Genomic DNA, 48349 nt, shown 5'->3' on the forward strand with positions numbered 1-48349 from the left:
TCGGCACACAAATCTTTGGCGTCGTCGGATCGTCGGAATTTCCGATGATCTGGGCGTTCTCGCATTCGCTGGGATTGCAGTTGCTGATGGTCATCTTGGTGCCGGGCCTGCTGGCGCTGGTCTTCGGTTGGCTGGCGTTCCGCAGCCGTGTCACGGGCGTCTACCTGTCGATCCTGACCCAGGCGATGACCCTCGCCTTGGCGCTGTATCTTTTCCAAAATGACAGTGGGTTGCGCGGCAATAACGGTCTGTCGGGCCTGCAAAACATCCCCGGTCTCGACCACCTCGGACAAGCCACCATCTCGATGTGGTTTTTCTGGGCCTCCGCCATCGCCCTGGGCGCGGGCTATGTCCTGTTCGCTTGGGTCACGTCCGGTAAGATGGGCAGCGTGATCCGAGGCATCCGCGATGACGAAAGCCGTGTCAGGTTCCTTGGCTACCACGTTGAAAGCTATAAACTTTTCGTCTTCACCCTAACGGCCGTGGTCGCGGGCATCGCAGGCGCACTTTACTACCCGCAAGCAGGCATCATTAACCCTGCCGAAATCGCTCCCATTGCCTCCATTTACCTCGCCGTCTGGGTCGCCATCGGCGGGCGCGGGAGGCTTTACGGCGCTGTGATCGGCGCGGCGTTCGTGTCGCTTTTGTCCAGCTGGTTCACCGGAGGCGGCGCACCCTCGATCCCGCTGGGGTTCTACACGATCCAGTGGACCGATTGGTGGCTGGTGCTGCTGGGCGTCTCGTTCGTGGCCGTCACGCTCTTCTTCCCGAAAGGCATCGGCGGGCTCTTTGATTATCTGGTGAGGAAAGACCCATGAGCACGCTTCTTGAGGTCTCGGGCGTCACCGTCAGCTTCGACGGCTTCCGCGCGATCAACAACCTGTCCTTCCAGATTGGAGAGCCGGAGCTGCGCGCTGTCATTGGCCCCAATGGGGCGGGTAAAACGACCTTCATGGACATCATCACTGGCAAGACGAAGCCCGATGAGGGCCGCGTCATCTGGGGCGAAAAATCGGTGTCGCTGCTGGACATGTCCGAAAGCGCGATTGCGCGGGCGGGGGTCGGGCGCAAGTTTCAGAAACCTACCGTGTTCGAGGATCAGACCGTGCGCGAAAATCTTGCCATGGCGCTGAAAAACCCGCGTGGGCCGTTTGATGTGCTTTGGTATAAGAAGACTGCGCAAGGCGCTGAGAAAATTGAGGAAATCGCGGAAGAAATTGGCCTGACGGATGAGTTGAAACGGCGCGCTGGCGATCTGAGCCATGGTCAGAAGCAGTGGCTGGAGATCGGGATGTTGCTGGCCCAAGACCCGCGTTTGCTGCTGATTGACGAGCCTGCGGCAGGCATGACTCCCGCCGAACGCGAGCACACGACTGACCTTATCAAGCGGGCCGCTGAAACCTGCGCGGTCGTCGTGATCGAGCATGATATGGAGTTCGTCCGCCGCCTTGGGTGCAAGGTAACGGTGCTGCACGAGGGTGCGGTTTTGGCCGAAGGCAGTCTGGATCATGTCACGCAAAACCAAGACGTCATTGACGTCTATCTGGGGCGCTAAATCATGCTGAATGTCGAGAATCTGACCCTGCATTATGGCCAAAGCCAGATCCTGTATGATGTGAACCTAAGCGCCGAAGCGGGGCAGGTGACAGCCGTGATGGGCACCAATGGCGTGGGTAAAACAAGCTTGTTGAAAGCGATCTCCGGGCGGCATCCTTATAGTGGCGGAACGATCACCGTTGGGGATGCGGCGCTGAACCACCCCTCCGCGTTCGAGGCCGCGCGCGCGGGCATTGCCTACGTGCCGCAGGGGCGCGAGGTGTTTCCGTTGATGACCGTGCAGGAAAACCTGCAATCGGGGTTCGCGTGCCTGCCGAAAGACGCACACACCATCCCCGACAAGATTTTCGACCTGTTTCCCGTGCTTTCTGAGATGAAAGATCGCCGGGGCGGTGACCTGTCGGGCGGTCAGCAACAGCAGCTTGCGATTGCGCGCGCGCTGATTACGCGTCCGCGCGTGTTGCTGCTGGACGAGCCGACCGAGGGCATTCAGCCCAACATCATCCAGCAGATCGGGCGCGTTATTGCGCAGCTTCGAAACGAGGGAGAGATGGCGATTGTGCTGGTCGAGCAGTTCTTCGATTTTGCCTATGACCTGGCTGATGAGTTCGTGGCGCTCAACCGCGGTAAGGTCGTTTTAAGCGACCCGAAAGCCAAGGTCACGCGCGAGGCGTTGATGGAGCGTGTGTCTATCTGATCCTTGAATAACGCTCAGACTGACGCTATATACCGTCTATCAAAGCGTAAGGATATAAGTCATGAGCCTTGTCGACTTTTCCGAAGATGGGCAATTTGCACCCAAGAAAATCGCTGCAGAACTGCGGACGACAAGCGAGGAGGTTGCGCGTAGCGTCGGCCTTGGCAAGGACGCGGTGCAGCGGCGGGATCGCGTTGGATCGGACCGCACACAGCGGCGCTTGCGCGAAATGGTTGAGATCATCAACAAGGTTGAACCGCGGTTTGGCTCTTATCTTATGGCCTATGCGTGGTATCGGTCGGAGCCGCTGAGCGGCTTTTCCGGGCGTACGGCGATGCAGCTGGTGCGCGACGGGCAGGCGGGCGATGTGCTGGAGTATATCGACGCTGTAGACGCGGGCGTTTTTGCGTAAGCCTTGCGATATCAAGGCCTTCTTTACCGTGCATTGAACCCCATTTGGGCGCGCGATCCGCTATCAGGGGAAGGCGCGCGACGCTTTGGCGGTCGCTTCAACAAGAAGGGGCGCGCGGCGCTTTATACTGCGCTCAGCCCTGAGACCGCGATCAAGGAAGCCAATCAGGTGGGGCATCTGCAGCCTACGACGCTGGTCAGCTATCACGCGGATATTGCGCTCGTGTTTGATGGGAGCGATGGCGATTTACTTGAGGCCCATGGTCAGACATTCAACAGCCTTGCTGCCAATGACTGGCGTGATCGGATGGTCGCAGGTGTCGCCCCGACACAGGCCTTTGCCGAGGCGCTGATCGCCGAGGGATATCAAGGGCTTTTGATCCAAAGCTATGCTAGAGGCGCGACAGCCAAAGACTGCAATCTGGTGTTGTGGGATTGGGCGAAAGGGCTGAGCTTGATCGACGACGAAAAGCGGCTTGGCTAGCGCGCTTTCACATCACGGTAGAAAACGGATCAGAACCCAACCGGCCAAGCCGATATGCACGAGCGTGATGACAACAGACGCGCCATGCAGCGCCTTGAAACGGCCTTTGTTGCCGCTGTCGGTGGCGGCATTGATGGCTGGCATGAGCCATTGACGCGTTGGCACCGTGGTTAGCGCGATCAGGCCGAGGGTTGCGGCGGAAAACGCATCATTCGAGAAGCTGAGAAGGGCTGCCAAGGACGCGGTGGCGATCACGAAAAGATAGAACCACGGGAAAGCTTTGCGGATCGTGGCGCCTGCTGTTTCGGCTGGTAGGGCGGTGAATAAAAACGCCGCAAATCCAAAGGAATACAGCACCATTCCCCCGAAGAGGAAAGCGGTCACTAGCAAGGCGGCGGCGGTCAGCATCGGCGGCTCCTGAGGTCTCTGAGATTTGGTATCTGGAGCGGAGCGGGCAAAAGGAAAGCCCGCTGGCGCCGCCTGCGGCGTTGTGGCAAGAGAGCGATTAATGGCCGTGAAACTCACCTCTTTGAACGATCTGAAGACGCTCGCTTTCGATGATATCATCGACGTGCGCGCGCCTTCGGAATTTGCCGAGGATCATGTGCCGGGGGCAATTAACCTACCCGTTCTGAGCGATGCAGAGCGCGCCGAGGTTGGCACGATTTACGTGCAGCAAGACAGCTTTCTGGCGCGCAAGATCGGGGCGGCGATGGTGTCGCGGAATGCGGCGGCGCATCTGGAAGGGTCGCTGGCAGATCGTGACGGGCGCTGGCGGCCGCTGGTGTATTGCTGGCGGGGCGGGCAACGCTCGGGGTCTTTTGCCTCGATCCTGAGCCAGATTGGCTGGCGGGTCGAGCTGATTGACGGGGGCTATAAGAGCTATCGCAGGCTGGTGGTCGCCGCGCTGTACGATGCGCCGATTTCGTTGAACATCACGCTCTTGGATGGTGGCACGGGCACCGCGAAAACCGCGCTTCTTCAAGAGCTTGCGGCGCAAGGTGCGCAGGTTCTTGATCTGGAAGGTCTGGCCGAGCATCGTGGCTCTGTGTTGGGTGGGTTTGCATCCGGGCAACCCTCTCAGAAGATGTTCGAGAGCCGTTTGGCCGGTTTTATTGCGAGGCTTGATCCGGAGCGCCCGACTTATGTCGAGGCCGAAAGCACGAAGATCGGTAACCTGTTGATCCCACCGAGCCTGTGGGCTGCGATGATAGAGGCGCCTGTGCTGCGGCTCAGCGCGCCTTTGCGGGAACGTGCGGCGTTTACGATGCGCAGTTACCCGGATTTGACCGCTGACCCAGACGAATTGCGGGCGCGCTTGCAGCCCTTGCGGGCGTTTCATGGTGCGGCGCGGCTGGAGGCGTGGGAGCGGTTGATTGCGGAAGGGCGGTTCGAAGACCTCGCCGCGTCGCTGATCGAGACGCATTACGACCCGCGCTACACCAAATCGGCGCAACGTCGGGCGCGGTCGGTGACGCAGATGGATGTTGCGCGGTTGGATCAGGGCAGTCTGGCCGAAACGGCGGCGAGGATTATCGCGATGGACGGCAAATGATCTTTCCTGAGTCCGGGGTCACTTGGCCAATCTGGACTGCTTGAAAGCCCGCCTTTTCAATATCTTCCAGGGCAATCCTCACGTCATCTTCGGGAAGTGCTGCGAGGAATCCACCTGCGGTTTGCGGATCAAAAAGCAGCTCACCCCGCGCACCTTCAGCGCCTTGCACATCCGCCAAGGTGCGGTTTGAGGGCATCAGAGAGGCATGTAGCCCGGCCTCAATCAGCTCTAACGCGCCGTCATAAACGGGCAGTGCATCAAGCCAGAGCTCGGCTCCGGTGCCGGACGCCGCGCAAATCTCGGCCAGATGCCCGGCAAGGCCAAAACCGGTCACATCGGTCATTGCGTGGGCCTTTGCCAAGGCGGCTGCCACTCGCGCCGGGTTGCGCCGCATCTGCGTGTAGAGCGCGGCAATATGTCGGCCGTTTGCCTTCATCTGCATCTCGCCCGCCAGCAATACGCCCGAACCCAACGGGCGGGTCAGGATCAAGGCATCGCCGGGTTTTGCGCCTGCTTTGGTGATCGGCGCGCCGTCGCATAGCCCTGTGGCTGTGAAACCGATACTCATCTCGGCGCCCATGGTCGAATGGCCGCCGACAAGGGCTGCGCCGACCTCGCGTGCGATCTGGTCTGCGCTGCGTAAGATCAACTCCATTGTGCGGCGTTGCAAGGCGTCTGACATACGCGGCATGGTGACGTTCATCAAAAGCGCTTGGGGCTGAGCGCCCATGGCCCAGATATCGCCCAACGCATGCAGCGCGGCGACTTCGGTCAGAAGTGCCGGGTCTTCGGTAAAGGCGCGCAGATGGTCGGTGGAGATGACCTGTTTTGCTCCACCAATTTCAAGCACGGCGGCGTCGTCGCCTGCGCCGAGCGTGACGTCCTGGCGTGCAGTGGCAGGCAAGGCGCGGAGCGTGTCTTGCAGCACACCGCCCGCCACTTTTGCACCACATCCACCGCAAAGAGGCGCAGTGTTCACGATGGGGGCGACGCCCTCGGCTGCGCGGCTAAGATCGGGCGTCTCCATGGCGGGGAATTCGATGAATTTGTCCATAAAAGCGCGGTCGATGCGGTCCTTCCAGTGCCACAGAAGCGGGCTTGAGAAGGACAACCCGCCGCGTTCGGCAATCGCGGCTTTGCCACCCAAAGAGATCAGCTTGAGATAGCGCGATTGCGGCTTGAAAACCCGCGTAGGCTTGCCCGCCAGAACCGCGCGGAAATTGTCGTGTAGCACAGGGGCCGCTCGCACGGCGAAGACACCCGCCTTGCTGCGCGGGCTTGCTGTCATGTGGGCGCAATCACCGACCGCGAACAGATCATCATGGCTGCTAACGCGCAGGTCAGCGCCGACATTGATAAAGCCGTCCGTCAGGGGCAGGGGAAGCTCGTGCACCCAAGTATGGGGGAACGCGCCCGCCGCACCGACGGTCAACGTGGCGGGTACGGTTTCGCCGTTTTGCAGGCGGATATGATCGGCGCAAATTTCCTCTGCGCGGGTGTTCAGATGAACGATGATCCCGGCGTCTTTCAAAGCGCGGTTAAGGCGGTCGCGCGTTTTGTCGCTGATGCCGCTCAGGGCGGGCCCGGCCTCAATGATGGCGATCTCGCAAGGCGCGCCGCGTTGGCGTACCGCATGGTGCATGGCAAGCGCCAACTCAACCCCCGCCACGCCACCGCCGATAGCGGCGATCTGGGCTTTGCCGCCGGGCAAAGCGCCAAGGTAATCGCGCCAGCAGGCAGCGAAGATATCCAGCGGTTTGGCTCCGACCGCATGTTCTGCGAAGCCCTTAATCGCGGGCATCTGCGCGGTGATGCCCACGTCGAACGAGGCCACGTCATAGGGGATCGGGTCCTGCCCCTCGACCCTTACCTGCTTGGCCTCAAGGTCCAGCCCGCAGGCCTTGCCCAGAACCAACCGCGCACCCGCATGACGGCCCAGTTTGACCAGATCAATCTCAAGCTCCTCGCGGGTATAATGACCGGCGACATGGCCCGGCAACATGCCTGTGTAAGGCGCTGTTGGGCCGGGATTTATCACCGTCACCCGCACGCCCGGCATCGGGTTCATACCCCATTTGCGCAGCACCAGCGCATGGGCATGACCGCCGCCGATCAGCACAAGGTCTTTGGTGAGAGGCAGGCTTTGCATCGTCGTCATCCGAGGGTTTTCAAACCCTTACAATGGCCTGTCCGCGCCGTCCAATGGGGTTTGCGTGAGCGCGCCGGACAGGGTGGGGGAGGACATGTCGCCGCTCCCCCATCATCCATTGTAGACGACGGTATACAATTGCGCTACTCCGCCCCCAACCACCGCAGCGATTCCGACGGAAAGGCCTTAGAAATGGCAGATATCATCTACACCAAAGTCGACGAAGCACCACAGCTGGCCTCCGCGTCACTGTTGCCGATCATTCAGAAATTTCTGTCCGAGGCGGGCCTGACGGTCGAGACACGTGACATCTCTCTGGCTGGGCGGATCATTGCGGCGTTTCCCGAAAGCCTGACCGATGCGCAGCGCCAATCGGACGCGCTGGCCGAGCTGGGCGAGCTGGTGAAAACGGCAGAGGCCAACGTCATCAAGCTGCCCAACATCTCGGCTTCGGTGCCGCAGCTTGTCGCCGCGATTGAAGAGCTTCAGGCCCAGGGCTACGCGTTGCCAGATTACCCCGAAGACCCGTCGACAGACGCCGAGAAAGACGCGCGCGCGCGCTATGACGGGATCAAAGGCTCGGCTGTGAACCCGGTGTTGCGCGAAGGTAATTCCGACCGCCGCGCGCCTGCTGCGGTCAAGGCGTTCGCGCAGGCCAATCCGCATCGGATGGGCAAATGGGTGTCGGATAGCAAGACCCGCGTGGCCACGATGGGGGCCAATGACTTCTTCTCAAACGAGAAATCAGTGACGCTGACGGCCGATACGACCCTGCGGATCGAGCATGAGGGCGCGGGCGGTGTGAAGGTCCTCAAGGACGGGCTTGCAATGCCGGCAGGCACGATTGTGGACAGCACGTTCATGTCCGTGGGCGCGCTGAAAGCGTTCTACGACAAGGTGATTGCCGAAGTGGCAGAGGAAGGCACGCTCTTCTCGCTACATATGAAAGCGACGATGATGAAGGTGTCCGACCCAATCATCTTTGGTCATTGTGTGCGCCAATATCTGGCCCCGGTTTTCGAGAAATACGGCGATGATTTTGCCGCCGCAGGAGTGGAGCCGAACGGTGGTCTGGGCACCATGCTCGACAAGATTTCCGAGATGCCCAACGGGGCAGAGATCAAAGCCGAGATTGACGCGGTTCTAGCGGATCGCCCGCCGCTCTACATGGTGAATTCCGACAAAGGCATCACCAACCTGCATGTGCCGTCCGATGTGATCATCGACGCCTCCATGCCTGCCGTGATCCGCGCAGGTGGCAAGGGTTGGGGCCCGGATGGCGAAGAAGGCGACACGACTTGTGTGATCCCCGACAGCAGCTATGCGGGCGTCTATGCCGAGACGATTGATTACTTCAAAGAGACGGGTGCGCTGGATCCTGCGACCTCTGGCACGGTGCAAAATGTCGGCCTGATGGCGCAGAAGGCGGAAGAATATGGCTCGCACCCGACCACGTTTGAGATGGCCGAGGCCGGGACCGTGCGTGTCATGGATGGCGACACGGTTCTGATGAGCCATGAGGTGAACGCGGGCGATATCTGGCGCATGGCGTCGGCCCGCAAGGCACCCATTGAGAACTGGATCGAGTTGGCGATTGAGCGTCAGGCAGCAGAGGACTGCCGCGCGATCTTCTGGCTGGATGCGGATCGCGCTCATGATGCTGAGCTGATCAAATACGTCACGCCTATGCTGGAGGCCAAGGGCGTTTCCGACAAGTTCGAGATTATGGCGCCGACCCCAGCGACACGCGCGTCATGCGAGACGATCCGTGAGGGCAAGACGATCATCGCGATCACCGGCAACGTGCTGCGCGACTATCTGACAGATCTGTTCCCGATCTTGGAGGTTGGCACTTCTGCCAAGATGCTTTCGGTCGTGAAACTGATGCAAGGCGGTGGTCTGTTTGAGACAGGTGCCGGTGGGTCCGCGCCCAAGCACGTTCAGCAGTTAATGGAAGAAAACCATCTGCGCTGGGATAGTCTGGGTGAGTTCTGCGCATTGGGGGAAAGCCTGCGCTTTGCGGGCTCCGAGAAAGCGCGCATTTTGGGCGATGCGGTGGATGCGGCGACTGAGAAGCTACTTTCGAACGGCAAATCACCGGGCCGCAAGGTTGGCCAGGACGACAACCGCGCCAGCCATTTTCATTTTGCGCTGTATTGGGCCGAAGCACTGGCCGCGCAAAGTGAGGATGCGGACCTTGCAGCAGCCTTCAAGCCGGTGGCTGAAGAGTTGGCCACTAACGCTGACACCATTTTGACCGAGCTGAAGGCCGGCGCTGGCAAGCCAGTTGCTCTGGGCGGCTACTACCACGGCGACGAGGCGAAAACTGCTGCTGTGATGCGCCCGTCATCGACACTGAACGCGATTATCGGTTAAGTAAACAAAGGCGCGCGGAGCAGTTTTGCTCCGCGCGCAGCTTTAAAATGCCTATTGGCCCTGGCGAAACTCAGTCCGCTTCAACCGCAGTCGCGGGCGCTTCTTCGACGGTTTCAAACACGTTGAGCCCGAAGATAAGCACCCCGAAGACCAACGCGACAGCGATCCCGATCAAAGCGGGCTTGTGGCGGCGGGACTGTTTTTCAACATTGGTGTCGGGTGCGGACATGAAACTCTCCTGATATTGCGTATTCGAGAGGAAAACTCCGGCAGACCGCAAAGAGTTCCATTCTGCTCAAGCATATTAATTAACATAACGTTGATTATCTTACATTCTGACGTCCATAAGACATGACCTCTTCGTGTCAGCCCTTAGTGCGCCAAATGCTTCAAGATATGATCTGCGGCCACCTGCGCCCCCAATGCACTGAAATGCGCATCCGGTGCATAAAGACTACGCGGCTGCGGATGCGCCTCAAACGCGGGTGTTAGGTCGATAAACGCGACGCCCAACTGCTTGGTCGCCTTTTCCACGTGACCCCTTAGATCGTCAAAAGCCGCCGCGTTGGGAAGTAGGCCGACAAACCGGTCGACCTGCGGGATATAGGCGACGTACAGCTCGCCTCCCCAGCCCTGCACAGCATCCCGCGCGATCTCAAGGGTTTGTGCATATTCAGGCCGCGGAGCCGAGGCTTTCGGATAATGCAGCCCCAGAACAAGCGCTGTCTGCTGCAGTGCAAGGAAGTTCCGCACCCAGGCGCGCCGTGCAAGAAATCCGTCCGCGGATTCAACGCTCGCCTCCCACCATCCGTCTATCACGTCTGCAGATCGGGCATGGCGCGTCATCACGTCCTCGGGTCGGCCAGCAGGCAAACTGGCCTCCATCGCTGAAGCCAGATACGGCGCAGTTGCCTGCAAATTCATGTTCTGCCAGTCGTTTCCTTCAAAGAACATCATGACCACTTGATCAGGCGTGAACTTCGGCCCCCAACGCCGCAGAATTGCGACCTCCATTTGTGGTCCTGCCCCGCGTGATCCGGTGTTCATGGTGCCGGGTCTGTCGGCCCTGATGCGGCTGACAACATCCTGCCCATCCGGCAAACAAATTCCTTCGGCAAAACTGTCACCGAGGATCATCAGATCAATTTCATCGTTATAAATCATGGGGGGATTTCGGAATCCGTATTGGTCCGCAACATAGCTCACCGGGGCACCATGCGCAGCGCAGAGCAACACGGTCGCGTTTGGGACGCCTTCCAGAATTGCGTTTTCTGACGTCTTAATTCCAAGCGCGTGATTTAACTGGTTCAGCGTATAGGCGGGCGGCATCGTTTGCCGGAAAGCTGCGTCCGGTGTCCCTTGCCCTGCAACGAAACCCGACAGCCCCGCAGCGCCTTGAAAGGAACGTTGGGTCAGCAGCAATTCGAACATGAAAAGCGCGATCATCAAGGAGAGCGCACAGATCCCCGTCATCAACGCCCCGTCGCGCTCAAGCCAAAACCCGGCTGCCAAAAGCGCCGCGGCAATGCCCAATGGTGCTAACACATAACGTACGATCCGGATCAGATCGGTTGCATAGGCGTCGCGGTGCAGCAGCGCATAGACAGCGATCGCCACAAAGTACAAAGCAACCAGAGCACACAGGATAAAACCAACCCGAGCGATCCTTTGACGAAACACGGGCTGTGTTCTCCGCTTGGGGCTCTGCAAGGCAAACATGGCTCAGTCCAGTTCGTATTTCTGGGTGTAGTCTTCCTTGAGCGATGGGTCCTGCGCGGGCTTGCGCAGGATCAGATTGCCGATCGCCAGAACATCAAGTTCGGTTCCCATGAAGCAGCGAAACGCATCCTCGGGTGAACCAACAATGGGTTCCCCGCGCACATTGAACGAGGTGTTGACCACAACGGGGCATCCGGTGCGTTTTTTGAATTCGGAAATCAGCCGGTGATAAAGCGGGTTCGTGTCCTGATGAACCGTTTGCACACGCGCCGAATAATCCACATGCGTGATGGCCGGTATTGATGAACGCGCGACGTTCAGCTTGTCGATCCCGAAAAGCGCCTGCTCGTCGTCGGTCATCTCGCGCCAGTGCCTTTTCCCGACATCGGCGACGATCAGCATATAGGGGCTGTCGCTTTCCAGATCGAACCAATCCGAGACGTCTTCGCGCAGAACGGACGGCGCGAAAGGGCGGAAGCTCTCGCGATACTTTACTTTCAGATTCAAGGTCTTCTGCATGGTTTCTGATCTTGGATCACCCAAGATCGACCGCCCTCCCAAAGCGCGCGGCCCGAACTCCATCCGTCCTTGGAACCAGCCGACGGCCAACCCGTCAGCCAAAGCGCTTGCAGCCTCGGTGATCATATCGTCCTGGGACATGCGTTCGTAAACCGCGCCAAGATCATCAAGCATCGCTGCAATCTCGTCCGTTTCGTGAAGGGGCCCCAAATACGATCCGTGCATCCGGTCACCGCCCTCCGGAGCGCGCGGTTGATCGAGTTCCTGGTGCCACGCCGCGTAAGCTGCCCCGACCGCCCCGCCCGCATCGCCCGCCGCTGGCTGAACCCAGATGTTTTGAAACGCGCCATCCCGCAGGATTTTTCCGTTGGCGACGCAATTCAAAGCGACACCGCCTGCCATGCACAGGTTTGGAATTTGGTATTCTTCGGCGGCCGCACGGCACAGGCGCAGCATCGCTTCCTCGGTCACCGCCTGAACCGAGGCGGCGACATCCATATGAAATTGCGTCAGCGGGTCTTTGTCCGGCTCGCGCAACGGCTCACCGAAGAGATCGGCAAACGCTCCATTTGTCATCGTCAGCCCGGTCGCGTAATCAAAATATCTTTGGTCGAGCCGGAATGATCCGTCAGATTTCAGATCGACCACCTTGTCGAGGATCAGGTCTTTGAATCGCGGCGTGCCGTAAGGTGCCAGCCCCATGACCTTGTATTCACCGGAGTTGACGCGAAAGCCCGTGTAATGCGTGAAGGCCGAATAGAGCAGCCCCAGCGAATGCGGGAAATGGATTTCTTTCTTGATCTCCAGCGACGCGCCGCACCCGATGCCCAGGGTTGTGGTTGCCCACTCCCCCACCCCGTCCACGGTCAGGACAACCGCTTCGTCACAGGGCGACGGATAGTAAGCACTGGCCGCGTGGCTGATGTGATGTTCTGAAAACAAAAGCCGGTCCTCGGCGAAGTCCGGATCAATCTCGCAGAGTTGCGTCTTCAGCAACCGCTTCAGAAAAAGCTTTTCCTTCAGCCAGATCGGCATTGCCACGCGGAACGACGCGAAGCCCTTGGGCGCGGTCGCCACATAGGTTTCCAGCAGCCGTTCGAACTTCAGGAACGGCTTGTCGTAGAACGCGACGTGATCAACATCGGCCAACGTGATCCCTTCGGCCTCCAGAACCGACCTGATCGCGCAGGCCGGAAAGCCCGCGTCATGCTTCTTGCGTGTGAACCGTTCCTCTTGCGCCGCCGCGACCAGAGCGCCGTCTTTCAACAGGGCGGCGGCACTGTCGTGGTAGAACGCCGACAGTCCCAGAATATAGGACATCGATCAGAACAACGGATACAGGAACGGCGCCACGGCTGACCCTTGGCTCAGGACAACCAGCCCACCGAAAACCACCAGAACGACAAAGATCGGCAGCAACCAGAATTTCTGACGGTCCCGAAAGAAGGACCATAGCTCAACAAAGAAGGACATAGAAACTCTCCGATAAATGGATTTAGTACTGCCGCTTCATGCTTTCTGGCGCGCGCTCGCGCGGTTTCCAGTAGCTTTGAAGCGCGGGATCAAATTCCCGGGACAGCGGGTCAAAACCTCGTAATTTCACAAATACTCCGGTGGGAACGAAGGCGATCACATAGACCAGGAACATCGTGACCGGCGACACGATCGCATAAAGGATCAGGCCGAACTTGAACCAAAGCCGATTGGCTTTGTGTAGCAAGCTTGGCTTGACGGCAGTTACCACGAAAAAGCCAGCCGCAATCGCAAGAGCGACCCAAGCAAAGGCGTTGCCCTTGATGAACAGGTACAGCGCCAAGAGGCTGAAAACTGCCCCGAAAACCTTCCCGAAACTCTGATCCGAGCCTAACGCCACTTCCGTGTTTGGCTGCTGGTCAAACATGTCGATGCACCCTTTTTTGGGTAAAAGGGCCGTTCGAAATCCACCGGCCCAGAAGAAAACAAAAGAAATAATAGCATCACGATACATCAGATCGCTGCGGAGTGGAGTAGCCCAAATACACTAGAGGCCTTGCATCAGAGTGACGCTAAGCCATTGAAATCATGGGGCGCGGCCAGGTTTTCATGGTGTTTCAAACATCCGTGATCTGGTGACTTGGCACCGAAGGTTGCGGACGCCTATTATGAAGTCATCGACTCAGTTGATTGAATTTTATGACAAAATCTAATTTTTCGGTCCTGATCTGCTCGGCAGGTCGCAGACACGCCCTATTGGAAAGCTTTCGCGCAGCACTCGCCACGCTGGAACTGCCCGGCCGCGTGATTGCATGTGATCTTGATCCGCATCACAGCGCCGCTTGCGCAAGCGCGGATGCCGCTTATCCGGTCCCTCGCGCAACTGAGCCCGGCTATGCCGACGCCATTCTGGAGATCGCGCAGAAAGAAAACGTGGCACTGGTGATCCCGACAATTGATCCCGAACTTCTACCCTTGGCAGAGGCGCGGGACCGCTTCGCAAATGCGGGTGTCCGTGTGCATGTCTCGGACCCGGACACCATTGCGATCGTACGCGACAAGGAGGAGACATCGCGCGTGTTGCAAGCGGCGGGTGTGCCTGTTCCTGCCACATTTGCCGAAGCGGAAATCCGGTCGAATGCTGAGGCGGTGCCTTGGCCGCTTTTTGCAAAACCATCCGGTGGAAGTGCCAGCCGTGGCCTTGCCGTGCTAAGCAGCCCCGGCGATGTTCCGGACAAATACCCCGAACCGATGATCTATCAAGAGCTTCTGACCGGCCCTGAATACACGATCAATATGTTCGTGGATCAGGATGGCGATCTGAAGACCGTGGTTCCGCATAGACGTCTTTCGGTCCGGGCCGGAGAGGTCGAGAAAGGCTGTACCGAGCGGCGCGCCGACCTCCACCAGATCGCCGAAAACATCGTGCGCGCCCTGCCCGGCCTGTGCGGGGTGGCCTGCTTTCAGGTCATTGACGATCCAAAGCTCGGCGTGCGCGCGTTCGAGATCAATGCGCGCTTCGGTGGCGGTTTCCCTCTTGCCGATTATGCCGGTGCGCATTTCGCACAATGGCTGTTGGAGGAGGTTTCAGACAAGCCCCGCACTGCGAGTAACGACTGGCGCGATGGCGCAGAAATGCTGCGTTATGATGCGGCCGTCTTTCGCGGTTAGGGCCGGTTCATGATTGTCTTCGACATGGACGACACGCTTTATCTTGAACGCGATTTCGCCTTCAGCGGATATGAGTTCTTGGAACAGTGGGTGGTGAATAAGACGGGGCAGTCCGGTTTTGGCGATGCGTGCAAGCAGCTGTTCTTGAAAGGCGAACGGCGGCAAGTCTTTGACCGTGCAAGTGAAATGCTTGGCATTGAAGCGACGCCCGATCTGATCACTCAGCTGGTTGAGCAGTATCGCACACATCCGCCCCAGATCACCCTCGCGCCGGACGCGGCGCGCTTTCTGGCCCGGGCGAAAGGTCCTTTCGGTCTGATCAGCGACGGCCCCGCCTACATGCAGCGCAACAAGTCACATGCCTTGGGCCTCGACACCATGATCACACATGTTTGCCTGACAGGAGATTGGCCCGACGGTCACGGCAAGCCCCATCCCCGCGCTTTTCAAGAAATGGAGGGCCATAGCCCTACCCCCGCACAGATGATCTATATTGCTGACAACCCGGCCAAGGATTTCCTCACCCCGAACGCACGCGGCTGGCATACGATCCAGATCACGCGGGAGGGTGGCGTGCATGATCCCAATCCGGAAACCTCCGCACATGCTGCACAAAGAATGATCGCATTCTTCGATGAGCTGGAGGATTGGCCCGTTTGAGATAGTCGTCACGACGCTTTGTCGGATCGCGTTTTTGAAGTAAGATCGAAGATATATTCCTGTCGGCTCTGACTGGCTGACGACACCAATTCGAGAAGCGCAGCCCTTATTTCATTGCGCGCAACCATTTTTCAGAGGCTGCACATGCAGCACAACCGGGGAAAGATTTATGTCCCGTCGCCTTCAGATCAGGCTCACATCATGAGCGATGAGCAGGCTAAATCAATGGGCGGCGCGCTCTTGGCCAGTTCTGTCTATCGGAGGCTTCTCAAGAACGCAGGCTGGCTCTTTTCGACACAAGTGATTGGCGGTCTGATCGGTATTCTGACGCTCACAATGATGGCGCGTGCCCTTGGTCCCGCCGGGCTGGGCGTTGTCGCGATTGTGCAGGCCTATGTTAAAATCGTGGACCGGCTGACTCGCCTTGAACCATGGCAAGCCGTCATCCGCCACGGCACAGTCGCGCTGGAAAACGGCAACCGCCAGAAATTCGCGCAGCTTATCCGTGCGTCCATCGCGATTGATCTTGTCGGCAGCCTTCTGGCTGGCACGGTCGCGCTGTTGCTCGCGTCACTTGCTGTTCAATGGCTGTCGCTGCCTCAGGATGGGCAGCGCTATCTGATACTTCTTTCGCTCGGCCTCTTTGTCAGCTTCAAGCCGACCGGCATTGCGATCCTGCGCATCTTCGACCGGTTCGATCTGCTGGCAAAGATTGATGTCGGCATCATCCTTTTGCGCTTCGCATTGACTGCCATCGCCTATTGGTTCGGCTTGGGTCTGTGGGCATTCATCGCCATCCTGCTGATAGAGGCCATCGCTAACGGGCTGATCGTGTTCCTGTTCAGTCTGCGCGAATTGCAGCGGCGTGAAATCCCTTCCCCCGCCCATGCCAGCCTGCGCGGCTTTCCGGCTGAAAATCCGGGCTTCTTCAAGCTGCTGTGGAACTCGAACATCAACGTCATCCTGCGCCAGTCGACCCAGCGGTTCGATGTCATTATCCTGTCGGCCTTCGTCGATACCGCCGCTGTCGGCGTCTATTTTCTGGCCCGCCGCCTTGCCGATGCGGCCTTGAAGCTGGCGCGCCCGATCAATCAGGTGCTCTATCCAGAGCTTGTGCGCACATGGACATCCGGCACCGCCGCCGCGTTCAGACGCCTTCTGGGCACGGTTACGGGCGTCCTTTTTGCGGTTGGTCTGGCGGTCTTCATTCCGGTTGCGTTGAATATGGGCGCGCTGCTGGCCATGTTCTTTGGCGCCGAGTTTGAAAGTGCGGCTCTGCTGGTCAACGTCCAGTTTTTCGCCGCTGTGATCTATCTGGGCAGCATCGTGATGAACCCCGCAATGCTGACCGTCGGGCGTGACGGGCAACTGGTGCGGATCACGTTGATTGGCACCATCGCGTTCTTCATCCTCGCCGTGCCGCTGATCCTTGCGTTTGGGCCGGTCGGACTGTCGCTGAATTTCCTGCTTTTCAATCTGTTCTGGCTGACCAGCTGTGTTCTGATCCTGAACAGGGTGACAACTATTCCGCCGCCTTGATCTTGGAATGCTTGAACTGCATCTCAGGCGGATCACTGTTCAGCTTTGCCTCGATAACCGGGCCGCCGATGTTTTTCGACTGCAGGAAGATCCGCCCAATATATTCGCCCATGATCCCCAGAAACATCGCGTTCAGGGTCATCGACAGCAAAAGCAGAATTGTCGTGGTCGCAAAACCGGCAGGCCAGTCGGCCCCGAAAACGACCTTGCCGATGATGTAGCCGATCATCAGCAAAAACGTCATGGTGCCGATGAAAAGGCTCAGCATCGAGGCCAGCCGCAGCGGTAGCAGCGAATGGTTGATCATCCCGTCAATCGCCAGCCCAAGCATCGCCTTGAACGGAAATTTCGAGGCCCCCGCCGTGCGGGCCTGACGATCATATTCGAATCCGATCTGCGAAAACCCCATGCCGCTGATCAAGCCGCGCACGTAGGGGGAGCGGTCATCAACCTCGCGCAACTGGTCCAGAATGCGCCGGTCTGTCAGACGGAATTCGCCTGCATTGCGGGGCAGATCGTCGGTGCTGATCGCGTCAATCAATGCATAAAACGCCCGTCGCGCCATCGCGACAATGGGACCATCCGGCAGGCTGCTCCGGATACCGTAAACCACATGATAACCCTGCCGCCACTTGTCCAGCATCTCGGGAATCAATTCGGGCGGATCCTGCATGTCGCAATCCAGCTGGATTGAACAGGCCCCGCGCGCCTCTGCATAGGCGGTCAGCACCGATTTCTGATAGCCCACATTGCGCGAGAACCGCAGCACACGCACGCGGTCGTCATAGGCGCAGATATCGCTGAGAATATCGAAGGTGCGGTCCGTGGAATGGTTGTCGGTAAAGATAATCTCCATTTCGTAATCGGGCAGATCGTCAAACACCGCTTTGACCCGCTCGTAAGCGGCACGCACGTTTTCTTCCTCGTTCAACGCAGGGATCAGGATTGAGACAGGCGTCATCATGGTGCGGCATCCTGCATCTGAAACACGGGCGCTCCCGTGGCGTTGGAATTTGATCGCATCCATTCGAGTGTCCTCCTCAGACCTTCGTCCAGAGGCACTTTGGCCTTCCAGTCAAGTGTTCGTGCCGCGCGGGCGACGTTGAGACGTAATTCACGGGGTCCGCCGTCAGGCTCGCCCAGTTTCAAAAGTGTGGGATCGGCATCGGTGAGCGCGATTATCATTTGTGCAACTTCGTGCACCGTTGGCGCGTGACCCGACCCGATATTCGTCACCGCTTCGGCGGCATCCGCCCGCTCGGCCAAAATCAAAAGGCTGCTGACAACGTCGTCTACAAAGATCAGATCGCGGCGATCGTCGGGCCGTTCCACGGTCAGCGCCTTGCCAGCCAGGCAGGCGTCCAAAAGCTGCGGGATCAGGAAATCTGCATTCTGGCGTGGCCCGTAGGTCAACGCCAGCCGCGCGGTACGCACCGGAAACCCAAGCTCGGGCTGCACCCGTTCAAGATACCGCGTTGCCGCCAGCATCGACGCGCCGTAAACGCCCACCGGACTTTCCGCTGCGCCTTCGCGGTATGGCAACGAGATATCGCCATATTCTGCGATCGTGCCGCAGCGCACCAACACAAGCGGGGGAACATCAAGACAGGCCGAGACCAGCGCTTGCACTGGCGCCAGATTATCGACCCGCGCCCGATCATGATCCCCTGCTGCCATCGGGTGCGGATAGCGGGTCGTCGCACCAAGATGAAAGATCATGTCCGCGCGTGCTTCTTTCAGGATTGCCAGAAGCGCATCATGATCCGTCAGATCGCACCGCTTCACGTGGATGCGATCCAACATATCCGCCAGGCGTGCGGTGCCAGATTGCGGCCGTAACAGTGCCGTCACCCGATCACCACGCTCCAGACAGGCGCGCACCAGATGCGACCCGATAAAGCCTGAAGCGCCGGTGATCAGGACGTTGGCCATCTCAGTCCGTTCCTGACCCGCCGACCACGGTCGGGTTTGGCAAGGGCACAATGAACCGCCCACCAGCGGCTTCGAAATCGGTGAGCTGTTCGCGAATCTCGTCAAAGAAATTCCACGCCAGGACCAGCAGATAGTCGGGTTTGCGTTCGGCAATTGCCTCGGGCGCCAGGATCGGAATTTTCGATCCGGGCGCAAAAAGCCCCTGCTTCAGCGGGTTGCGATCGGCCAGAAATTCCAGCGTATCGGGGCCGATCCCGAAGAAGTTCAACAGCGTGTTGCCCTTGGCTGGCGCGCCGTAACCGGCAATCGTCTTGCCTTCGGCTTTCAGCGAAGCCAGCAGATCAAGAAGCGCCGTTCGGTCGTCATTGACCCGCGTCGCAAACGCCTCGTAACTGGCGCGGTCCAGCATCCCGGCGGCGCGTTCTTCCTCGACCATCTGTGTCACGATCGGAGCAACCTGCGCTTTCGCGACCGCCTTGCGGAGAAATACCCGCATTGATCCGCCATGCACCGGCAGTTTTGTGACATCGACCACATCAAAGCCTGTCGTCTTACCCAGTTTGATGATCGACAGCAGGCTCAGCTCGGACATGTGCTCGTGGTAGATGTTATCGAACTCGTTGGTTTCAACGATCTCCTTGCCCCACGGCACTTCGATGACAAAGGTTCCGTCTTCGGCCAGCAGGATATCGACCGCCTCCATAAAGCCATGCAGATCACCGATATGGTTGAATGTGTTGGAGGTCGCGATCACCTGCGCGGGTCCGTGCTTGGCAACCACCTCGTGCGCGCTTTCGGGTGAGAGGTATGCCACATGAACTTCGACACCACGCTCTGCCGCGATCTTTGCAAGATTGGCGGCTGGATCAATGCCCAGCGTCTTGGCCCCTTGCGCGTTCGCAAAAGACAGCATCAAGCCGTCATTGCAGCCGATATCCATGATCAGGCCACCATCCGCGAGCTGCCCCAGCACTTTGGCAAAGTCTTCGAAATGCGCATGCATGGTTTGCGCGCTCGAAGGCACATAAAGGTAGTGCACAAAGAAATCCTGCGGGATTTGATCGGCGACCTGAATCAAACCGCAACTCAGACAAGCCTGACTGTTCAATGCAAAACTTGGCTGCGCCTCGTTCAATTCCTCAGGGCGCACAAACATGTTTGCCGGTGGGTGTTTGCCCATCGGTAGAAAGGTGATCAAGTCGCTTGATTTGCAACAGCGGCATTCCTCAAGCGTGTCTTTCACAACTAAGTGGTCCTTCATAACGAAATCCTTTTCAAAAAAAATGGACCGTTCCTTCCCAGTAATTGACGTTTTTCTTATGCCGCGTTGATCCCCTCGGTACGGCTCGCGGCAAATGTTTTGAATGTGTCATGCATGTAGGCGATATGCGCGTCCGTCAGGCCGTGGTGACAGGCCAGCAGAATGCCCCCGCGCATGACCTGATCCGAGTTCGGATATCCCTCGGGATCGGCGGTGTAATCGACCTTTTTCATCGCCGGTTGCCGCAGGATGTTGCCGGTGAAAACGGGCCGCGTCTGGATGTCGGCCTTCTCAAGGAAGATCTGCATCTCGCGCCGGGTGAAAGGCGCGCCTTCGCGCAATGTCAGCGGGAACGCCAACCAGCCCGTACGCGCACCGTCCAGATGCTTGGGAAGGATAAACCAGTCCGCATAGGCGCGGAAGAAATCCTCATGGGCCGCGAAATTGCGCTCCCGCTCGGCGATGTTGTTTTGCAACTTGCCCAATTGCACCAGACCGAAGGCCGCGCTGATCTCGGAAGGCTCAAGGTTGTAGCCTAAATCCTCGAACACAAATTTCGCATCATATTCAATGTCATCCAGCATGACATTAAAGCGGTTCTCAATCGTCTCGCTCTCGACAAAGAGCGAAGAACTGCGCCCCCAAGACCGTAAGAGCAGCGCCTTGCGACCCAGTTCGGGATCGTTCACGCAAAGCATCCCGCCATTGCCGGCCCCGTTGATCACATGGCTGCCGTAAAAGCTGGTCGTCGAGACGTCCGAATAAATGCCGGTGCTTTCCCCGTTGATGGTGGCCCCCAATGTGTCGGCGCTGTCCTCGATGACCCGCAGGCCGTGCTTGTCGGCCAGTTTGCGGATCGCAGCCCAATCAGGCAGACCGCCGATCAGCGACGGGATCATCATTGCGGATGTGTTCGGCGTGATCATCGCCTCGATCTTGTCCACGTCGATATTGTAGGTGCCGACGCCGCAATCCACGAAAGCGGGTTTCAGACCCTGCCGCACCAGAGGCGCTACGGTGGTGGCGAAGGTGAGCGCGGGCGTAATCACCTCACTGCCCTTTGGCAGGTCAAGGATTTCGACCGCGAGGTAATTGGCCGATGAGCCAGAGTTCACCATGATCCCATGGGTCTTTTCGAACAAGGCAGCAACCTGCGCCTGCATCCGGCGCACCCGATCGCCCATCTGGGTTGAGGTTTGAAGCACCTCGACCACGGCGTCGATTTCTTCCTGTCCGTGCACGGTCTGGCCATAATTTACACGCATCTATCCACTCCTTAATTCAAATTCGTCATCAAAGTTTTCGAGGCTTTCGGCACGTCCGGGACGTCGCTCGCGCGGCGCGGCGGTGTCACGTTCTGCGATGTCTCTGGCGACATCCGCGCGGTGTAGGCGTCGATCTGCGCCATGGTGAAATGAGCCATCTGATGGCCAACCTCATGGGCGCGATACCATTCGGCGGTCAGGTGTACGGCGTCGCTCAACCCAAGGCGCGGACGCCACCCCAACTGGGTTTGCGCCTTGGTGCTATCCAGCCTCAGCAACCCTGCTTCATGCAGGCCGTCTGGAGCGTCGCCATAGGTGATATCAAAGCTATGCCCCCAAGCCTTTTCAAAGGCTTGCGCCAGATCGCGCACGGGCACTGTCGCGGCAGCGTCCGGCCCAAAGTTCCAAGCGCCCTCATAGGCGTGGCCTTGCTCAAGCAGATGGGCGGCCAACGTCAGGTATCCGGCAAGCGGTTCAAGAACGTGCTGCCAAGGCCGCACGCTGAGCGGGTTGCGGATGCTCAAAGGTGCCGCACCGGTGGCGGCGCGAATGATGTCGGGGACAAGCCGTTCAGCCCCCCAATCACCCCCGCCGAACACGTTGCCCGCACGCACTGTGGCCAGGCATGGCCCGTCCGGGTCCTGAAAGAACGACCGGCGATAGGACTGCGCAAGGATTTCGGCGCAACCCTTCGAGGCGCTATAGGGATCGGCACCGCCCAAAGCGTCGTTCTCGCGGTAGCCCCATTCCCATTCGCGGTTATCATAGCATTTGTCGCTGGTGACCACGATGATGGCGCGCAGGTTCGGCATTGTCTTGGCCAGTTCCAGCACATGCGCGGTGCCCATGACATTGGTCGCAAAGGTCTCGACCGGTTCGGCATAAGACAGGCGCACCAGCGGTTGCGCGGCCATGTGGATCAGCACTTCGGCGTCTGCTCCCTCACCGGCCTCAAAGAGCGCCTTGGGATCGCGGATATCCGCGATCCGGCTGTCGATGCGTTCCCCAACGCCACAGCTGTCAAAGAAGCTGTCACCCGGCTCGGCAGGCAGCGCGATGCCGGTCACCTGGGCTCCAAGCTGGCGCAGCCATAGCGCCAGCCAGCCGCCCTTGAAGCCGGTGTGACCCGTCAGCAAGACGCGGCGCCCCTTGAAGGCAGCAGCGAAGGAGGGGTTGGGAAGGCTCACCGATATGCTCCTTTAAATCGCGATGGGCTGGACGTTCGCCGCAGCTTCACCGAATTGCAGCCATGGCGGGGTCTCCTGCTTGGCAAATTCGTTCAGCGAGTTGCGGTCGCGGATCGTGTCCATCGGATGCCAGAAGCCGGGATGGCGGAAGGCCATCAGCTCGCCATCACGGGCCATTTGCGACAATGGCGTCTGCTCAAGCGGCTCGGTATCGTCGACCATGTAATCCATCACGCCTGGCTCAAAGACGAAGTAACCGCCATTGATCCAAGTCTCGCGGCTACGGACCTTTTCTGTGAACGCTTTCACCCGGTCGCCGCTCAGGTCGATATTGCCGAAACGGGCAGGCGGCTGCACGGCGGTGACAGTGGCCAGCTTGCCATGCGAGCGATGAAATTCGAGCAGGGCGTCGATGTCGATGTTTCCCAGCCCGTCCGAATAGGTGCACATGAACGTCTCGTTGCCGATCCAGTCCTTCAGACGGCGAATGCGCCCGCTGGTCATCGTATGCGCTCCGGTGTCTACGACCGACACGTTCCAGCCACCCGGAGCGGAGGGGACCAACTCCATCTCGCCACTGTCGAGCGCCACGGTGATGTTGTTCGAGATCAGGTGGTAATTCGCGAAGAACTGCTTGAGCATCAGCCCTTTATAGCCTGCCGCAACCACGAAATCGTTGTGGCCGAAATGGCTGTAGATATCCATGACCCGTGCGATGATCGGCCGTCCGCCAACCTCGACCATGGGCTTGGGGATTGTGACGGTTTCTTCGGCAAGCCTCGATCCGAGACCGCCCGCTAAAAGGAGCGTTTTCATGTTCTCAATTCCTTCTGCAAAATGTGGGTGATGCCGGGTACGCCTTGGCCGGTGCGTCTTCCCGGATATGTTGAAAAGTCACTCATCATGCGCTGCGCCTCCAGTATCGCGGACCAGCAAAACCCCCTCGCCGTAGCGGTTCGACAGCCCCGCGACATCGACCTGTTTGTAGCCATTGGCGATGGCCCAATCCTGAAACGGGCCTTCCAGCGCAGGCTCATAGCCCAGCAGGAACGCGGCAGGCGGCGTTTGTGCGAACCGCGCGATCATCGCGTCTGGACCAGCGACCACATACTGTGCGGCCAGCTCAGGCGTGAGGAACGCATCAATGCGGTAGGCGAACTGACCCGTGGCCAATTCGGGATAAACGTCCAACCCGGCCTCTAGCGGGTAAAGCGGCAGGAAAGTTGCAACTGGGCCTTCAACTCCTGCCTTGTCCAAAGCCGCAGCGATCCCTGCCCCACCTTTGGCGATTTGAGCGACCTGCGTGCGCTCTGGTGATGCCAGCGTGGCAAGACCCGGCGCCAAACGTGGCATCGCCAGCACCAGCATCAACATGATGCTCGCAGCGAAAATCGGTGTCAGGAAGGCCACTTCTGCACGGGCCAGGGGACGCACTAGCAGCGCGGTCAGCAGCGGCACAAAAACGATGGGGGCCGCGTAATATTGCGGAAAGCCCGGCGTGGGCACGAAGCTCATAATCATGCTGGCAGCGAGGATTGCCAGAACGGTCATGGCCGCTCCGACAGGTAAACGCATCGCGGGACGCAACACCGCCGCCCAGCCTGCTGCCAATGTCAGAAGCGCCATCAACAGAACACTGCCTGACAGCCACCCGCCATAGGCCAGCAACACCTTGCCTTGCACGCCCATCGCCAGATTTGGCTCGGTATGGCGAAAGGCGTCCCAATAGGCGACATGGGGGCCGGTATGAAAGCCCACCACATGGGCCATGAAAAGCTCTGGCGCTTGCATGAGCACAATAAAGAGCGGCACAGCCCCGATCAGCGCGCCGATCAATGCGGGAAACAGCACGTTTTTCAGCCGCGCCCCAAAGGTCATCTCGCGTGGCAGCAACAGGCTTGCAACGAGAAGCGGGGGCATGATCGCCACGGCGCTGACCTTCATACCGATGGCAATCGACAGGCTGAGACCGGCAACGCAAAGCGGGGCAAAACGTGTGCGCTCGTCAACCACTTCGGTCACGAAAAGCGCGACGGCCAGTATCGAGAACGCTAAGGGTAGCAGGTTGTTCGACGCGGCCATGCCAGCTTGGCCCAGCAGGGTCTCGCTCGTGATGAGAGCGACGACGGCGACCAAGCCCAAAAGGGGTGACCCCGACAGGCGCGCAACGCTCCAATAGCTGGTGCCAAGCAGCAGCAGCCACGCGCCGAAGACCGCAAGGCGGGCGGAGAAAAGGACGCCGATGTCACCGAAGACCAGAGCGCTCGCCCGGAAGAGCCACGCCGAATAAGGCACGTGATTGTAGAAGAAATCCGCATAAAGGCTTTGGCTTTCCAGTAGCACGGCGGGGGCCACGAACAGCATCTCGTCTCGGCGGATTCCGAAATCCATGATGCGCCCAAAGAGCGCCGCAAGCAGCAACAGCAGCCCGATGCCCGCAAGCGCCACAGTTAGGGACCCGCGTCCGCTCAGCAGCGCCCCACGGCCCCGCTGCAAGGTGATCGGAGCGTCCGTCATCCAGCCCCCTCCCCGCGTGCAGTGATGGGCGCGCCAAGTGCCTTGGCGACCATCACGAAGGACAAAACAACGATCACCGGAAGCGCCAGAGCCTGCGCAAGATACGCGTTCAGCCCCAGCTTCATCAGGCCTGCCAGCAAGGCGACATTGGCCAGATAGATCATCCCGTAAGCCAGCGCATACAGCGGCAGTCGAGTGACGCCACGGACGGCGAAAACGAGTTTGGCGTGGGTCATGTAATTCCACAGAATACCCAGCCCAAATTGCAGGATCAGCGCCATTTGCGGCGCAGCCCCTTGCCAGATCGCCAGCGCAAAGACGCCGTAACCAAAGGCCGTGTTCAGAACGCCTGTTCCAAGGAAACGCACGGGCCGTTGCAAGCTTGGCGGCACCTCACCAAGCACTCGGTTGAAGGGGGAGCGCGAGACGGTCATGCCGCACTCTCCAACCGTGGATCGTTATGGGTCTTTGGGTCACGGCCCTCGGGCCTTTCAAGCCCCATCGCGACCAGCAAGCGCGCGTTGATCAGCTCAACATCGTTGCGCGCACAGACCCTTTCGCGGGCGGCCTCACCCATTTGGGTGACCAGTTCAGGCGTGGTCAGAAACCGCTCCATCCCGGCGGCAAGGGCGTCCGCATCACCCGCAGGCACCACAAGGCCGGAAACGCCGTCTTCGATGGTTTCCCCACAGCCCGGTGCATCGGTCGTGATGACAGGCAGACCGCTCGCCATCGCCTCCAGAATGGTGCGCGGCACGCCTTCGCGGAGCATCGTGGGCAGCACGAAAACATCCGTGGCTGCCAGATAGGGCGCGACATCGCGCGTCTCGCCCAGATATTGCAGCACGTCGCCCCTTTGCCAGGCGTCCAGCTCGGCCGCGGTGATGGCGTCGGGGTTGGTGTCCATCGGACCCAGCACCGACAGCGTAAAGGCATGGCCCCTGTTACGCAGTCTGCGTGTGGCATCCGCCAGAACGACAAGCCCCTTGCTGCGCAAAAGCCGGCCAACAAAGAGGAACCGGATCTGGCTGCCAGGGGCAGCGGTTTTCGGTGTGAACCGGGCCGTATCAACGCCAGAGCCGGGGACATCCGTCAGCCGCGTCGCAGAAGGAATGAGCTTGAAATCCCGGATATCGCGACGCTCCTGCGCATTATAGCAGAACGCACCGGTGATCTTTCGCAAAGCGACCCGGTGAAGTGCAACGACGATACCGCGCACCAGACGCCGACGGCCGGTCGGGCGGGGCTCGGAAAATGCATAGCCCAGCCCTGTAAACATCGCAAAGCGTGTCGGCACCCCGGCGATCTGCGCAGCTAGACTGCCATAGACGATTGGCTTCATGGTGTAGGACAAAACGCAATCGGGCTTGAGCGCGCGCAGAGTCCGAACCAGCTGCGCAAGGCTGCGTAGATCCGTGAGTGGGTTCAGGCCCGTCCGGTTCATCCGCACCTGCCGGCAGTCAATCCCGTGACAGGCAAGCCGCGCGCGGACATCATCATCGAAATCCGGTGCAATCGCCGTGACGCGGTGGCCCTGCGCAACCATCCGCCGCATCAGGTCCAGCCGGAAATTGACCAGCGACCACGCCAGACTGCCGATCACAACCACATGCTGCGAGCGGGGTTCTGTCTGTCCATCGCGCAAAGATGTCAAAGCTGAAGATCGGCTGCGCACCATCTCAGACCTCGCGCTTTGCGGTAGGCCTGACGCAGGCATGACGATCCACTCGCGAGACCGTGGTTTGAAAGCAAATCTGAAAGCACGTCGGACGACAAATTCTTTCCAAGGCCACACCTCATTACGCCTGTTCCTGTGACAGGAACCGGTCTACGGAATTTGCTCATACCTCTTGGTTCAGACGCGCCAAAAACCCATGGCAGCACGTAATATTTGCTGCATCAAGCATCGACGCCGGCTCAAAGCCGCTTCACACCAAAGCCGCGGGGCTCGGGCTTAAGCCCGATCTCATCGCGTCTTTTCAAGACACTTATCTGTACCCCGTCGACCCTGGTCTCAAATGATCTGCGCCCATGAACTGAGCAAAAGTAAGTTTCGGCCCACTACAAAAATCGCAATAGGCGTGAATATGCCTATGAGGTTACACCAGTTTCGCGAATCTGGAAGGTGATGGTTCTGACTAAAGGGAATACACTAGAGCGCCCTTCGCCCCGGTCCGCGCGGCCCGCCCCGGACCAGATCCGGGGTCTCGCGCCACTCGTCCTGTCAGAGGTCCCGGATCACGCCCGGGACGGTGCGAAAGAGGGCCAAAGCGGCCCCCTTTCTTATCTCAAGCTTATTGCAAAGCAGCATCCGTGATGACGCTGGTCCAAGCGCCTTCGGGGGCTTTCGTAATCACCGGGTCCGAGCCGCCCGCCAGGAGCGAGGCCACCGTCCGCTCATAGTCCGCCGGATCAAGCGTGCCATCCGAACCGGCAGTCAGCTTGGCAACCTCGCCCATCATGCGCACCTGATGCGCTTCGGTCTGCGCGCCGGTCTCGTCATATTCCAGCACGATCATGGCGGCGTCTTCGGGGTTCTCTTCAGCCCATTTCCAACCCTTCATGGAGGCGCGCACAAAGCGGGCCATCTTGTCCTGGAAGGCCGGGTCTTCGAGGTTTTCCTCAAGCACGTAGAGACCATCTTCAAGCGTTGCGACGCCTTGCTCTTCATATTTGAACAGCACCAGATCGTCGGGGCTAAGACCTGCATCAATGATCTGCCAATATTCATTATAGGTCATGGTCGACACGCAGGCCGCCTGCCCGTTCAGGATCGGATCGACGTTGAAACCTTGCTTCAAGACCTCAACACCCGCGTCAGAGCCGTCGGTCGGCAGACCCAGCTGGCTCATCCAGCTCAGGAACGGGAACTCATTGCCGAAAAACCACACGCCCAATGTCTTGCCTGCGAAATCCTCGGTCGTTTCGATACCCGCATCCTTGCGGCAGGTCAGCATCATGCCCGATGATTTAAACGGCTGCGCGATGTTGACCATCGGCAGACCTTTTTCGCGCGCGGCCAGCGCAGCGGGCATCCACTCGACAGTCACATCTGCGCCGCCACCGGCCAGCACTTGCGTGGGTGCGATGTCAGGACCGCCCGGATTGATCGTCACGTCCAGGTTTTCTTCGGTGTAATAGCCATTTTCCAAGGCGACATAGTAACCCGCAAACTGTGCCTGCGTGACCCATTTGAGTTGCAGCGTCACCTCGTCGGCGGCCAACGCGGCGCCGGCCAAAAGGCTCAGGGCAGCAGCGCCTAGGGATGTCTTGATCTTCATGGTCTCTCTCCTTGTTGATGATTTATTTTACTGGTTTCTTTGCGAGGGGTGCCAGAAGGTCACCCGTTTTTCGATCCATGCGACCGCGCCGTAAAGCAAAGTGCCTACCAAAGCGGCAACCACGATCTCGGCCCAGACCAGATCAATCGAGAGCGCCCCCACCCCCGTCGAGATGCGAAAGCCCATACCGCGCGTGGGAGAGCCGAAATACTCCGCCACGATGGCTCCGATCAGCGCCAGCGTCATGGCGATTTTCAGGCCGTTGAACACAAACGGCATCGCCGCAGGCAGGCGCAGCTTGAAGAGCGTCTGCCAATAGCTGGCCCCATAAGTGCGCATCAGATCGCGCTGCATGGCATCGGTGGCGCGCAGGCCCTGCACAGTATTCACCAGGATCGGGAAGAACACCATCACCACGACAACGGCGGCTTTTGACTGCCAGTCAAAGCCAAACCAGTTCACCATGATCGGCGCGATACCGACGATGGGCAGAGCCGCGAAAAAGTTGCCGATGGGCAGCAACCCTTTGGTCAGAAAGGCAGAGCGGTCGATCAACACCGCACAGATCACAGCCGCAGAGATGCCGATGGCCAAGCCGCGCAGCGCGCCCTTCAGCACGGTCTGCACAAAATCGATCCACAGGATATCGGTGGAGGCCGCAAAGGTCTGCGCGACCTGGCTGGGCGGCGGCAGAATGACCGGGCTGACGCCCAGTCCGCGCACGCTCGCCTCCCACAGTACAATCAGCGTGATGCCAAAGATCACTGGCACCAGCACCTTGACCGCACGCGTGTTCGACCAAGCGGACCGCGCGAGCCAAACATTGACGCCCCACGCGATAAGCCAGAACCCCAATCCGAACAAAAGCCAGCTCATGCGCGCATTCCCATTCGGCCAAGGGTCAGGCGTTGGGTCAGGTCAAGGATTGTCACAAGAATGCCTGCAAGGATCGCTGCTGCGAACAGGGCCGCCCAGATCGCCAGCGGCGTGCCGAACTGATCCCCGATCAGAATCCGTGCGCCCAGGCCGCTGATCGCCCCTGTCGGCAATTCGCCCACGATGGTTCCAACCAAGGCCGCCGCGATGCCCACTTTCAAGGAGGTGAACAGATACGGCACCGACCCCGGCAATCGTAGCTTCAGGAAGGTCTGAAACCCCGTCGCGTCATAGGTCTTGAGCAAATCCAGCTGCGATGCTTCCGGAGAGCGCAAGCCCTTCACCATGCCGACCAGCACCGGGAAAAAGCACAGATAGGCCGAAATGATCGCCTTCGGCACGCCTCGGTTCTCCACGCCAAGCTGGCTGGACACGACGATAATCATCGGCGCCAGCGCAACAATCGGAATGGTCTGGCTGATGATCGCCCATGGCATGATGCTCAGATCAGCAACCCGCGAATAGACAATCGCAATCGCGCCGATGATGCCGATGGAGGTGCCAAGCACAAAGCCCCAAAGCGTTGATCTGAGCGTGATCCAGCTGTGATAAATCAGCGAGCGTTTCGACCACGCGCGCCCCTTTGCGGCCATCTCTCCGGTGGTTTTCCAAAGCTCCGCCCCGACTTGCGCAGGTGTCGGCAAGCGCGGTCGGTCCAGCGTGTAGCCAGCCGCCACATGCTCCCGGTTTTGCGCCATCAGACGCCAGACACTGACATCTCGCCGTTCCACCGAGCCTTCGGGCGTCACAACGACCCCGGCCCGCTCCACCGTATCAAGCGCCACGCGTACATTCATGGGGGCCACGGCCAGATACCAGATGGCGACAAGGCCAGCGAGCACGGTGAGGATGGGGAGAATACGTCCCATCACACGCGCACCCATTGCAAAAGAGTATCGGGCAGGTTTTCTTCATTCTCGCCACCCGTTCGGCGTATCTCGCTAAATCCGGTTCGCTCGTAAAAGCGGCGCGCGGGTGCGTTGGCCACAAACGTCCACAAAGACAGTCGATCACGGCCTTCCTTTGCCCTGTCCAGCAAAGCGCTGCCAAGACCCTGCCCCGGATTGGCCAAGTAAAGGGCAGTAACCATCTGCGCGTCCTCATCAAGCGCCAAAAATCCTTCTGGCTTGTCACCCGCCACAAGGATTTTGCGCGTCGCAAAAACCACATCGCGGTAATGGCGGACGACGTCGCGATGCCCATGCAGCCGCGGCATCCAGTCGGTCCGGTCGATCCAGTCGTTCAAAATGCCCGCGCACGCTTCAGCATCCGCGGCCCTGCCCTCGCGGATCCGAGGTGCTATACAGGCCTTCTCAATCATAGGAATGCCCTGCGCGTAGCCCATCGCGCACGCGATGCGCGACCTCTAGGAATTCGGGTGTGTCGCGTAGATCAAGGGGCCGCTCAGCAGGCAGCGGGCTGTCGATGATGTCCGTGATCCGGCCCGGACGGGGGCTCATCACGACGATCTTGGTCGACAGATACACCGCCTCGGGGATCGAGTGGGTCACAAAACCGATGGTCTTTTTCGTGCGCGCCCAAAGCTGCAAGAGCTGCTCGTTCAGGTGATCACGCACGATCTCGTCCAACGCGCCAAACGGCTCGTCCATCAACAGGATATCGGCATCAAAGGCCAGAGCGCGGGCAATCGAGGCACGTTGCTGCATACCGCCCGACAATTGCCACGGATATTTCTTCTCGAACCCCGCGAGGTCGACCATTTCCAACGTCCTGGCCACCCGCTCTTCCTGATCGGCTTTTGAGTAACCCATGATTTCCAACGGAAGCCGGATATTCCCTCCAATCGTGCGCCATGGATAAAGCCCCGCATGCTGGAACACATAGCCATAGGCCCGCGACCGGCGCGCCTCGTCCGGCGTCATCCCGTTGACGGACAGATCGCCCGCCGTTGGTGTCTCCAGCCCCGCAATGCAGCGCAGAAAGGTGGTCTTCCCGCAGCCCGACGGGCCGATAAAGCTGACAAACTCGCCTTCCTGAATGTCCAGATCGACATCCTTCAAGGCATGCACAGGACCATCATTGGTCTGAAATGTCAGGTTCAGACCTTGCGCGGAAATCTTCGGTTGCTGGCTCAATGCGTGCTCGTTTCTCTAGGTATTTTAGACGCCGGTGGCAGGAATGCCCGTGCGTTCGACGGGCCGTGGTGCCGTCAGGTCTTTCCAGCTCGACAGCGCGCGGTTTACCGGCGCATTGCCTTCGCGGGCGACAAACTTTCCGTGGCCCTCCTGCGTGCGGATCTCGCCGTCATGGACCGCGACATGGCCCTTGGTCAGCGTGAAGCGCGGCAGGCCCGTCACCTCTTTGCCCTCGAAGACGTTGTAATCAATGGCAGATTGCTGCGTATCTGCGGTGATGGTTTTGGACTTCTCAGGATCCCAGACGACCAAATCCGCATCCGCGCCAACCAGAATGGCCCCCTTCTGCGGATAGCAATTCAGGATCTTCGCGATATTAGTGGAGGTCACGGCGACAAACTCATTCAGCGTCAGTCGTCCGGTCTTGACGCCATGCGTCCAGAGCATCGGCATCCGATCCTCAAGCCCGCCCGTGCCGTTGGGGATCTTGGTGAAGTCGCCCACGCCATAGCGCTTCTGCTCGGTCGTGAACGCGCAGTGATCCGTCGCCACTACGGACAAAGACCCCGCCTGAAGCCCCGCCCACAAGCTGTCCTGATGTTGCTTGTTGCGGAAAGGCGGCGACATCACGCGTCGCGCGGCGTGGTCCCAATCGTCATGGAAATACTCGCTTTCATCCAGCGTCAGGTGCTGAATGAGCGGCTCACCCCAAACGCGCTTGCCCTGCTGGCGCGCGCGCCGGATCGCCTCATGGGCTTCCTCGCAAGATGTGTGCACCACATAAAGCGGCACCCCCGCCATATCCGCGATCATGATCGCGCGGTTCGTCGCCTCCCCTTCAACTTGGGAGGGTCGTGAATAGGCATGGGCCTCTGGCCCAGTATTACCCTCAGCGAGCAGCTTGGCGCTCAGCTCTGCGATGACATCGCCATTCTCAGCATGCACCATGGCCACACCGCCCAGCTCCGACAGGCGCAGGAATGACGAATAAAGCTCGTCATCATTCACCATCAACGCGCCCTTATAGGCGAGGAAATGCTTGAAAGTCGTGATCCCGCGCTCTTCGATGACGGTTTTCATCTCGTCAAAGACCTGCTCGCCCCACCACGTCACCGCCATGTGGAACGAGTAATCACAGTTCGCGCGGGTCGATTTATTGTCCCACCGCTTGAGCGCATCCAGCAGGCTCTCACCGGGGTTCGGCAGGGCGAAATCCACCACCATCGTGGTGCCCCCGGCCAAAGCCGCTCGCGTCCCGCTCTCAAAATCATCCGAGGAATAAGTCCCCATAAACGGCATCTCAAGATGCGTATGCGGATCGATCCCGCCAGGCATGACATAGCATCCCGTCGCGTCCAGTTCCTCGTCGCCCTTAAGGTCTGGCCCAATCTCAATGATCTTGCCACCGTCAATGAGCACATCCGCCTTGTAGGTCAGATCATGGGTGACAACGGTTCCGTTCTTGATGACTTTTGTCATATTTGGTCCTTTCTTCGGAGCGCGATCACTCCACAATCTCCGCCGTATTCAGCACCGCATGCAGCAGCACATCCGTGCCTGCCTGCGCCCATTCCTTGCTGATCTCTTCGGCCTCATTATGCGAAAGCCCATCCACGCAGGGGCACATGATCATCGCGGTCGGCGCGACATCGTTGATCCAGCACGCGTCATGCCCGGCACCCGAGACGATATCCATATGGCTATAGCCCAGCTCTTCGGCCGCATCGCGCACGGCGGCCACGCAGGTCTCATCAAACGCAGGCGGGTCGAACTGGCCGACGATATGGCACTCGAACTCCACGCCGATCTCTGCACATAGCTTCGGCGCGCGCTCTTCAAACTCGGCCACCATCGCATTCAGCTTGTCCAGCAGATGCGTGCGCATATCGACCGTGAACACCACCTTCCCCGGAATGATGTTACGCGAGTTCGGATAGACATCGATATGCCCGATGGCGCCCACCGCATTAGGCTGGTTCTTCATCGCGATTTCATGCACCAGTTCTGTCACCAGCGCCAAGCCACGGCCTGCATTCTTGCGCATCGACATGGGCGTCGAGCCGGTATGGCTCTCCTTGCCCGTCACCGTGCATTCGATCCAGCGAAGGCCCTGCCCATGCGTGACAACGCCAATCTCTTTGCCCTCGGCCTCTAGGATCGGCCCCTGCTCGATATGCAGCTCGAACATCGCGTGCATGTCGCGCGCGCCAACGGCCTCATCGCCAACCCAGCCAATGCGCTTCAGCTCATCGCCAAAGCTCTTGCCCTCCGCATCGACGCGCGCGTAAGCCCAGTCCTGCGTGTGCTTTCCGGCGAACACGCCTGACGACAGCATCGCCGGCGCGAACCGCGTGCCTTCTTCATTCGTCCAGTTCGTCACCACAATCGGGTGCTTGGTCTTCACATCCAAATCGTTGAGCGTGCGGACCACTTCCAGCCCGCCTAACACTCCCAAGACGCCGTCAAATTTGCCGCCAGTCGGCTGCGTATCCAGATGCGAGCCGACATAGACCGGCAGCGCGTCCGCATCCGTGCCTTCGCGCGTGGCGAACATATTGCCCATCGTATCGACACCCATCGACATGCCCGCCGCCTCGCACCAGCTTTGAAACAAGGCGCGGCCTTCGGCGTCCTCATCCGTCAGGGTCTGGCGATTACTGCCACCCGCGATGCCCGGCCCGATCTTGGCCATTTCCATCAGACTGTCCCACAAACGATTCGGATCAATCCGCAGATTTTTACTGCGATCCATGCATCTTCTCCCGACGTGTCGCAAATGCCCCAAAGGCGATTCCGCCCTGACCTCAGCGTGACGGAGCATCCTTGGAAGGGTCAATCATTTTTTGACCATTTGGATAGAAATGCACTTCACCGCCCAAAAAATGCTTGAGAGATGCGCACCTGTCTCGCACATTTGCAGACAGGCCACACGCGGAACGCGACACGGCTGCGCTGCCGTGAAAGGACCTTGATGACGACCGCACTTCCAAAACCCAAGAAAGAGACACGTATTCAGCGCGAAAAGCGTGAAGTCATCCTCGAAGCAGCGCTGGATGTTTTCGCCGTGCACGGCTTGCGCGGGGCGACGCTGGATAAAATCGCCGCCGCCGCGGGCATGTCGAAACCGCATGTGGTTTACTATTTCGGCAGCAAGGACGCGATCTACACGACCTTGTTGGAGAGCCTTCTGGAGCGGTGGCTGAGCCCGCTCAAAGACCTCTCACCCGACGGCGATCCGATGACTGAAATACTCACCTATATCCGTCGCAAGCTGCAAATGTCGCGGGACATGGCGCGGGAAAGCAAGCTCTTTGCAACGGAAATTCTGCACGGCGCACCGCGTACGGCGGACACGTTGTCAGGCGATCTCAAAGCGCTGGTGGATGAGAAAGCCGCCGTCATCGCGGAGTGGAGTGCGCAAGGCAAGCTCGCGCCGCTTAACCCGCATCATCTGATCTTCTCGATCTGGGCGATGACCCAGCATTATGCGGATTTCGACATTCAGGTCCGCGCGATCCTGAAACCCGCCAGCGAAGACGATGTCTTTGACGAGGCGGAGGCCTTTCTGACCACGCTTTTCAGCCGCTCTCTTCGTCCCGAAGCAGCAGAATAAGCGCCAGAATGGTCCCCGCAATTCCGAACAGAATGACCGTGGCGGGGCGTGTGCCGTGGAATAAAAGCTCCCACATGACAACCCAGCTAGGCACCAGATACGTATAGGCCATCACCTTACTGCCGGGCAGGCGTTTGCTGGCATATTGCACCAAAAAGAACGTTACCGCCGTGGTGACAACCGCCAGATAGAGCAGCACGATCCAGACCAGACCGGGCAGTTCTGCGAACGGCACCGTCACCAGATCGCGCATCCCGTATGCTCCAGCCACGATCAGCGCGCCCACAGTCGTGCCAAGGGCGGCTTGCAAGGGAGACACGTCCTCCAAAAGCTTGCGCGACAGGCTTGGCACCGCGCCATGCGCGAGCGCGCCTATGGTGAAAATCGCCTCGCCCGGCCCGATTTCGAACCGCATCAACGCGGCGATATCTGCGCGGAAAATGACCCAGATCGCGCCACAGGCCCCGATGCTTAAAGCGGCGAAGGTGGCCGCACTCGTGCGTTGGGACAAAAGCAAATAGCCAAAGCCCGTGGCCAATAAAGGTGTCAAGGTGAAGACCGCCGCAGTGGACACCGCCGTGGTCGAGCGCAACGCCTCGAACATGGTGATAAAGTAGACCGCCATGCAGCCGCCGATCAGCAAAAACCGCCAGAAGCGCTGGAAAACGGGTCTGATCGCGACGCCAAAGGCGCGCGCCACGCCAAGCATAACAAGGCTCGCTACCGCAAAGCGCAGCGTCATCAACGCGGCTGGCGAGATGTCCTGCGCGATCAGGTGACCCAGCGAAAACGACAGAGATACTAGCAACGAAAACAGGAGCATCGCCAGATGCCCCTGCCCTGCGCCTGAAAGGGAGGCGACGCTACTCCGCAGCGGTTGCGCTCGGATTGTTGGGATGCACGGTCCAGTTGGCCGGGTCGGCTTCAACCGTCTTGCCGGTGCGCTCATCCAGCGCGCCGGGGGCGAGGGTCTCCATGGTGATGCAGTCCTCCACCGGGCAGACATTGACGCACAGATTGCAGGCGACGCATTCGTCATCCATCACCTCGAACACCCGATCCTCAGACATCGAGATCGCCTGATGAGATGTATCCTCGCAAGCCGCATAACAGCGCCCGCATTTGATGCAATCGTCCTGACTGATCCGCGCTTTGGTGACGTAGTTGAGGTTGAGATACTGCCAATCGGTCACATTCGGCACCGCACGGCCCACGACATCTTCCACCCGCGCGTGGCCTTGCTCATCCATCCACTGCGACAGGCCCGAGATCATCTCTTCCACAATCTTGAACCCATAGGTCATCGCCGCGGTGCAGACCTGCACGTTCCCTGCGCCCAAAGCGATAAATTCTGCCGCATCGCGCCAAGTGGTGACGCCGCCAATTCCGGATATCGGCATGCCATGGGTCGTCGGGTTGCGCGCAATCTCGGCCACCATGTTCAGGGCAATCGGCTTCACCGCGGGGCCACAATAACCGCCATGGGTGCCTTTGCCGTCGATCATCGGCTCAGGCGACATCGTATCCAGGTTTACCGACGTGATCGAATTGATCGTGTTGATCAGGCTGACCGCATCCGCGCCACCATCCTTGGCCGCCTGAGCAGGCCCCAGGATATTGGTCACATTCGGCGTCAGCTTGACGATCACCGGCAGATCAGTGGTTTCCTTACACCAGCGCGTCACCATCTCGATATATTCGGGGACCTGACCCACGGCCGAGCCCATCCCGCGTTCGGCCATCCCATGCGGGCATCCGAAGTTCAGCTCGAACCCATCGCAGCCCGTTTCGGCAATACGCGGCAGGATCTCTTTCCAGGCCGCTTCCTCGCAAGGCACCATCACGGACGCGATCAGCGCGCGGTCGGGGTAATCCTTCTTCACGCGGGTCATCTCATCGAGATTGACCTGCAAGGGGCGGTCCGTAATCAGCTCGATATTGTTGAGACCCAACAATCGTCGATCCGCCCCCCAGATCGCGCCATAGCGCGGACCGTTGACGTTCACAACAGGCGGGCCGTCATCGCCCAGCGTTTTCCAGACAACGCCGCCCCAGCCTGCTTCAAAAGCGCGGCGGACGTTGTATTCCTTGTCGGTCGGCGGGGCAGAAGCCAACCAGAACGGGTTCGGAGATGTAATGCCACAGAACGTTGTCGTCAGATCAGCCATCAGCTTGCTCCTGCTAGCGTTGCATGAATATCCAGCGCCGCATCGCGCCCTTCCGCGACGGCTGTGACCGTCAAATCATCCCCACCGGCCGCACAATCGCCACCGGCCCAGACACCCGCCACGCTGGTGCGCCCAACGTCATCAACAGAGATCTTGCGCCCGTCGAGTTTCAGCGCTTCTGGCGTCTCGGCCAGCGTCTGGCCAATCGCTTTGAAAACCTGATCGGCCGGCAAGGTGAAGGTCTCATCCGTCACCACCAGCTTGCCGTCCTGAGCTTCCGTGTAGGCAAAGGTCACACCGCTAAGCGACCCATTCCCTTCGATCCCCACAGGTGCTGCATTGCACACGATCCGCACGCCTTTTTGTTGCGCCAGATCCTGTTCATATTTGGAAGCCGACATCGCCTCCTGCCCACGCCGATAGACAATCGTGACGTCCTCTGCGCCCAGCAGCTTCGACTGCACCGCGGCATCAACAGCCGTCATGCCGCCGCCAATCACCACGACACGGCGACCCACGGGCAGCGCCGTCAAATCCTCGGCCTGACGCAAATCTGCAATGAACGCCACGGCATCGATGACATGGTCGGTCTCTTCGCCCTCAAGCGCCAGCGCATTCACGCCGCCCAGACCCATGCCCAGAAATACCGCATCAAAATCGCTCTGCAGGCTCGTCAGCGAAAGGCCCTCGCCTAACGCCTGCCCATAACGGATCTCGATCCCGCCGATCTGCAATAACCAATCAAGCTCTTTCTGCGCGAAATCCTCGGTCGATTTATAAGCGGCGATGCCAAACTCATTCAGCCCGCCCCCCTTCGCGCGCGCCTCAAAGATCACGACATCATGCCCGTGCATCGCCAACCGATGCGCGCAAGCCAGCCCAGCTGGCCCGGCTCCCACGACAGCCACGGTCTTGCCCGTCGCGTCCGCCCGCGTGAAAGGATGCACGTCCTGTGCCATCAGCGTGTCGGTCGCATGGCGCTGCAGCCGCCCAATCTCCACCGGTTTGCCTTCTGCGGCCTCGCGCACGCAAGCCTGCTCGCATAAGGTTTCCGTCGGACAGACCCGCGCGCACATACCGCCCAGGATGTTCTGCTCTAGTATCGTCTCCGCCGCCGCCTCGGATGTGCCGGTCGCGATCTGTCGAATGAAAAGCGGGATATCAATTGCGGTCGGGCAAGCCGTGATGCAGGGCGCATCATGGCAAAAGTAACACCGATCCGCCGCAACCATCGCTTCATGGGGCGCGTAAGCCGGATGCAAGTCACTGAAATTCGCGTCAATACTGTCCTGGCTCACCCGCCCTGCTGCGACACCAGACGCCCTGAGATGCTCTGTCATGGCTGATTCCTGTTGCTAGACCTTTGTGTCAGTGAAGCACGGAATTTAATTTCTGACCATATGGTTAAATTTTTGAGGGCGGTTTTGGGGTCCCATACCAAAATAAGCGCCTAAATTTCAGGCATGCGCCTAGAAGAAAGTCGCCTTAAGGCTGTTCGCAATCCTGTTCGAGGCTGTCCCGCCCCCATAAAGGGAGCCGTCATCCATTATCGTTTTGTTCAAAGCGGCTCGTGTCTCGGCAACAATCTGCTCGGCATCCGCGCCCACAAGCACGTTGGCACCGTTCTCGACCAGCTCGGTCCATTCAGTCTGATCACGCATCACGACGCCCGGCTTGGTGAAGAAAAACGCCTCCTTCTGCACGCCGCCACTATCCGTCGCCACCAGTGCACAATCCTTCAATAGCGCCAGAAATTCGAGATATCCCACCGGATCAATGGTCCTAACTTCCAGCGACAGCCCGGCTTGTGCGATCATCTTTTTCGTCCTTGGATGCAGCGGCAAAATTACCGGTGCGACATCGCGATGAACGGTGTTAAGCGCATGCACGATGGCCGCTAGTCGCTCAGGCACATCCGTATTTTCCGCACGATGCACCGTCGCCAAGACAAACCTGGTTTGCCCCGCGACCTCGGATGGCATCTGCGCCATATCAGCGAATGTGAGCGCACTGTCCTGCATCACATCGCCCACCCACTCGACCTTTGCTGGCTTTTGATCAAAGCCCTCACGGGACAGTTGATCGACCGCCACCTGTGTCGGGCAAAAGAGAATATCGCTGATGTTGTCGGTCAGGATCCGATTAATTTCTTCGGGCATCTTCATGTTGAAGCTGCGCAACCCCGCCTCTACATGCGCCACGGGAACATGCAGCTTGGCCGCCGCCAAAGCCCCCGCTAGGGTCGAATTGGTATCGCCGTAGACCATCATCACGTCGGGCTTATCGGAGCCGATCACGGCCTCGATCTGCGTCAACATCCGCCCCGTCATCTCGCCATGGGATCCACCATTGATATCAAACAGATGATCTGGCTTGGGAAGCCCCAACTGATCGAAGAACACTTGAGACATGTTCGCATCAAAATGCTGACCGGTATGAACGATAACTTCGTCCAACCCTTCGGTCCGAGCAATCGCCCTTGATACGACGCCAGCCTTGATGAACTGCGGGCGGGCTCCGATGACGGTCATGATGCGCATGAGGGTTGGTTCCAAGATTGATTTAACTGAAAGCAGTATTCCAAATCGAATGCCAAGAAAACAGTTTCAGACAAGGAGGTAGACAAGCTTTGCGTTCCCTACCTTGTAGACCTATATCGCTGTTATGACAGAGACAAAACAAGAGCCCTCAAAGACAAAGCTAGTCAGTTGGCTTCTGAAGGACAGCATGCCATCTCGGTGGAAGCTCTATGTCTTTTCTCTGGCTTGTATGATAGCAGTTGCGGCCTTGACCGCAGCTCAGGCGTACTCCACGAAACTTATAGTGAATGATGTCTTCGGCAGTGACGGTGCAAACTCTGCAATCGCCGTTGCTTTGTTCGTGATCGCTGTCTTCGCAACTAAAAGCGTTGCGCTTTATGCAAATACGGTTGCGAGCGTCATCTTCACCAGATCAGTGGCGGCGGCCTATCAAAAGAAAGTCTTCGACACCTTGGTTTTACAAGATGTTGGCTACTTTCAAACGCATTCTGCTAGTGAAATTGCCAAAACACTCATGTTCGGTCGCGCAGCCGGAACAATCGTGGTTGGCATATCAAACAAGATGCTGACCGACGTTCTCACCTTGATATCACTAGTCTTCGTCATGGTATCACAATCTCCTATTCTGTCATCTCTCACTCTTATATTGCTTCCTTTTATCTATCTTATAATTTCGACGCTTTCGGGAAAAATCCGCGAGTTGGGGCAAGCCGAACTCGCGATGGATGGAGCGATCTATTCGATCGGTGCAGAAACATTCGAAGGTATCAAGACCATCAAAAGCTACGGCATTGAGGAAAAAAGTAGCGCTCGGTTTACTGGGGCTATTGATCAGATGCAGGGCCGCATGATGCAGATCGCAAAGCTAATTGGCGCAACGGTTCCACTCATGGAGCTCTTGGGAGGTATATCCTTAGCTGTATTCGTAATTTATGCTGGTCGTGAAGTTGCTCAGTCAAACGTTGATGCAGGTGCATATACGGCATTTATCACAGCGTTTTTGATGGCATATCAACCCGCGCAGCGCCTCTCGAATATCTGGGTAAAGTTGCAGCGTCGGATTTTCGTTCTCGCAAAGATGTACGCGGTCTTAAACCCAGACGATGCAGCGCCATCAATGGCAGATGGTCCTGTGCCGAAGTCGGCGAGCCTCAAGGTGAATAGATTAGCCCACTACTACAACCCACGGTCCCCCGCGTTGAAAGAGGTTTCTTTCGCTGTAGCACCAGGCCAGCACACTGCGGTCGTCGGATCTTCCGGTGCTGGCAAGACAACGTTGATTGACCTCGTTCAGGGCTTTTACACTCCAGAGTCAGGCGAAATCCTGTTGGGTGGTGTCGACATCTCGACACTTTCCCCGGCCCAACGCGTCACGCAAATCGCGTTGATCTCGCAAGACGTGTTCCTTTTCGATGGCACCATCCGCGACAATATTCGTGATGGTCGTGCAGACGCAACCAACGCGCAGATCGAGGACGCCGCACGCAAGGCGACCGTGCTCGACTTCGCCGATACACTCCCAGACGGTCTCGATACAGAGATCGGGCCAAATGGCTCGAACCTGTCGGGTGGTCAAAAACAACGCGTCGGGATCGCGCGCGCGCTGATCAAACCGGCCAAGGTCTTCATCTATGACGAGGCCACCAGCGCGCTCGACGGCGAGACCGAACAGCGCGTGATGCAGGCGATCCGCGAGACCACGCCCGATAGCGTCGTGCTTTTTGTCACCCATCGCGCCTCCACGCTGGAGTGGATGGACAAGGTGCTGGTGTTGGATGAAGGCCGTGTCGTGGCGTTCGATACAGTCGATAAGGTCCGCGCAAGCTCCGACCACTTCAAGGCCATCTTTGCGCCTGCTCCCGCAGCCTAGTCAGTCAGCAAGGCCTCGATCACACGGTCCTGATCGGCCTCGCTCAGATAGGGGTGCATCGGTAGGGAAAACACCTGCCCGGCAACCTCTTCGGACACCGGCAAACCGTCGGGATCAACCGGAAAAGCCTTGTAAGCCGTCTGCTGATGAAGCGGCATTGGGTAATAGACAACGCTCGGGATCCCGGCCTCTTTCAGCCGCGCCATCACTGCGTCCCGCGCCGCGCGATCCTCGGCCTTTAGCGTGTACTGCGCCCAGACCGACAGCATGCGTCCCGGCACTGTCGGCACGCTCCAACGCGGGGCTAAAGCACTTGAATAACGCTCTGCAACGCGTTGTCGTGCTTCAATTTCTTCCTCATAGACCGCGAGCTTCTCAAGTAGGATCGCAGCCTGTAATGTGTCCAGACGCGAATTCATCCCGATCCGCACGTTATCGTATTTGTAATCGCCCTTGCCATGAAACCGGTACGAGGTCATCAGCTCGGCCAAGTTATCATCATCCGTAAAGATCGCACCACCATCGCCGTAGCAGCCAAGCGGTTTGGCCGGGAAAAACGAGGTCGTTGTGATCTGTCCAAAAGTCCCCGTAACCTTGTTCCCGATCCGCCCGCCAAAACCCTGCGCGCTGTCGGCAATCACTGTCAGCCCTTCGTCCCGGGCAATCGGCTCAATCGCCGTGTAATCGGCAGGCAGACCAAACAGATCAACCGGAATCACGACCTTCGGCGTCAGTCCCATCTCGCGCGCCATCACAATGCAGCGCTTGAGGCTTTCAGGATCCATATTGAACGTATCAGGATCGCAATCGACCATGATCGGAACGGCGCCCATGCAAGGCACGACCTCCGCCGTCGCCGCAAAAGTGAATGCAGGCACAAACACAGCATCACCGCCCCGAATATCCAGCGCCATCAGCGCCAACAGCAGCGCATCCGTACCATTGGCACAGGTGATCGTGTGCCTGGCCCCGCAAAACGCCGAAAGCCGCTCTTCCAACTCAGCCACTTCCGGCCCCAGGATGTATTTTCCATGCGCCAACACGGCTTGAATGCGCGCGTCGATCTTGTCTTTCAAACGAGCCTGTTGGGCCGCCAAGTCAATGAATTGCATCAGCTTTCCTCCAGCCGGAGCGTGCCGTTTTCTTCGACATACCGCTCGCCTTTGCGCGGGCAGATCAGATCATCGCCCAAGCGATCACCAGACCGGCTCACCCACCCGATGCGCTTGGCCGGCACCCCGACGACCAGAGCGTAATCAGGCACGTCTTTTGTCACCACAGCACCAGCTGCGACCATGCAAAAGGCACCCAGCCGATGCCCGCAAACGACTGTCGCATTGGCGCCAATGGTCGCCCCCTGCCCTACAAACGTTTCACCAAATTCGTCCTTACGCTCGATATGCGCGCGTGGCGTCAGCACGTTTGTAAACACGCAAGACGGGCCGCAAAATACGTCCCGCTCAAGCGTCACACCCTTATAGAGCGCGACGTTGTTCTGCACCTTGCAGCCATCCCCAATCGAAACATTCGGCCCGGCCATCACGTTTTGCCCGAGGATCACGTTCTTGCCGATGGTCGTCCCGCCCAGCACATGCACGAAATGCCAAATCTTTGTCCCTGCGCCGATCTCGACCCCATCGTCGACATAGGCGCTTTCATGGACAAAGGCAGACGGGTCGATCATGCAGCAAGGATACCCTTCAACATCGGATGCTGTTCGCCCTTTTCGGGCTCCAACGCCGCATCGCGAATGTGGCTGACGACCTCAATCGAAGGACGCACCACGTCCAAGCCGTAGCCATTGCCGTCCAGTACATTCTGATAGCTTGCGGTGTGCAGATCGGTGAAGCCACCCGAGAACTCAATCTCGTCGCCATCCACGGTGATTGAGCGATAGGTCGACTGCCCTTCGGGCGTCTGCGGAGGCAGATGATCGCGGTTGATCGACAAAACCCAGCGCACGCGCGCCTGTTCAAACTCAAGATACCCGGCCGAGCTATCTGCCGCGCGGTGATGCACGATATTGGTTTTCATCGGCCCGAACACAAACGAAAGCATGTCGTAAAAATGCACGCCAATATTGCTGGCGATACCGCCCGACTTATGGGTCAGACCCTTCCACGAGGCGTGATACCAAGCCCCACGGGAGGTGAAATACCCCAGATCGACGTCATAGACCTTATCCTTCGGCCCCGCTTTGATCTTGTCGCGCAAAGCCACAATCGCGGGGTGCAGGCGCAGTTGCAGGATCGTGTTGATCTTCTGCCCTGTCTCCTGCTCCAGCTTCGCCAGATCATCCAGATCGGACGGGTTCAGAACCAACGGCTTTTCACAAATCGCATCCGCACCTGCGCGCAACGTAAACGCCATATGGGACTTGTGCAGATAGTTGGGCGAGCAAATACCAATGTAATCAATCCCACCACGGTCCTGCACAAACGCATCAAACTGCTCAAACTCGGTAAAGAACGCCGCATCGGGGAAATGGCTGTCCATGATCCCGACGCTATCGTTGATGTCATAGGCCGCGACCAGCGTTCCGCCCGTATCTTTCATCGCTTTCAGATGGCGCGGGGCGATATAGCCAGCGGCTCCGATCAGTGCGTAATTGGTCATCTGTCGTCCCTTATGCGCGGCGGATATGATCGCCGCCATCACGGAATTTCCCGCGTGTATCCACAACGATCTTCGCGTGTTCGCGGATCATGTCATAGTCGAAATCTGTGTGGTCCGTCAGCAGGATCACCGCATCATAGGAGGCCAGGCTCTCCGGCGTCAGATCGACCGAGCTCAGATCGAAATCATGCTCCCGCATCTCGGGGAATACCGGCACGTTCGGGTCCGAATAAGCGACCTCCGCCCCCCAGTCCCGCAGCAGCTCCATCACGAAGACCGAAGGGCTTTCGCGCATGTCATCGACATCGCGCTTGTAGGCAATGCCCAATGCCAAAACCTTGGCGTCTTTCAAAGACTTACCGGCCTCATTTAAAGCACGCACCGTCTTGTCGACCACGTATTGAGGCATCTTTGCGTTGATCTCACCCGCAAGCTCAATGAACCGCGTATGCAGCCCATATTCCCGCGCTTTCCAGGTCAGGTAGAACGGGTCAATCGGGATGCAATGCCCCCCGATCCCTGGTCCCGGATAATAGGCCGTAAAGCCAAACGGCTTCGTCTTGGCCGCGTCGATTACCTCGAAAATGTCCAGATCCATCGCATCCGCGACGATCTTCATCTCATTCACGAGACCAATATTGATCGACCGGTGAATGTTCTCCAGCAGCTTGACCATCTCCGCCGCCTCGGTCGAGCTGACCGGCACGACATGGTCGATAAACGCGCCATAGAGCGCGACACCAGCGTCCAGGCAGGCCTTCGTATGCCCGCCCACGATCTTCGGGATCGTCTGCGTGTTGAAGTTCGCGTTCCCCGGATCCTCGCGCTCGGGCGAGTAAACCAGATAGAAGTCTTTCCCGACCTCAAGCCCGGCCTTTTCGACATATGGCAGCAGAACTTCCTTGGTCGTTCCGGGCCATGTTGTGCTTTCAAGGCTCAACAACTGCCCTTTGCGCAAGTAAGGCGCGATTGAGTCCATCGTTGCGGTCACGAAGCTCAGGTCTGGTTCGCGCGTCTTATCAAGCGGCGTGGGCACACAGATGATCAGCGCATCGCACTCCGCCGCGCGGGCGAAATCCGTGGTCGCCTCGAACCCCGCGTTGCGCATGGTCGCGATATCGTCCGCCGAGATATGCTTGATCGGGCTTTCGCCAGCGTTGAGCTGATCGACGCGATCCTGAACGACATCGAACCCGAGGACCGATTGTCCAACCTCGGAAATCCTAAGCGCGAGGGGAATACCTACGTAGCCAAGGCCGAGTATTCCGACGACGTGAGCAGAATGAGAGTTGGCTAATTTTTGATCCATTAATTTACTCACTTCGCTGTCTGACCTCGCGGTTACCGCTTTTCACTCAAGACAATCAAGCCATCTTTCAAGTTTCAGCTGTCAGTGCGTCATAGAGCGCCAAGAGGCTTCGCTGCTGTGCAGACCAACTGAAATGATTCTCCAGAAGATCATTGGTTTTAGGCGTCCCCCAAGAGGTCCGCTGTGATTCAAGCAAGGAGCGGATCGCATCCGCGATGCCTTCGACCGAAGTGTGGTCCATGACTATCCCAATATCGAGATCTTCGACGAAATTCCGCATATCAGGCAAGTCCGAAACCAAAATCGGCAAGCGTGCAATTGCAGCCTCGAAAAGCTTATTTGGCATAGCCATCTGGTAGCTTAAGCTGACGCCTTGGATTGGGATAATAGACGCTGTGGCTGAAGCAATCGTTCCGACGACATGGTCAGCAGGAACAGCATCTACCAGATGGAGGCGATCTATTGTTGCATGCCGTTCGGCATGCGAGAGCAACCAATCGTCATTATTGGGATGCCGTGCACCCAAAGTTGCTAGATGCACATCCTTGAACGCTGCGAGAGCCTCCACCACTTTGTGCAGGCCACGATGTTCTCTCTGAATGCCCCCTGTGTAAACCAGCAGCGGCACCTCCCGCGACAACCCAACCTTTGAACGAATATCGATGCCCTCTTTCACGGCCTGAGCGGGAGAGAGAGTAACCTCGGGAGCATTCATCACAACTGTTGGCGCAGGTCCCTCAAAGCGAGCCTCGTAAAACTTGCCGATGCTCTCAGAAACAGTCACCACAGCATCTACCTGATCCAGACAATCCCTTTCCAACGCGTCGACATGTGCTCGGCCCGTCTTGGGCATCTTTGTCGCACGGGCAGTCTCGATTTCGTGGGCATCATAAATAACCTTGCAGCCGTGCAACCTCTTGAGCTCTAGCGCTGCAGGTACGGTAAATAAATCATGCGCGTGTACAATTTGAGGTGGGGCTGCCGGACAAAACTGCAAAAGATTGCGCGCAAAGATGAAGGCTGATGCGTGGAAAGTTTCGCGAACCGTTTTTTCAAGCTCGCGCTCAATCCTTAGTTTTTCACGCCAAATATGAACATCTTCCTCTAAGCCACTATCGGCGATCGCACGCGCTTTGAGCGCCATCTTCGCAGCGATATGGCGGCTTTTAAGCTGAAGGCGCTTCGCTCCATTCGCATGATTATACGTCTCTTTATACAATTTCGGGTTTTCGAGGATTTCTGCTGAACGTTCGGAAACATGACCTAGCTCTAAAAGAGCCTCTACAAGCTCCACCACTGGGGATAACAGACCCCTCGATGCTTCTGCTGATCTGGGATAGCGATCTACAAGGTCCAAAGCGTCTCTTGTAAAATCTTTTGCTGAGAAACATTTGAAGCGCCTGACTTCGACACCGTCTCGCTTTTCGTGGGAGGCATAGCCTTTCGGCTGATCGCAGAAAACGCACACCTCGTATTCATGATTAGCCAAAGTTTTTGTTTCCTTGAAGACCCTCGGATCATTCAAGACTTCATGATAGTTTAGTACCCAGACAGTTGGCTTCGCCGTCAAATCTTTGAACTTTCTTTCTTGCAAAGATAACCTTGCTTCAACTTACAAAACTACAAGACATCTTTTTAGCTAGCCCGTATCACACTAGCCTTCCTTAAGGTCAAAGAGCTTTTGGAAACAAGCCTCGTAACGCTGCGCGTTGCTTCGTAGTGCCTCATGACGTTGGTGCTCCTGAGTCTCGGTAAATTCTGCGAAGCTGGTCGGCAGAGTCGAGGTGGTAACCAATCCAGATAGCCGTGCGGCCAAGACTAGTCGCTCTGAACTCCGCGTTCTCGGGACAATGAGATTGCCAAAAAGAAAGGTTTCGGCGGGGTCGTTGAAGAGACCGAGAAGCAACTTGTTTGACTTCTTCCACCACGACTTCCTGCGAAAGATACGCTCAAATCTTTGCCCGCTGGGCTGTGGTTCAAACCGCAACGCGCGCCAAACCAGATTTGCTGGCAAACGGCCGAACCGCGCAAGCGTGATAGACCAATCAGCCGATGCGTGAACTACTTTATACGCCATGTCAGGAAACACGATCAGGCGCTTGCGATGCAACGTCTCGCTGACTGGAAAATCAGCCGTTCTTAAGCCCACTCTTCGAAACAGATCAGGCTCTCCGATAACCAGAGTTCTATCAGGAACGACACTGTTGGCAACAGAAGTACCGTCGGTATCTCGCCAAGCATTTACCGGTACATTTAAGGTCTTCATCTCTTCGAATGAGACCTCGGAGGCATGCGCATGGCTCAACATTTCGCGCAACTCATGGCCAATGGTGCCACCAAATAAGGAAGGTGCTGCGCAGATCACCTGTCGCGTCAAATCGACATCTGACTTTTGCTCGACATAGAAAAACTTCATGAAGCGTCCTATTCCAAAGTGATCGTTTACTTCAAGCCTTGGGTCGCGTTTGAATCTATGCGCCAAAAGAGCTCAGAAAGGTAGGCCGCTTGACCTTGAGCACCGGTTTCTTCATCACAAAAAGTATTGTTCGAGGACCAAGTATTCCATGCAATATCGTGCAGATATCGACGCTCTTCGGGGCGTAGCAGTAAGTGCTGTCGTCATATTCCATGCCTTTCCGAACCTGTTACCTGGAGGTTATCTTGGCGTTGATGTCTTCTTCGTCATATCCGGTTTCCTCATCACTTCCATCATTTATAGACAATTCCAAACTGACAGTTTCGAGCTTTGGGGCTTTTACAAAAGGCGAATCGCACGCCTTACGCCGTCACTAATTGTCGTTCTGCTGGCGACATTGGTGCTTGTCCGTCGTCAGGGATTTTGGGACAGATGGGCGCCTGAGCTAAGAGAGGATCTGGCTCATCTGGTTGGTTTGATTATGCGGCCGATTTGCGGTGAAGCAAGCGCCGTGTTTCGATGGTCTTTTGTT

At 58.3% G+C, this 48349-nt stretch carries 46 protein-coding genes (1 of these 46 running past the window's edge); 13 read left to right on the forward strand and 33 right to left on the reverse strand.

The window, feature by feature from the left end:
• The 5 genes from urtC to KUW67_RS15135 all read left to right on the forward strand — a co-directional run.
• A protein-coding gene (gene urtC / locus KUW67_RS15115) for an urea ABC transporter permease subunit UrtC (RefSeq protein WP_224826166.1) crosses the window boundary here: on the forward strand, positions 1–818 show its 3' portion. Its footprint begins 349 nt before the window's first position; 818 of the gene's 1167 nt are visible here — the last part of the coding sequence; its start codon lies off the left edge, out of view; it ends in the stop codon at positions 816–818.
• The gene (urtD, locus tag KUW67_RS15120) at positions 815–1555 is read left to right on the forward strand and encodes an urea ABC transporter ATP-binding protein UrtD (protein ID WP_224826167.1); all 741 of its coding nucleotides are present in this window, start codon (positions 815–817) and stop codon (positions 1553–1555) included. The genes urtC and urtD overlap by 4 nt, the downstream gene beginning before the upstream one ends.
• 3 nt (positions 1556–1558) lie before the next feature.
• Positions 1559–2254, forward strand: a complete 696-nt coding sequence (urtE, locus tag KUW67_RS15125) for an urea ABC transporter ATP-binding subunit UrtE (RefSeq protein WP_224826168.1) — start codon at positions 1559–1561, stop codon at positions 2252–2254.
• Positions 2255–2315: 61 nt separating this feature from the next.
• Entirely contained in the window at positions 2316–2666 is a 351-nt protein-coding gene (locus KUW67_RS15130) for an antitoxin Xre/MbcA/ParS toxin-binding domain-containing protein (RefSeq protein WP_224826169.1), read from the forward strand.
• 33 nt (positions 2667–2699) lie between these two features.
• Positions 2700–3149, forward strand: a complete 450-nt coding sequence (locus KUW67_RS15135; protein WP_255596840.1) for an RES family NAD+ phosphorylase — start codon at positions 2700–2702, stop codon at positions 3147–3149.
• A 12-nt stretch (positions 3150–3161) separates the two neighbouring features.
• Here KUW67_RS15135 and KUW67_RS15140 read toward each other — a convergent pair whose 3' ends face one another.
• Positions 3162–3557 (reverse strand): DUF4149 domain-containing protein, encoded by a 396-nt coding sequence (locus KUW67_RS15140; protein ID WP_224826171.1) that lies wholly within the window; start codon positions 3555–3557, stop codon positions 3162–3164.
• A gap of 100 nt (positions 3558–3657) precedes the next feature.
• Between KUW67_RS15140 and mnmH the strand changes: the two genes are divergently transcribed.
• Positions 3658–4704 carry a tRNA 2-selenouridine(34) synthase MnmH gene (gene mnmH / locus KUW67_RS15145; protein ID WP_224826172.1) on the forward strand — a complete coding sequence of 349 codons (1047 nt, stop codon included), beginning with the start codon at positions 3658–3660 and terminating at the stop codon, positions 4702–4704.
• On the opposite strand, the gene selD is transcribed toward mnmH, so the two are convergent.
• Positions 4682–6853, reverse strand: coding sequence for a selenide, water dikinase SelD (gene selD / locus KUW67_RS15150; protein WP_224826173.1), 2172 nt, complete (start codon positions 6851–6853; stop codon positions 4682–4684). The genes mnmH and selD overlap by 23 nt on opposite strands.
• 192 nt (positions 6854–7045) lie before the next feature.
• On the opposite strand from selD, the gene KUW67_RS15155 reads away from it, so the two are divergent.
• Positions 7046–9229 carry an NADP-dependent isocitrate dehydrogenase gene (locus tag KUW67_RS15155; protein ID WP_224826174.1) on the forward strand — a complete coding sequence of 728 codons (2184 nt, stop codon included), beginning with the start codon at positions 7046–7048 and terminating at the stop codon, positions 9227–9229.
• Between the two features lie 70 nt (positions 9230–9299).
• On the opposite strand, the gene KUW67_RS15160 is transcribed toward KUW67_RS15155, so the two are convergent.
• The 5 genes from KUW67_RS15160 to KUW67_RS15180 form a co-directional block, all read right to left on the reverse strand.
• Positions 9300–9458, reverse strand: a complete 159-nt coding sequence (locus KUW67_RS15160; protein WP_224826175.1) for a hypothetical protein — start codon at positions 9456–9458, stop codon at positions 9300–9302.
• A gap of 143 nt (positions 9459–9601) precedes the next feature.
• Positions 9602–10846: a hypothetical protein gene (locus KUW67_RS15165; RefSeq protein WP_224826176.1), complete on the reverse strand. Its 1245-nt coding sequence runs from the start codon at positions 10844–10846 to the stop codon at positions 9602–9604.
• A gap of 105 nt (positions 10847–10951) precedes the next feature.
• Positions 10952–12787, reverse strand: coding sequence for a carbamoyltransferase (locus KUW67_RS15170; RefSeq protein WP_224826177.1), 1836 nt, complete (start codon positions 12785–12787; stop codon positions 10952–10954).
• A 3-nt stretch (positions 12788–12790) separates the two neighbouring features.
• Positions 12791–12940, reverse strand: coding sequence for a DUF5989 family protein (locus tag KUW67_RS15175; RefSeq protein ID WP_224826178.1), 150 nt, complete (start codon positions 12938–12940; stop codon positions 12791–12793).
• 22 nt (positions 12941–12962) lie between these two features.
• Positions 12963–13454, reverse strand: a complete 492-nt coding sequence (locus KUW67_RS15180; protein WP_224826179.1) for a hypothetical protein — start codon at positions 13452–13454, stop codon at positions 12963–12965.
• Between the two features lie 185 nt (positions 13455–13639).
• On the opposite strand from KUW67_RS15180, the gene KUW67_RS15185 reads away from it, so the two are divergent.
• The 3 genes from KUW67_RS15185 (at position 13640) to KUW67_RS15195 (ending at position 16810) form a co-directional block, all read left to right on the forward strand.
• The gene (locus tag KUW67_RS15185) at positions 13640–14611 is read left to right on the forward strand and encodes an ATP-grasp domain-containing protein (RefSeq protein WP_224826180.1); all 972 of its coding nucleotides are present in this window, start codon (positions 13640–13642) and stop codon (positions 14609–14611) included.
• Positions 14612–14620: 9 nt separating this feature from the next.
• A complete protein-coding gene (locus KUW67_RS15190; RefSeq protein ID WP_224826181.1) occupies positions 14621–15271 on the forward strand; it encodes an HAD family hydrolase in 651 nt (216 codons plus the stop codon).
• A gap of 201 nt (positions 15272–15472) precedes the next feature.
• Positions 15473–16810: a lipopolysaccharide biosynthesis protein gene (locus KUW67_RS15195; RefSeq protein ID WP_224826182.1), complete on the forward strand. Its 1338-nt coding sequence runs from the start codon at positions 15473–15475 to the stop codon at positions 16808–16810.
• Here KUW67_RS15195 and KUW67_RS15200 read toward each other — a convergent pair.
• The 16 genes from KUW67_RS15200 to KUW67_RS15275 form a co-directional block, all read right to left on the reverse strand.
• Positions 16794–17774: a glycosyltransferase family 2 protein gene (locus KUW67_RS15200; RefSeq protein WP_224826183.1), complete on the reverse strand. Its 981-nt coding sequence runs from the start codon at positions 17772–17774 to the stop codon at positions 16794–16796. The genes KUW67_RS15195 and KUW67_RS15200 overlap by 17 nt on opposite strands.
• On the reverse strand, positions 17771–18742 hold the full coding sequence (locus KUW67_RS15205; protein WP_224826184.1) for an NAD(P)-dependent oxidoreductase: 972 nt from the start codon (positions 18740–18742) through the stop codon (positions 17771–17773). Before KUW67_RS15205 ends, KUW67_RS15200 begins: the two co-directional genes overlap by 4 nt.
• A 1-nt stretch (position 18743) precedes the next feature.
• Complete coding sequence (locus KUW67_RS15210) at positions 18744–20003, reverse strand: class I SAM-dependent methyltransferase (protein ID WP_224826185.1); 1260 nt, start codon at positions 20001–20003, stop codon at positions 18744–18746.
• A gap of 56 nt (positions 20004–20059) precedes the next feature.
• Positions 20060–21268, reverse strand: coding sequence for a DegT/DnrJ/EryC1/StrS aminotransferase family protein (locus tag KUW67_RS15215; protein WP_224826186.1), 1209 nt, complete (start codon positions 21266–21268; stop codon positions 20060–20062).
• Between the two features lie 11 nt (positions 21269–21279).
• On the reverse strand, positions 21280–22455 hold the full coding sequence (gene rfbG / locus KUW67_RS15220) for a CDP-glucose 4,6-dehydratase (RefSeq protein ID WP_224826187.1): 1176 nt from the start codon (positions 22453–22455) through the stop codon (positions 21280–21282).
• Between the two features lie 12 nt (positions 22456–22467).
• Positions 22468–23271 (reverse strand): glucose-1-phosphate cytidylyltransferase, encoded by an 804-nt coding sequence (rfbF, locus tag KUW67_RS15225; protein ID WP_224826188.1) that lies wholly within the window; start codon positions 23269–23271, stop codon positions 22468–22470.
• A 78-nt stretch (positions 23272–23349) separates the two neighbouring features.
• The gene (locus KUW67_RS15230) at positions 23350–24972 is read right to left on the reverse strand and encodes a hypothetical protein (protein ID WP_224826189.1); all 1623 of its coding nucleotides are present in this window, start codon (positions 24970–24972) and stop codon (positions 23350–23352) included.
• A complete protein-coding gene (locus tag KUW67_RS15235; RefSeq protein WP_224826190.1) occupies positions 24969–25406 on the reverse strand; it encodes a GtrA family protein in 438 nt (145 codons plus the stop codon). Before KUW67_RS15235 ends, KUW67_RS15230 begins: the two co-directional genes overlap by 4 nt.
• Positions 25403–26575: a glycosyltransferase family 4 protein gene (locus tag KUW67_RS15240; protein WP_224826191.1), complete on the reverse strand. Its 1173-nt coding sequence runs from the start codon at positions 26573–26575 to the stop codon at positions 25403–25405. Before KUW67_RS15240 ends, KUW67_RS15235 begins: the two co-directional genes overlap by 4 nt.
• Before the next feature lie 691 nt (positions 26576–27266).
• Entirely contained in the window at positions 27267–28253 is a 987-nt protein-coding gene (locus KUW67_RS15245) for an ABC transporter substrate-binding protein (protein WP_224826192.1), read from the reverse strand.
• Between the two features lie 27 nt (positions 28254–28280).
• Positions 28281–29129 carry an ABC transporter permease gene (locus tag KUW67_RS15250; protein WP_224826193.1) on the reverse strand — a complete coding sequence of 283 codons (849 nt, stop codon included), beginning with the start codon at positions 29127–29129 and terminating at the stop codon, positions 28281–28283.
• Positions 29126–30058 carry an ABC transporter permease gene (locus tag KUW67_RS15255; RefSeq protein WP_224826194.1) on the reverse strand — a complete coding sequence of 311 codons (933 nt, stop codon included), beginning with the start codon at positions 30056–30058 and terminating at the stop codon, positions 29126–29128. The genes KUW67_RS15250 and KUW67_RS15255 overlap by 4 nt, the downstream gene beginning before the upstream one ends.
• Entirely contained in the window at positions 30058–30510 is a 453-nt protein-coding gene (locus KUW67_RS15260; protein ID WP_224826195.1) for a GNAT family N-acetyltransferase, read from the reverse strand. Before KUW67_RS15260 ends, KUW67_RS15255 begins: the two co-directional genes overlap by 1 nt.
• Entirely contained in the window at positions 30503–31285 is a 783-nt protein-coding gene (locus KUW67_RS15265) for an ABC transporter ATP-binding protein (RefSeq protein ID WP_224826196.1), read from the reverse strand. Before KUW67_RS15265 ends, KUW67_RS15260 begins: the two co-directional genes overlap by 8 nt.
• Positions 31286–31309: 24 nt before the next feature.
• Complete coding sequence (gene hydA, locus KUW67_RS15270; RefSeq protein WP_224826197.1) at positions 31310–32764, reverse strand: dihydropyrimidinase; 1455 nt, start codon at positions 32762–32764, stop codon at positions 31310–31312.
• Between the two features lie 25 nt (positions 32765–32789).
• Positions 32790–34037: a Zn-dependent hydrolase gene (locus KUW67_RS15275; RefSeq protein WP_224826198.1), complete on the reverse strand. Its 1248-nt coding sequence runs from the start codon at positions 34035–34037 to the stop codon at positions 32790–32792.
• A 219-nt stretch (positions 34038–34256) separates the two neighbouring features.
• On the opposite strand from KUW67_RS15275, the gene KUW67_RS15280 reads away from it, so the two are divergent.
• Entirely contained in the window at positions 34257–34898 is a 642-nt protein-coding gene (locus KUW67_RS15280; protein WP_224826199.1) for a TetR family transcriptional regulator C-terminal domain-containing protein, read from the forward strand.
• On the opposite strand, the gene KUW67_RS15285 is transcribed toward KUW67_RS15280, so the two are convergent.
• The 4 genes from KUW67_RS15285 to wecB all read right to left on the reverse strand — a co-directional run bounded on the left by KUW67_RS15285 (position 34864) and on the right by wecB (position 39606).
• The gene (locus tag KUW67_RS15285; protein ID WP_224826200.1) at positions 34864–35721 is read right to left on the reverse strand and encodes a DMT family transporter; all 858 of its coding nucleotides are present in this window, start codon (positions 35719–35721) and stop codon (positions 34864–34866) included. The two genes, KUW67_RS15280 and KUW67_RS15285, sit on opposite strands and share 35 nt — an antisense overlap.
• Before the next feature lie 40 nt (positions 35722–35761).
• Positions 35762–37066: an NAD-dependent dihydropyrimidine dehydrogenase subunit PreA gene (gene preA / locus KUW67_RS15290; protein WP_224826201.1), complete on the reverse strand. Its 1305-nt coding sequence runs from the start codon at positions 37064–37066 to the stop codon at positions 35762–35764.
• Complete coding sequence (locus KUW67_RS15295; protein ID WP_224826202.1) at positions 37066–38406, reverse strand: NAD(P)-dependent oxidoreductase; 1341 nt, start codon at positions 38404–38406, stop codon at positions 37066–37068. Before KUW67_RS15295 ends, preA begins: the two co-directional genes overlap by 1 nt.
• Positions 38407–38535: 129 nt before the next feature.
• The gene (gene wecB / locus KUW67_RS15300; protein ID WP_224826203.1) at positions 38536–39606 is read right to left on the reverse strand and encodes a non-hydrolyzing UDP-N-acetylglucosamine 2-epimerase; all 1071 of its coding nucleotides are present in this window, start codon (positions 39604–39606) and stop codon (positions 38536–38538) included.
• Positions 39607–39793: 187 nt separating this feature from the next.
• Between wecB and KUW67_RS15305 the strand changes: the two genes are divergently transcribed.
• Positions 39794–41476: an ABC transporter ATP-binding protein gene (locus KUW67_RS15305; protein WP_255596847.1), complete on the forward strand. Its 1683-nt coding sequence runs from the start codon at positions 39794–39796 to the stop codon at positions 41474–41476.
• Here the strand turns inward: KUW67_RS15305 and KUW67_RS15310 are convergent.
• The 6 genes from KUW67_RS15310 to KUW67_RS15335 all read right to left on the reverse strand — a co-directional run bounded on the left by KUW67_RS15310 (position 41473) and on the right by KUW67_RS15335 (position 47817).
• Positions 41473–42588 carry a DegT/DnrJ/EryC1/StrS aminotransferase family protein gene (locus tag KUW67_RS15310; protein WP_224826204.1) on the reverse strand — a complete coding sequence of 372 codons (1116 nt, stop codon included), beginning with the start codon at positions 42586–42588 and terminating at the stop codon, positions 41473–41475. The genes KUW67_RS15305 and KUW67_RS15310 overlap by 4 nt on opposite strands.
• Entirely contained in the window at positions 42588–43160 is a 573-nt protein-coding gene (locus KUW67_RS15315) for an acyltransferase (RefSeq protein WP_224826205.1), read from the reverse strand. Before KUW67_RS15315 ends, KUW67_RS15310 begins: the two co-directional genes overlap by 1 nt.
• Positions 43157–44092 carry a Gfo/Idh/MocA family protein gene (locus tag KUW67_RS15320; protein WP_224826206.1) on the reverse strand — a complete coding sequence of 312 codons (936 nt, stop codon included), beginning with the start codon at positions 44090–44092 and terminating at the stop codon, positions 43157–43159. Before KUW67_RS15320 ends, KUW67_RS15315 begins: the two co-directional genes overlap by 4 nt.
• Positions 44093–44102: 10 nt before the next feature.
• Entirely contained in the window at positions 44103–45401 is a 1299-nt protein-coding gene (locus KUW67_RS15325; RefSeq protein ID WP_224826207.1) for a nucleotide sugar dehydrogenase, read from the reverse strand.
• 67 nt (positions 45402–45468) lie between these two features.
• Positions 45469–46995: a glycosyltransferase family 4 protein gene (locus KUW67_RS15330; protein ID WP_224826208.1), complete on the reverse strand. Its 1527-nt coding sequence runs from the start codon at positions 46993–46995 to the stop codon at positions 45469–45471.
• 60 nt (positions 46996–47055) lie between these two features.
• Positions 47056–47817, reverse strand: a complete 762-nt coding sequence (locus KUW67_RS15335) for a hypothetical protein (RefSeq protein ID WP_224826209.1) — start codon at positions 47815–47817, stop codon at positions 47056–47058.
• A gap of 148 nt (positions 47818–47965) precedes the next feature.
• Between KUW67_RS15335 and KUW67_RS15340 the strand changes: the two genes are divergently transcribed.
• On the forward strand, positions 47966–48349 hold a 384-nt coding region (locus KUW67_RS15340; RefSeq protein ID WP_224826210.1), incomplete at its 3' end, for an acyltransferase.

Origin of the sequence: Cognatishimia sp. MH4019 (genome assembly GCF_020177595.1) — a bacterium.
Taxonomy (GTDB): domain Bacteria; phylum Pseudomonadota; class Alphaproteobacteria; order Rhodobacterales; family Rhodobacteraceae; genus JAHTBL01.

What these genes read in the sequence shown, in the direction of transcription:
- KUW67_RS15275 (WP_224826198.1), bottom strand. Translation starts at nt 34,037, where the DNA reads ATGGATCGCAGTAAAAATCTGCGGATTGATCCGAATCGTTTGTGGGAC.
- KUW67_RS15205 (WP_224826184.1), bottom strand. Translation starts at nt 18,742, where the DNA reads ATGGCCAACGTCCTGATCACCGGCGCTTCAGGCTTTATCGGGTCGCAT.
- KUW67_RS15245 (WP_224826192.1), bottom strand. Translation starts at nt 28,253, where the DNA reads ATGAAGATCAAGACATCCCTAGGCGCTGCTGCCCTGAGCCTTTTGGCC.
- urtE (WP_224826168.1), top strand. Translation starts at nt 1,559, where the DNA reads ATGCTGAATGTCGAGAATCTGACCCTGCATTATGGCCAAAGCCAGATC.
- KUW67_RS15305 (WP_255596847.1), top strand. Translation starts at nt 39,794, where the DNA reads ATGCCATCTCGGTGGAAGCTCTATGTCTTTTCTCTGGCTTGTATGATA.
- KUW67_RS15185 (WP_224826180.1), top strand. Translation starts at nt 13,640, where the DNA reads ATGACAAAATCTAATTTTTCGGTCCTGATCTGCTCGGCAGGTCGCAGA.
- hydA (WP_224826197.1), bottom strand. Translation starts at nt 32,764, where the DNA reads ATGACAAAAGTCATCAAGAACGGAACCGTTGTCACCCATGATCTGACC.
- KUW67_RS15235 (WP_224826190.1), bottom strand. Translation starts at nt 25,406, where the DNA reads ATGACCGTCTCGCGCTCCCCCTTCAACCGAGTGCTTGGTGAGGTGCCG.
- rfbF (WP_224826188.1), bottom strand. Translation starts at nt 23,271, where the DNA reads ATGAAAACGCTCCTTTTAGCGGGCGGTCTCGGATCGAGGCTTGCCGAA.
- KUW67_RS15195 (WP_224826182.1), top strand. Translation starts at nt 15,473, where the DNA reads ATGAGCGATGAGCAGGCTAAATCAATGGGCGGCGCGCTCTTGGCCAGT.
- urtD (WP_224826167.1), top strand. Translation starts at nt 815, where the DNA reads ATGAGCACGCTTCTTGAGGTCTCGGGCGTCACCGTCAGCTTCGACGGC.
- KUW67_RS15250 (WP_224826193.1), bottom strand. Translation starts at nt 29,129, where the DNA reads ATGAGCTGGCTTTTGTTCGGATTGGGGTTCTGGCTTATCGCGTGGGGC.
- KUW67_RS15175 (WP_224826178.1), bottom strand. Translation starts at nt 12,940, where the DNA reads ATGTCCTTCTTTGTTGAGCTATGGTCCTTCTTTCGGGACCGTCAGAAA.
- wecB (WP_224826203.1), bottom strand. Translation starts at nt 39,606, where the DNA reads ATGCGCATCATGACCGTCATCGGAGCCCGCCCGCAGTTCATCAAGGCT.
- KUW67_RS15215 (WP_224826186.1), bottom strand. Translation starts at nt 21,268, where the DNA reads ATGCGTGTAAATTATGGCCAGACCGTGCACGGACAGGAAGAAATCGAC.
- KUW67_RS15170 (WP_224826177.1), bottom strand. Translation starts at nt 12,787, where the DNA reads ATGTCCTATATTCTGGGACTGTCGGCGTTCTACCACGACAGTGCCGCC.
- KUW67_RS15140 (WP_224826171.1), bottom strand. Translation starts at nt 3,557, where the DNA reads ATGCTGACCGCCGCCGCCTTGCTAGTGACCGCTTTCCTCTTCGGGGGA.
- selD (WP_224826173.1), bottom strand. Translation starts at nt 6,853, where the DNA reads ATGCAAAGCCTGCCTCTCACCAAAGACCTTGTGCTGATCGGCGGCGGT.
- preA (WP_224826201.1), bottom strand. Translation starts at nt 37,066, where the DNA reads ATGGCTGATCTGACGACAACGTTCTGTGGCATTACATCTCCGAACCCG.
- KUW67_RS15285 (WP_224826200.1), bottom strand. Translation starts at nt 35,721, where the DNA reads ATGCTCCTGTTTTCGTTGCTAGTATCTCTGTCGTTTTCGCTGGGTCAC.
- KUW67_RS15260 (WP_224826195.1), bottom strand. Translation starts at nt 30,510, where the DNA reads ATGATTGAGAAGGCCTGTATAGCACCTCGGATCCGCGAGGGCAGGGCC.
- mnmH (WP_224826172.1), top strand. Translation starts at nt 3,658, where the DNA reads ATGGCCGTGAAACTCACCTCTTTGAACGATCTGAAGACGCTCGCTTTC.
- KUW67_RS15200 (WP_224826183.1), bottom strand. Translation starts at nt 17,774, where the DNA reads ATGATGACGCCTGTCTCAATCCTGATCCCTGCGTTGAACGAGGAAGAA.
- KUW67_RS15315 (WP_224826205.1), bottom strand. Translation starts at nt 43,160, where the DNA reads ATGATCGACCCGTCTGCCTTTGTCCATGAAAGCGCCTATGTCGACGAT.
- KUW67_RS15255 (WP_224826194.1), bottom strand. Translation starts at nt 30,058, where the DNA reads ATGGGACGTATTCTCCCCATCCTCACCGTGCTCGCTGGCCTTGTCGCC.
- KUW67_RS15335 (WP_224826209.1), bottom strand. Translation starts at nt 47,817, where the DNA reads ATGAAGTTTTTCTATGTCGAGCAAAAGTCAGATGTCGATTTGACGCGA.
- KUW67_RS15190 (WP_224826181.1), top strand. Translation starts at nt 14,621, where the DNA reads ATGATTGTCTTCGACATGGACGACACGCTTTATCTTGAACGCGATTTC.
- KUW67_RS15320 (WP_224826206.1), bottom strand. Translation starts at nt 44,092, where the DNA reads ATGACCAATTACGCACTGATCGGAGCCGCTGGCTATATCGCCCCGCGC.
- KUW67_RS15230 (WP_224826189.1), bottom strand. Translation starts at nt 24,972, where the DNA reads ATGACGGACGCTCCGATCACCTTGCAGCGGGGCCGTGGGGCGCTGCTG.
- KUW67_RS15155 (WP_224826174.1), top strand. Translation starts at nt 7,046, where the DNA reads ATGGCAGATATCATCTACACCAAAGTCGACGAAGCACCACAGCTGGCC.
- KUW67_RS15295 (WP_224826202.1), bottom strand. Translation starts at nt 38,406, where the DNA reads ATGACAGAGCATCTCAGGGCGTCTGGTGTCGCAGCAGGGCGGGTGAGC.
- KUW67_RS15130 (WP_224826169.1), top strand. Translation starts at nt 2,316, where the DNA reads ATGAGCCTTGTCGACTTTTCCGAAGATGGGCAATTTGCACCCAAGAAA.
- KUW67_RS15310 (WP_224826204.1), bottom strand. Translation starts at nt 42,588, where the DNA reads ATGCAATTCATTGACTTGGCGGCCCAACAGGCTCGTTTGAAAGACAAG.
- KUW67_RS15180 (WP_224826179.1), bottom strand. Translation starts at nt 13,454, where the DNA reads ATGTATCGTGATGCTATTATTTCTTTTGTTTTCTTCTGGGCCGGTGGA.
- KUW67_RS15160 (WP_224826175.1), bottom strand. Translation starts at nt 9,458, where the DNA reads ATGTCCGCACCCGACACCAATGTTGAAAAACAGTCCCGCCGCCACAAG.
- KUW67_RS15280 (WP_224826199.1), top strand. Translation starts at nt 34,257, where the DNA reads ATGACGACCGCACTTCCAAAACCCAAGAAAGAGACACGTATTCAGCGC.
- KUW67_RS15210 (WP_224826185.1), bottom strand. Translation starts at nt 20,003, where the DNA reads ATGAAGGACCACTTAGTTGTGAAAGACACGCTTGAGGAATGCCGCTGT.
- KUW67_RS15325 (WP_224826207.1), bottom strand. Translation starts at nt 45,401, where the DNA reads ATGGATCAAAAATTAGCCAACTCTCATTCTGCTCACGTCGTCGGAATA.